The sequence below is a fragment of the Nonomuraea sp. NPDC051191 genome (genome assembly GCF_044455665.1).
Lineage (GTDB): Bacteria > Actinomycetota > Actinomycetes > Streptosporangiales > Streptosporangiaceae > Nonomuraea.
On record NZ_JBITEZ010000019.1, the window covers coordinates 1 to 57,671 of the forward strand.

General features: G+C 73.2%; 31 protein-coding genes. 9 read left to right on the top strand and 22 right to left on the bottom strand.

Features of this window, described 5'->3' with window-relative positions; all coding sequences use genetic code 11:
• Positions 1-309 precede the first annotated feature (309 nt).
• Entirely contained in the window at positions 310-2,052 is a 1,743-nt protein-coding gene (locus ACIA8R_RS42520) for a serine/threonine-protein kinase (RefSeq protein ID WP_397043270.1), read from the top strand.
• A 144-nt stretch (positions 2,053-2,196) separates the two neighbouring features.
• Here ACIA8R_RS42520 and ACIA8R_RS42525 read toward each other — a convergent pair whose 3' ends face one another.
• Both ACIA8R_RS42525 and aceE read right to left on the bottom strand, forming a co-directional pair.
• Positions 2,197-3,561 (bottom strand): HAMP domain-containing sensor histidine kinase, encoded by a 1,365-nt coding sequence (locus ACIA8R_RS42525; RefSeq protein WP_357709819.1) that lies wholly within the window; start codon positions 3,559-3,561, stop codon positions 2,197-2,199.
• A 102-nt stretch (positions 3,562-3,663) separates the two neighbouring features.
• Positions 3,664-6,111, bottom strand: coding sequence for a pyruvate dehydrogenase (acetyl-transferring), homodimeric type (aceE, locus tag ACIA8R_RS42530; protein ID WP_364102959.1), 2,448 nt, complete (start codon positions 6,109-6,111; stop codon positions 3,664-3,666).
• An 18-nt stretch (positions 6,112-6,129) separates the two neighbouring features.
• Here aceE and ACIA8R_RS42535 point away from each other — a divergent pair, with 18 nt between their 5' ends.
• Positions 6,130-6,768 (top strand): GntR family transcriptional regulator, encoded by a 639-nt coding sequence (locus ACIA8R_RS42535; RefSeq protein ID WP_397043272.1) that lies wholly within the window; start codon positions 6,130-6,132, stop codon positions 6,766-6,768.
• A 47-nt stretch (positions 6,769-6,815) separates the two neighbouring features.
• On the top strand, positions 6,816-7,928 hold the full coding sequence (locus ACIA8R_RS42540) for a right-handed parallel beta-helix repeat-containing protein (protein ID WP_364102962.1): 1,113 nt from the start codon (positions 6,816-6,818) through the stop codon (positions 7,926-7,928).
• Between the two features lie 55 nt (positions 7,929-7,983).
• Here the strand turns inward: ACIA8R_RS42540 and ACIA8R_RS42545 are convergent, their stop codons facing one another.
• The 8 genes from ACIA8R_RS42545 to ACIA8R_RS42580 form a co-directional block, all read right to left on the bottom strand.
• Positions 7,984-9,375 (bottom strand): DHA2 family efflux MFS transporter permease subunit, encoded by a 1,392-nt coding sequence (locus ACIA8R_RS42545; protein ID WP_364102966.1) that lies wholly within the window; start codon positions 9,373-9,375, stop codon positions 7,984-7,986.
• Between the two features lies 1 nt (position 9,376).
• Complete coding sequence (locus ACIA8R_RS42550) at positions 9,377-10,945, bottom strand: AMP-binding protein (RefSeq protein ID WP_397043275.1); 1,569 nt, start codon at positions 10,943-10,945, stop codon at positions 9,377-9,379.
• 94 nt (positions 10,946-11,039) lie between these two features.
• The gene (locus tag ACIA8R_RS42555) at positions 11,040-11,879 is read right to left on the bottom strand and encodes a family 3 encapsulin nanocompartment shell protein (RefSeq protein WP_357709804.1); all 840 of its coding nucleotides are present in this window, start codon (positions 11,877-11,879) and stop codon (positions 11,040-11,042) included.
• Between the two features lie 9 nt (positions 11,880-11,888).
• Positions 11,889-12,623: a sulfotransferase family protein gene (locus ACIA8R_RS42560; protein WP_397043277.1), complete on the bottom strand. Its 735-nt coding sequence runs from the start codon at positions 12,621-12,623 to the stop codon at positions 11,889-11,891.
• Entirely contained in the window at positions 12,608-13,591 is a 984-nt protein-coding gene (locus tag ACIA8R_RS42565) for an aldo/keto reductase (RefSeq protein WP_357709800.1), read from the bottom strand. The genes ACIA8R_RS42560 and ACIA8R_RS42565 overlap by 16 nt, the downstream gene beginning before the upstream one ends.
• Positions 13,592-13,617: 26 nt before the next feature.
• Positions 13,618-16,656: an amino acid adenylation domain-containing protein gene (locus ACIA8R_RS42570; protein WP_397043279.1), complete on the bottom strand. Its 3,039-nt coding sequence runs from the start codon at positions 16,654-16,656 to the stop codon at positions 13,618-13,620.
• A gap of 70 nt (positions 16,657-16,726) precedes the next feature.
• Positions 16,727-17,851: an NAD(P)/FAD-dependent oxidoreductase gene (locus ACIA8R_RS42575; protein WP_397043281.1), complete on the bottom strand. Its 1,125-nt coding sequence runs from the start codon at positions 17,849-17,851 to the stop codon at positions 16,727-16,729.
• A 228-nt stretch (positions 17,852-18,079) separates the two neighbouring features.
• Positions 18,080-19,240, bottom strand: a complete 1,161-nt coding sequence (locus ACIA8R_RS42580; RefSeq protein WP_397043282.1) for an FAD-dependent oxidoreductase — start codon at positions 19,238-19,240, stop codon at positions 18,080-18,082.
• A 112-nt stretch (positions 19,241-19,352) separates the two neighbouring features.
• On the opposite strand from ACIA8R_RS42580, the gene ACIA8R_RS42585 reads away from it, so the two are divergent.
• From ACIA8R_RS42585 to ACIA8R_RS42605, 5 genes are all read left to right on the top strand, one after another.
• A complete protein-coding gene (locus tag ACIA8R_RS42585) occupies positions 19,353-19,655 on the top strand; it encodes a 4a-hydroxytetrahydrobiopterin dehydratase (RefSeq protein WP_357709791.1) in 303 nt (100 codons plus the stop codon).
• Positions 19,656-19,779: 124 nt separating this feature from the next.
• Entirely contained in the window at positions 19,780-21,504 is a 1,725-nt protein-coding gene (locus ACIA8R_RS42590; RefSeq protein ID WP_397043285.1) for an MFS transporter, read from the top strand.
• A gap of 69 nt (positions 21,505-21,573) precedes the next feature.
• Positions 21,574-22,197 carry a TetR/AcrR family transcriptional regulator gene (locus ACIA8R_RS42595; protein WP_397043287.1) on the top strand — a complete coding sequence of 208 codons (624 nt, stop codon included), beginning with the start codon at positions 21,574-21,576 and terminating at the stop codon, positions 22,195-22,197.
• Positions 22,197-23,933, top strand: a complete 1,737-nt coding sequence (locus ACIA8R_RS42600; protein ID WP_397043289.1) for an ABC transporter ATP-binding protein — start codon at positions 22,197-22,199, stop codon at positions 23,931-23,933. Before ACIA8R_RS42595 ends, ACIA8R_RS42600 begins: the two co-directional genes overlap by 1 nt.
• Positions 23,930-25,882 carry an ABC transporter ATP-binding protein gene (locus tag ACIA8R_RS42605; RefSeq protein WP_397043291.1) on the top strand — a complete coding sequence of 651 codons (1,953 nt, stop codon included), beginning with the start codon at positions 23,930-23,932 and terminating at the stop codon, positions 25,880-25,882. Before ACIA8R_RS42600 ends, ACIA8R_RS42605 begins: the two co-directional genes overlap by 4 nt.
• Before the next feature lie 48 nt (positions 25,883-25,930).
• Here the strand turns inward: ACIA8R_RS42605 and ACIA8R_RS42610 are convergent, their stop codons facing one another.
• From ACIA8R_RS42610 to ACIA8R_RS42630, 5 genes are all read right to left on the bottom strand, one after another.
• Positions 25,931-35,368 carry an amino acid adenylation domain-containing protein gene (locus tag ACIA8R_RS42610; protein ID WP_397043292.1) on the bottom strand — a complete coding sequence of 3,146 codons (9,438 nt, stop codon included), beginning with the start codon at positions 35,366-35,368 and terminating at the stop codon, positions 25,931-25,933.
• Positions 35,365-40,104 carry an amino acid adenylation domain-containing protein gene (locus ACIA8R_RS42615; RefSeq protein ID WP_397043294.1) on the bottom strand — a complete coding sequence of 1,580 codons (4,740 nt, stop codon included), beginning with the start codon at positions 40,102-40,104 and terminating at the stop codon, positions 35,365-35,367. The genes ACIA8R_RS42610 and ACIA8R_RS42615 overlap by 4 nt, the downstream gene beginning before the upstream one ends.
• 439 nt (positions 40,105-40,543) lie before the next feature.
• Positions 40,544-41,107 carry a dihydrofolate reductase family protein gene (locus ACIA8R_RS42620; protein WP_357709770.1) on the bottom strand — a complete coding sequence of 188 codons (564 nt, stop codon included), beginning with the start codon at positions 41,105-41,107 and terminating at the stop codon, positions 40,544-40,546.
• A 186-nt stretch (positions 41,108-41,293) separates the two neighbouring features.
• Positions 41,294-42,682: an APC family permease gene (locus ACIA8R_RS42625; protein WP_357709768.1), complete on the bottom strand. Its 1,389-nt coding sequence runs from the start codon at positions 42,680-42,682 to the stop codon at positions 41,294-41,296.
• Positions 42,683-42,953: 271 nt separating this feature from the next.
• Complete coding sequence (locus ACIA8R_RS42630; protein WP_397043296.1) at positions 42,954-43,799, bottom strand: M55 family metallopeptidase; 846 nt, start codon at positions 43,797-43,799, stop codon at positions 42,954-42,956.
• A gap of 200 nt (positions 43,800-43,999) precedes the next feature.
• Here ACIA8R_RS42630 and ACIA8R_RS42635 point away from each other — a divergent pair, with 200 nt between their 5' ends.
• The gene (locus ACIA8R_RS42635) at positions 44,000-44,653 is read left to right on the top strand and encodes a hypothetical protein (RefSeq protein WP_397043298.1); all 654 of its coding nucleotides are present in this window, start codon (positions 44,000-44,002) and stop codon (positions 44,651-44,653) included.
• Positions 44,654-44,656: 3 nt separating this feature from the next.
• Here ACIA8R_RS42635 and kstD read toward each other — a convergent pair whose 3' ends face one another.
• The 7 genes from kstD to ACIA8R_RS42670 form a co-directional block, all read right to left on the bottom strand.
• Entirely contained in the window at positions 44,657-46,414 is a 1,758-nt protein-coding gene (gene kstD, locus ACIA8R_RS42640) for a 3-oxosteroid 1-dehydrogenase (RefSeq protein WP_357703720.1), read from the bottom strand.
• Positions 46,415-46,488: 74 nt separating this feature from the next.
• Complete coding sequence (locus ACIA8R_RS42645) at positions 46,489-47,379, bottom strand: YihY/virulence factor BrkB family protein (protein WP_364093309.1); 891 nt, start codon at positions 47,377-47,379, stop codon at positions 46,489-46,491.
• 205 nt (positions 47,380-47,584) lie between these two features.
• Complete coding sequence (locus tag ACIA8R_RS42650; RefSeq protein ID WP_397043301.1) at positions 47,585-51,640, bottom strand: S8 family serine peptidase; 4,056 nt, start codon at positions 51,638-51,640, stop codon at positions 47,585-47,587.
• A 27-nt stretch (positions 51,641-51,667) separates the two neighbouring features.
• Positions 51,668-51,790, bottom strand: coding sequence for a hypothetical protein (locus tag ACIA8R_RS42655; RefSeq protein ID WP_357703714.1), 123 nt, complete (start codon positions 51,788-51,790; stop codon positions 51,668-51,670).
• A gap of 74 nt (positions 51,791-51,864) precedes the next feature.
• The gene (locus ACIA8R_RS42660; RefSeq protein WP_397043303.1) at positions 51,865-54,711 is read right to left on the bottom strand and encodes an ATP-binding protein; all 2,847 of its coding nucleotides are present in this window, start codon (positions 54,709-54,711) and stop codon (positions 51,865-51,867) included.
• A gap of 55 nt (positions 54,712-54,766) precedes the next feature.
• The gene (locus tag ACIA8R_RS42665) at positions 54,767-55,978 is read right to left on the bottom strand and encodes a cytochrome P450 (RefSeq protein ID WP_357703710.1); all 1,212 of its coding nucleotides are present in this window, start codon (positions 55,976-55,978) and stop codon (positions 54,767-54,769) included.
• Between the two features lie 31 nt (positions 55,979-56,009).
• On the bottom strand, positions 56,010-57,605 hold the full coding sequence (locus tag ACIA8R_RS42670; RefSeq protein WP_364093318.1) for an FAD-dependent oxidoreductase: 1,596 nt from the start codon (positions 57,603-57,605) through the stop codon (positions 56,010-56,012).
• Positions 57,606-57,671 lie beyond the last annotated feature (66 nt).

Below are 57,671 nucleotides of genomic sequence, written 5' to 3' on the forward strand. Positions count from 1 at the left end.
GCGGGTGGAAGTCGTCGTTGTTCGGTGACACGCATGTGCACGGTGGCGAGGGGGTGCATTTCTACACGCGGGGCAAGGTGGTGACCTCGCGGTGGTTGGACCCGTCGCATGGTGGGGTGAACCTCGGCTTCCCCACGAACGGGTAGACCCGCCCGCGCGATCCGGCTCCGGGCGGCACCGATCTCCCGAGATGGGCGCCGCCTGTCGGGCCCGCCTCGGTCGCCCGCCCTCCTGGGACGCCTCACAGGATCGACTCGAAGCCGGTGAGGCCGTTGCATGAGGGCGGGAAGATCGGGTAGGCAGGGCGTCATGTCCCCTTCGCGCTGTGCGGGCTGGTTGCTGGCCGGACGCTACCGGCTGCTGTCGGAGCTGGGCCGTGGCGGCATGGGCCGGGTCTGGCGGGCGCACGACGAGCTGCTCGACCGGCAGGTCGCGGTCAAGGAGGTCACCCTCGGGAACGCGATCGAGGCCGAGCGGGAGCGGCTGCTCGGGCGTACCATGCGGGAGGCGCGGCTGGCCGCCCGGCTGAGCCACCCGCACATCGCGGCCGTCTACGACGTGGTGGTGGCCGACGAGCGGCCGTGGATCGTCCTGCAGCTCGTGCCCTCGCGCAGCCTCGCCGACGTGATCGCCGAACGCGGGCCGCTGTCCGTGCCCGACACCGCGCGCCTCGGGCTGCAGGTGCTGGAGGCGCTGAGCGCGGCGCACGCCGACGGCATCGTCCACCGCGACGTCAAGCCCGGGAACATCCTGCTGAACGGCGACCGGCACGCCCTGCTCACCGACTTCGGCCTGGCCACCACCCTGGACGACCAGTCCAACATCACCCAGTCGGGCATGGTGGTGGGCACGCCCGCGTACATCGCCCCGGAACGCCTGCGCGGCGGCCACGCGACCCCGCAGGCCGACCTGTGGTCCCTCGGCGCCACCCTGTACGCGGCCGTCGAAGGCCAGTCGCCCTTCCCGCACAGCGGCCACCTGGCGGCCCTGACGGCGGTGCTCACCTCCGAGCCCGCGCCGTTCCACCTGGCCGGGCCCCTCGCGCCGGTCATCGCCGGTCTGCTGGAGAAGGACCCCGACCGCCGGATCGACGGCGGGGAGGTCCGGCGGCGCCTGACCCGGGTGGCCGCGCTGCGTGACGAGGAACCCCAGGACACCGCCGCCATCCCCATGGCCGCCGCCCCACCCCACACCGGCGACCTCCTCCCCCCGACCCTCTTCCCCGCCGCCCCCCTCCCGCCCCCGGCCACCGCCCCGCAGCCGCCCCTCACCTCACCCCCCACCCCCACCACCTCAACACCCGCCGCTCCCGCGCCCGCCGCCGCCGCGTTCGCCGCCACCGCGCCCGCTGTCGCGTCGGACGCCGCCGTCTCCGAGCCCGCGTCGGACGCCGCCTCCGCCGCGCGCGCCGAGGGTCCGCGTGCGGTCCCCGTCCCGCAAGCCGCCACCCCGCAAACCGTCCTCACCCCGGAAGCCGTGCTGACCTCGGAGGGTGTCCCCTCGCAGGTGGGCGGTCCGGGGAGCACGCGGAGGACCCTGGGGTGGGATCGGGTGGGGCGGAGGACCGGGGAGCGGAACCACGCCGTGCGCCGGACCATGCCCGGCGCGGCACGAGGGCTTCGCGCCCAACGGGAGCTGTTGCCGTTCTCGGTGTCGATCCCGCAGCCGAGCAGGCCGCAGCGCTGGCGGCAGCTCACCGCCCTGGCCGCGCTCGTGACCAGCGTGCTGGTCACGACCTCGTGGAGCGGCGACGAGCCCGCCACCCCCCGTACGCCCTCCTACGCCGACCCCGCACCGGACCAGGCGCCCGAGCACACGGGGATCATGCACGCGGTCGCCGTCTCACGCGAACGCACCCCGGAACGCGCCTCCGACCGTGCCCCGGAGCAGAGCCCGTCCCGCCACCGCCCGTCCGGCCGGCCCCTCACGCAGACGCCCGCGCAGCCGCCCGCCGCAGTCGGCACCGGCCCCGGCAAGGGCAAGAAGCTCGGCCATCAGTCCGCCAAGACCAAACACGGCAACGGCCTCGCCCGCGGCCACACCAAGCACTAGAAACCCCTCACCCCTGCACATGACGCGGGAAGGGGCCCACGGGTGCGGGGAGCGGGTGGGCGTGTTGCCCCCGGTGTGGAAGGTGCGCGCCAGGAGGAGGCCCCCGGCGTCTGGGGGGGCGAGCGGGCCTGCTGCCTCCGGAGGTCAGGGGGTGGGGAGGGGGAGGCGGAGGACGAAGCGGGCGCCCTTCGGGGAGTCTTCGATGGTCAGGGTGCCGTGGTGGGCGGTCGCGATCTCGCGGGCGATCGGCAGCCCGAGGCCGGTGCCGCCGGCGTCGCGGTTGCGGGAGTCGTCCAGGCGGATGAAGCGCTGGAAGACGAGCTCGCGCTGCGCCGGTTCGATGCCGCCGCCGTCGTCCAGGACCTCCAGGACGGCCTGGCCGTCCTCCTCCAGGACCGTCACGGTGACCTGCGTCTCGGCGTGCCGCTCGGCGTTGTCGAGCAGGTTCGTCAGCAGACGGGTGAGCTGCAGCCGGTCGCCCATGACGACCACGCCCTCGCCCGCGCTGGTGACCACGCGCTTGGCCCGCGGCCTGACGGTCTCGGCGGCGACCAACTGGCCCAGGTCCACCGGCTCGTGGTCGCTCGGGGCCCCGGCGTCCAGCTTGGTCAGGGTGAGCAGGTCGGTGACGATGGCCTGCAACCGGTCGAGGCTGGCCAGCACCTGGGTGCTGGTCTCCCGCCAGTCGGTCTCGTCCGGATGCAGCATGGCCTCTTCGACCTGGGCGCGCATGGCGGTGATCGGGCTGCGCAGGTCGTGCGAGGCGTCGCCGGCGAACCGGCGCTGCTGCTCCATCGCGGCCTCCAGGCGCGTCCGCGCCGTCTCCAGCCGCTCCAGCGTCCGGTTGGCGGTCTCGGCCAAGGCCCGGATCTCGTCGTCGGTGTCCGGGACGGGCACCCGCAGGCCGCTGCCGTCCGCGGTGATCTCGGCGAGCCTCCTGGTGATGCTGCTGACGGGGGCGAGCGTCCTGGCCACGACCCGTGACACCCCGAAGAAGGTCAGCCCGACCAGCAGCGCCGACACCACGATCTGGAACAGCACGACCTGCGGGCTGACGAACCAGGGGACCGCGGGGTCGAAGGCGTAGATGATCCAGGTGCCCTCGGGCTGGAACGCGCGCAGGGCGACCACGAGCTCGCACTGACCGGGGAAGGCGGGCAGGTCGCAGCTCCTGCTGACGTAGTTGGCCTGCTCGGGATGGGGGATCAGGTCCGTCTGGCGCGGCGCTTCGGCGAGGTTGGGCGTCCAGGAGACCGCGCGCCCGGCCGGGTCGACGACCTGGATGCCGTCGAGCCCGCCGGGCTCCAGCACGCGGGGCAGCTGGTTGCGCTTGACCATGAGAAGGACGCGCAGGGCCTTCCCGGACACCTCGCTCGCGCGTACGTCGGCCACGTCGTCGTGGATGCCGAACATGACGAAGCCGCTGACGACGACGTTCAGCAGCAACATGGCGATGCCGGCGAGCAGTGCCAGCCGCGTGCGCAGCGACCGGCGCAACCGTGTTCTCACCCGTCTCCCCCCGGGATCAGAAGAACACGGCCGGGGCGCCAGGCCCTAACTTAGGGAGATTCCTCGATAAATACGGTTACGCCGGGACAAACGGCCTCGCCGTTACTCCTCCACAGCCTTCAGCACGGCGTCCGCGATCGAGCGCGGGTCGACCCCGAAGTGCCTGCGTACGGCCTCCCGGGTGTCGGAGAGCCCGAACCCGTCGGTGCCGAGCGAGGTCCACGGCCGGTCGATCCACGGCCTGATCTGGTCGGGCACGGCCCGCATCCAGTCGCTGACCGCGATCACCGGCCCCTCGGTCCCGGCCAGCGCCTGCCGCAGGTACGGCACCCCGGTCGCGGACATGGCCTCGCGCCGCAGCTCGCTCCACGAGGTGACCGACCAGACGTCCACGCCCAGCCCGTACTCCTCGGCCAGCAGCCGCTGGGCCTCCAGCGCCCAGTGGATGGCGGTGCCGCTGGCCAGCAGGTGCGCGGCGCCGCCCCCGGCGGAGTAGCGGTAGATGCCCTTGAGGATGCCCTCCTCGACGCCCTCGGGCATCGCGGGCTGCGGCATCGGCTCGTTGTAGACGGTCAGGTAGTAGAACACGTCCTCGGCCGCCTCGCCGTACATGCGCCTGAGCCCGTCGCGGACGATGACGGCGACCTCGTAGGCGAAGGCCGGGTCGTAGGCCAGGCAGGCGGGGTTGGCGGAGGCCAGGAGCTGGGAGTGGCCGTCGGCGTGCTGGAGGCCCTCGCCCGTCATGGTGGTGCGGCCGGCGGTGGCGCCGACGAGGAAGCCGCGGCCGAGCTGGTCGGCCAGGGCCCACATCTGGTCGCCGGTGCGCTGCCAGCCGAACATCGAGTAGAAGATGTAGAACGGGATCATCGGCTCGCCGTGGGTGGCGTAGCTGGAGGCCGCCGCGGTGAAGGAGGCCATCGACCCGGCCTCGGTGATGCCCTCGATGAGGATCTGCCCGTCCACCGCCTCCTTGTACGCCAGCAGCAGCTCCCGGTCGACGGACTCGTACCGCTGGCCGAGCGGCGAGTAGATCTTCGCCGTGGGGAACAGCGACTCCATGCCGAACGTCCTGGCCTCGTCGGGCACGATCGGCACCCAGCGCCGCCCGGTCTCCGGCTCCTTCATCAAGTCCTTGACCAGCCGGACGAACGCCATGGTGGTGGCCACCGGCTGCGTCGAGCCCTTCGCCAGCGCCGCGAACGGCCGTTCGCCCGCCTGTGGCAGCGGCCGCCGGGCGACCGTGCGGTGGGGGATCGGGCCGCCCAGCTCGCGGCGGCGCTCGGCGACATACCTGGCCTCGGGCGAGTCGGGCCCCGGGTGCAGGTACGGCGGCAGCTCCCCGGCCAGCGCCGAGTCGGGGACGGGCAGGCCGAGCCGGTCGCGCATGACGCGGAACTCGTCGAGGGTGAGCTTCTTCATCTGGTGGTTGGCGTTGCGCGCCTCGACGCCCGCGCCGAGCGTCCAGCCCTTGACCGTCTGGACGAGGACCACGGTGGGCGCGCCCCGGTGCTGGAGGGCCTTGTGGTAGGCGGCGTAGACCTTGCGCGGCTCGTGCCCGGCGCGCGAGCCGCCGACGATGCGCCGCAGGTCGTCGTCGGAGCAGGGCACGTCGAGGCCCTGGAACAGGTGCTGCCTGATGTAGGCGCCGTCGGAGGCGGCGAACGTCTGGAACTGGCCGTCCGGCACCTCGCCGAGCCTGGCCACCAGCTCGTCGGAGCCGAGCAGGCCGTCCCACTCGGCGCCCCACAGCGCCTTGACGACGTTCCAGCCCGCGCCCCTGAAGACGCTCTCCAGCTCCTGCACGATCCGGGTGTTGCCGCGTACCGGGCCGTCGAGCCGCTGGAGGTTACAGTTGATCACGAAGGTGAGGTTGTCCAGCCCCTCCCTGGCGGCCAGCGTCAGCGCCGCGGTGGACTCCGGCTCGTCCATCTCGCCGTCACCCAGGAAGGCCCAGACATGGCTGTGCGAGGTGTCCTTGATGCCGCGGTTGTGCAGGTAGCGGTTGAAGCGCGCCTGGTAGACCGCGTTGAGCGGGCCGATGCCCATCGACACGGTCGGGAACTGCCAGAAGCCCGACATCGCCCTGGGGTGCGGGTACGACGGCAGCCCGCCCTGCGTCTCGCGCCGGAACAGGTCGAGCTGGGCCTCGCTCAGGCGCCCTTCGAGGAACGCCCGCGCGTAGACGCCGGGAGAGGCGTGCCCCTGGAAGAAGACCTGGTCGTCCGCGCCGTGGAAGAAGTGGTTGAAGCCGACCTCGTACAGCCAGGCCGCCGAGGCGTAGGTGGCCAGGTGGCCGCCGAGGCCGAGCTTGCTGCCCCGGCTGACCATGACGGCGGCGTTCCACCGGTCGTAGGCCGCGACGCGTTCTTCCAGGTCCAGGTCGCCGGGGTAGGCCGGCTCCTCCGCGGTGGGCACCGTGTTGAGATAGCGCGTGCTCGTGGCTAGCCTGCGCAGCAGGTACTCGGCCCGATCGGGACCGGCCGCCCGCCGGACCGCCTCAAGCGATTCGAGCCATTCGGCGGTCTCCTGGGGATCCAGATCTTTCTCCATGCTTCCATTAAACACCATATGATCGATCATCCGATGAAAGGATTATCTGTGGAGCCCGTGGTGCGGCAGCCGTTGCGCGACGAGATCAGGAAGGTGCTACTCGACGGCCTGATCAGCGGCCGCTGGGAGCCCGGCGAGCGGATCGTCGAACGCCGCCTGGCCGCCGAGCTCCAGGTCAGCCAGGCCCCCGTACGCGAGGCGCTGCGCGAGCTGGAGGCGCTCCGGCTGGTCGAGTCCGCGCCCAACAGGGGCGCCCGCGTCCGCGGCTTCACCCTCGACGACCTGCGCGAGGTCTACCAGGTCCGGGCCGGCCTGGAGGAGACCGCCACCCGCCTCGGCCGCCCTCCGGTGGCGGCGCTGCGCGCTCACGTGACCCGCCTGCACGCCGCCGCGGCCGCCGGTTCCCTGGACGACCAGGTGCACCACGGCGTCGCCTTCCACCGGGAGATCGTGGCGGCCTCCGGCAACGCGCTGCTGGTGTCGGTGTGGGAGTCGCTCGGCGTCGAGGTCTGGACGCACGTGTCGATCAGGCTGTTCAGGATGCGGCCGCACGAGAACGCCGCCGACCACGAACCGCTGGTCGAGGCGTTCGAACGGGACGACCCCCAGCTCGGACGCCTGATCCACGACCACGTTCTGGCCTACGCCCCCGACTGACCGCCGGGGTTGACAGGTCCTCGCCCGCCGATGGACAGTTCAAGGTCATGATCACAAGAAGGACCTTACTGGGGAGCGCGGCGGCCCTCCTCGCCGGCCACCCGCTCGCAGCACCAGCATCGGCCTCGGCGTCGGCGTCGGTCGCCTACGTCAGCGGCTCGGAGATCCAGAAGCTCCTGAACGCCGCCAGGGACGGCAAGGGAACCAAGGACGCCGCCGGCAGGTACATCGCCAAGGTTCCCAAGGCCACCTACCTGCTGACCGAACCGCTCATCGTCTACCGCGACACCCATCTGGACGCCACCGACGCCCGGATCGTCTCCCGCTTCCCCGCCACGGGCGTGAAGCACACGATGGTGCTCAACTCCGTCGGCGCGACGACCGGCGGCTACTCCGGCGCCGGGAACATCGCCGTCACGGGCGGGAGCTGGGACCCGGTCTGGGACTTCGTGCAGCGCGGCGTGCTCGACCAGGCGCCCGCGATGAACGGCATCACGATGATCCACGCCTCGGACGTGCTCATCGAGAACGTCACCATGTGGAACGTCAAGTGGTGGCACGGCATCGAGCTCAACGCCGTACGGCGCGGCACGGTCCGCGGCTGCTCGCTCATGGGCTGGATCAGCGACCCCGGCCAGGGGCTGTGGCACGGCGAGGCGGTCCAGCTCGACCTGCCGACCGGCGACAACACCTGGGGCGGCGCGAGCGACCTGACGCCCTGCACGGACATCCTGCTCAGCGGCAACACCTGCGACACCTCCGGCTCCCAGCTCGGCTGGGGCCAGTTCACCGGCTCGCACACCTCCGACCCCGCCCACCCGCACACCGGCGTCCGCGTCGAGGGCAACGTCGTACGCAACACCCGCTACGACGGCATCGCCACGGTCAACGCCCAGAACGTGCGCATCACCGACAACCAGGTCGAGAACTGCGTGGGCGGGATCTACGTCAAGTCCGTGGCGGGAGCCCCGCTGCGCACCGTCGAGATCACCGGGAACCGGGTGACCGGCACCGGCACGCGCGACGCCCTCGCCATCCGCGGCGACGCCGCCGCGATCACCGACGTCGTGGTCACCGGCAACACCGCCCCCTGTGAGAAGGTCCACTACTACGGGACGGTCACGCCGAGGGCGGGCGCCGTGCTCGACTGCGCGTCATAGGCGGCGCGGACCGTTCGTGCCCGCCTCGGGGACGGGGAGGCGGGCCCGTACGCGTTCAGGCGCTGCGCGCCGCCGGTTCGGCGCGTGGGGCCCGAGGGGCGCGCAGACCGGCGGCGGCGACGGCGACCAGCGCGCAGAGGCCCAGCATCGTCAGCCACACCCCCTGGTACGCCCCGACCACCCCGAGCCGGTCGCCCGACAGCACCAGCACCAGCGCCGAGACGCCGATGACGGCCCCGCAGGCCCGCGAGGTCACCGACAGGGCGGTGCCGGTGGCCAGCCGCGCGGGCGGGATCTCGGCCACCGCCGCGCCGCTCAGCGACGTGATCAGCACGGCCACGGCGACCCCCGACAGCACCACCGCCGGCAGCACCACCGCCAGGTACGCCTGCCCGCCCCCCGTCGCGAACGCCAGGTACGCCGTGGACAGGGCCAGCAGCGCCACCCCGCACAGGGCGAGCGGGCGATGGCCGGTCCTGGCGGCCAGCCGTCCGGCCAGCGGCGCGGTCAGCACCTGGGCGAGCGCGCCCGGCGTGACGGCGAGCCCGGCCGCGGCCACGGAGTACCCCCAGATCCCGGTCAGGAAGAGGATGTTGGCCAGCGGCAGCGCGAACATCACCAGCCCGACCAGGAACATCGCGAGGTTGGCCCGCTGGGTGCCGCGCGCCCGCAGCGCGCCCAGGTCCACGATCGGAGCGGGATGCGTGCGCGCCCGCCGGACGAACAGCACGGCCACGACGACGCCCGCGACCAGCGCCGCGATCGTGCCGGGGCTGCCCGGCCCCCACGCGTCGCTCTGCACGATCGCCAGCGACGGCAACCCGATGGCCCCCACCAGCAGGAACAGCCCGGCGAGGTCCGGCAGCCTGGACGTGGCCGCCTCGCCCGCCTGCCTGGGCACGACCCGCCAGGCGCCCGCCAGCACGGCGACCCCGACCGGCAGGTGCAGGAAGAACACCGTCCGCCAGTCCCAGACGCCGACGAGCATGCCGCCCAGCGACGGCCCCGACGCCGTGGCCACCGACTGCGCCGCGCTCCACAGCCCGATCGCCGTGCCCCGGCGCTCCGGCGGGTAGTACGGCAGGATGAGCGCGAGCGTCAGCGGCGTGATCACCCCGCCGCCCACGCCCTGCACGACCCGGGCCGCGATCAGCGCCCCCGCCGACGGCGCGACCGCGCACAGGGCCGCGCCGACCACGAACACCGCCAGCCCGGTCAGGAACACCCGCCGCGCGCCGAACCGGTCGGCCAGGCCGCCCGCCGGCAGCAGCGCCGCGGTGAACACGATCGCGTAGCCGTTGAACACCCACGACAGCTCGGGCAGGCTGCTGCCCGGGAAGCTGCGCAGGATGTCGGGGAAGGCGATGTTCGCGAGCTGCACGTCGATCGCGCCGAGGAAGGCGCTCCCGCACAGGACGGCGAGCGGGAGCGCCCGTGAACCGGCCACCTCAGTCCGACGCCACGCCGAACCGCTCCCGCAGCTCGACCTTGCGGATCTTGCCGGTGACGGTCCGCGGCATCTCCTCCACGACCTCCAGGCGCTCGGGCCAGAACCAGTCGTTCACGCCGGCGTCCTTGAGGTAGGCCCGCAGGTCCTCCAGCGTGGGCGGCTCGCCCGACGGCGTGACGACCGCGCACACCTGCTCGACCAGCGCCGGGTCCGGGATGCCGATGAGCGCGATGTCGCGGATGGCCGGATGCCGGCCGAGCAGCGCCTCGATGTCGCTGACCGGCAGCTTGAGGCACATGTTGGCGATGATGACGTCCTTGGTCCTGCCGGAGATGCGCACGCCGCCGTAGCCGTCGTCGCGGGCCAGGTCGCCGGTGTCGAACCAGCCGTCCGGGGTGATGGACTTGGCGTAGATCTCGTCGCGCAGGTAGTAGCCGAGGCACTGGGCCGCGCCGCGTACCTGGAGAGCGCCGATCTCGCCCTTGGCGACCGGTCTGTTCTCCTCGTCCACGATGCGCACCTCCATGCCGGAGATGACCGTGCCGTCGCTCTCGCCGGCCCGCTCGGGCGGGTCCTGCGGGCGGGTCATGGTGACGCCGCCGTTCTCGGTCATGCCCCACAGCGCGTACACGCGCACGCCCAGCGTCTCGGTGACCCGCTCCACCAGGTGCGGCGGGACGGGGGCCGAGCCGGAGACGAAGACGCTCAGGCTTGGGAGCTTGCGCGGGCGGGCGTCCTGCTCCTCGCTGATCTCCCGGGCGAACGGTGGCGAGCCGTAGTACATGGTGACGTCGTGGTCGGACATCAGGTCGAGGTAGACGCCGGCGTCCCAGGCGTCGGCCGTGACCGCGGTGCCGCCCAGCGCCAGCGCCGTCAGGTACGCCATCACCAGACCCACGTAGTGCATCGACGTCTGGGCGGTCATGATGACCAGGCTCTCGTCCAGCCCGAACGCCTCGCCGTAGCCCTTGATGTCGGCGTACAGGGTGTTCTGGCTGTGCAGGGCGCCCTTGGGCTCGCCGGTCGTGCCCGAGGTGAACAGGATGAGGAACGGGTCGTCGGGGCCCAGTTCGCGGCCCTCGATGTCGGCCGGGTCGCCCGGTTCCGGGGTGAGCAGGAGCTCGTCGAAGTCGAGCGAGCCGGGCGGCCCGCCGCCGCCGACGACGATCACGTGCTCCAGGCTCGGGATCTCCCGGGCCAGGGTCATCCCGGTCTCCGCCGTGTCCACGTGGCCGATGTGGCTCGTGGTGACGAACAGCTTCGCCTCGGTCAGCCGGATCATGAAGTCCAGCTCGCGGTGGCGGTAGATGGGCATCTGCGGGGCGATGCGGGCGCCGATCTTCATGCACGCCAGCGCGAGGGGCAGCGTCTCCCTGCGGTTGGGGAGCTGGATCGCGATGAAATCGCCCGGCCGCACGCCCAGCCTGACCAGGCCGTGCGCGATGCGGTCGGTCATCCGGCCCACTTCGGCGTACGTGACGACGTCGGTGACGCCGTCGGCGACCCGCCGGCTGATGAGTGCTGATTTGTCGGGAAATGCAACTATGTTGCGGCGTAAGTCGTCCAAAAAGGTTTCGTCGCGCCACCAACCATTGCGCCGGAATTCCTGGCTCTCGTCCGACACGGTCACCGCCTTTCGTCGTTCTCGTTCTACTCGATTGCTATGAAGTGGGAAACACAGTGTTTTCCCCGGCAGGGGTGACCAGGTAGAACAAACCCGGTAGATGCACCGCGACGCCCTCGTACACCTCGGCGCAGACGGCCACGCCGGGCCGGGCGAACGTGCCGGGCGGCGGCTCGGCCACCCGGATCACCGAGCGGCCCGCGTCCAGCAGCCTGGCCGCCACGGAGATGTCGCCGACCAGGGCGTCCCCGGGCGCGACCCACCGGTTGCGGCTGACCTTCATGCCGTTGCCCTCGGCCAGCTCGGCCAGCAGCCCGCCCCGGCCCACCAGCCGGTGGTAGTAGTCGCGCGGGTTGACGATCATCGCGTGCGGGGTCGCGCCCGACTGCTCGACCTCGTCGCAGGCCGACAACACGCCGTGGACGTAGTCGTCGTACGGCAGGCGGGCGATCTCCGGATGGCCCAGCAGGGCGGTGGTCAGGGCCAGGTTCTCCGCCGTGGCCAGCCGTACCAGGAGGCGGTAGTCGAGGAAGGTGGCCAGCGCGTCCGGGTCGGCGTCCAGGCCGTCGGGGATCTGCACCCACGCCTGGATCGGCTGCACCTTGGCCTCCGACATGCCGAACCTGAACGCCGCCTCGCGCCGCACGTCCGAGTCGCGGACCGCCCGCCGCTCCTCCTCGCCGGGCGGCGACTCCGTCCAGAACCGGGCCCGGTCGCCCTCGACGGGGACGACCCTGAGCAGGTTGCGCACGGTCAGCCGGGGCCGGTCCTTGGTCGGCTCGTGCGCCTCGGTGATGGTGTAGTCGAAGGTCACTTCCGCGTGCTCGGGGTCGTCGGCGTAGGCGCGCGCGAACAGCCGGCCCGGTGACTCTGACATGGATGCTCCCTATTCGTGCTGGACGAGCCGCTGGTAGAAGGGGAGATGGTGGTCGTAGAAGGCCCGCAGGGCCGGATGGTTGTCCACGGTCGCGGTGTAGACGTTGCGACGGTCCTCGAACCCGGCGCTGCCGCTCGCGTCCAGGTGCCAGCGGCGGGTCCGCCCCCACTCCGGACGGTCGCCCGCGGCCCAGGTGAGCGAGCCGGGCAGGAACGGCAGGCCGGTGTAGGCGCAGAACTCCTCGACGACCGCCGCGGGCTCGCGGATCAGCCGTTCGGTGCGGATCACCAGCGGCCGCCGGCCGGTGGCCTCCCGGACCAGCTCGTGCAGCCGGAACAGCCGCTCGTAGCCGATCTCGTCGCAGGTCACCGTTGGTTTGATGGCGTAGTGCGAGGCGATGGTCGGCCGCGGGTCGCGCACGATGAACGTGTGCGCGATCCCGGCCAGGTCCTCCGGATGCTTGAACAGGTGCGGGTACTCGTAGTCGAGCACCTCCTTGACGAACACCGGCCGCGCCCGCGCCAGCTCCGCCAGCCGGGCCAGCAGGTCCTTCTCCGAACGGGCCGTCACCCGGCCGCCGTCCGGCGACGGCAGCGCGAGCGAGCCCTCCTCGGTCAGCGCGAGGAACGGCTCGTGCAGGACGGCCACGTCGCCCCGCTCGATCATCATGCGCAGGAACGCCGTCGAGGCCGAACGCGAGTGGGCCCACATGGCGACCAGCGGCTCGCTCACCCCGACCACCACGCGGGCTCCCGGTCCCAGCGGTGCCGCCGCAGCTCGGCCAGCAGGTCCGGGTCGAGCGGCCGTCCGTCGGAGACGCCGAGGTTGGCCCGCACGTGCTCGGGCCGGCGCATCCCGGGGATCACCGTGCTGACCGCCGGGTGGTGCAGCACGAACCGCAGCGCGACCTCCGGCAGCGAGAGCCCCTCGGGGAGCGCCGCCTTGAGCCGTTCGGCCCGCTCGACGCTCGGCCCCAGGTTCTCCGGCCCGAAGTACGTGCTGCGCCAGTCCTCCGGCGGCCACGTGCTGTCGGCGGTCAGGGCGCCGGTGAGCGTGCCCTCGTCGAACGGGACGCGGGCGATGATGCCCACGCCCTCACGCAGCGCCCGGTCGAACAGCTCGTCCTCGGGCGCCTGGTCGAAGACGTTGTAGATGACCTGGATGACGTCGATCAGGCCGGTGTCGAGGGCGGCGAGGCAGTTGGCCGGCTCCCATCGGTTGACGCTGATGCCGACCGCGTCGATCACGCCCTCGCTCTTGAGGTCCCTGATCGCCTCCTGCCACCGCTCGTCGCGGGCCCAGCGGTCCTCCCAGGTGTGGAACTGCATGAGGTCGATGCGCGAGACGCCCAGGTTCTCCAGGCTGCGGTGGGTGTACTCGCGGATGTGCTCGGCGGGGTAGGCGTCGTCGAGGGTGTCGTCCGGTCGCGGGGGCCATTCGCGGTTCTTCGGGGGGATCTTCGTGGCCACGTACAGCCGGTGGCCGGAGTGGCGGCGCAGCAGCGCGCCGAGAAGCTGCTCGCTGACGCCGCGGCCGTAGACCCAGGCGGTGTCGAAGAAGGTGCAGCCCAGTTCGACCGCCTCGTCGAGGCACCGGGGGGCGACGTCGTAGTCCCAGCCGGTGAAGCCGCCGGGGCCGCCGCCGATGCCCCACATGCCGTATCCGACCTCGCTGACCTCCCAGCCGAGGTTTCCCATCTTGCGGTAGCGCATTCCTGACCTTTCCTGACCTTTCCTGATCAACCGGTGGGCACCCGCTGCCCTGCCGTGCCCGCCAGCCGGGCGTGGTAGGCGGCGATCGGGCCGTCGAGGGTGCCCTCGCCGAGCCGCCATCGCTGTTCGAGCCTGTGGCACTCGTCCTTGCGGAAGAGCGCGGGATTGTCGGTCAGCAGCCCGCCGAACGCCCGGCGCAGCTCCTCCTCGTCCGCCGCGACGGGCAGCAGCGAGGCGAGCGTGATCAGCTCGCGGTCCGCGCTCGCCTGGCCGGTCTCGCGGACGAGCCGCGCGAAGTCGCCGCACGGGATCGGCGTGACCGGCACGCCCGCCCGCGCCGGCACGTCGTCGATGCTGACGCTCTCGCCGCGGAAGACGTGCAGCGTACGGCCCCAGACCTCGGGGTCGACCACGGCCGCCCCGACCCGCGCGGCGACGTAGTCGACCGGCGTGTAGTCGGTGCGCGTGGCGACGTCGGGACGCACGCCCAGCCGCAGGAACGCCGAGAGCAGCAGATGGGTGAAGGCGACCGGGTTCGGATACCCGTTGTCGGCGCTCGGCATGATCTCGCCGAGCCGCAGCACGGTGACCAGCGCGCCCCGGCGCCGGGCCTCGGCCAGGTAGCGCTCGGCGATCCACTTGGACCGGCTGTAGCCGCCGCCCGGCGGCCTGGCCGACGCCGGGTCGCAGTCCTCCGGCACGCGCTCGCCCCTGTGGAGCGCCTCGGTCTGCAACGCGCCCAGCGTCGAGACGTAGTGCAGCGGCACCGGATGGTGGGCCATCGCCAGCCGCACCAGCTCGATCGTGCCGCGCACGTTGGCCTGGCGGTGGGCGCGGTAGTCGAACAGGAAGTTCACCATCGCGCCGTTGTGCAGCACCAGGTCGCAGGCTCGGGCCAGATGCTCCCAGGTGGAGCCGTCCAGCCCGAGGCCGGGTAAGGACAGGTCGCCCGCGTAGCCCTCCAGCCGGTCGGCGAAGCGCGGCTGCCACAACCCCCGCTCGGTGAGCGCGGCCACCACCCGGGCCGTGGCCGCCTCGTCGTCGGCCGCCCGCGCCAGGCAGCACACCCGCAGCCCGCCGCGGTCCAGCAGCTCGTGCACCAGGCGGCTGCCGACGAACCCGGTGGCCCCGGTGACCAGCACCGTGCGCAGCCGGTCCGGCCTGGACGCGCGCCTGATGGGCTCCCCGTCGGGGACCACGGAGTCGCGCGCCATCAGCACCGACTCCTCCTCGATGGCCTCGTGGTCGTGCCGCCGGCGCTCGATCAGCAGGGCCAGCGCGCCGGCCGTCGGGTGGTCGTACAGGTCCTTGACGTCCACGCGCACGCCGGTCTCGGCGGTGATCATGTGGACCACGGACAGGGCCTGGATGGAGTCGCCGCCCGACTCGGCGAAGTGCGTCTCCGCGGTGAGGCCCGGCCAGCCCAGCGCCGAGCGCATCGCCCGCAGCACCTGGTCGCCCAGGCTCGCGGTCGGCGCGCTCTCGGCCAGCAGCGCGGTGTCCTCGGCCAGCCTGCCGTCGAGGATCTCCTGGAGCCGGCCGCGGTCCACCTTGCCGTTGTCGTGCAGCGGCATCTCGGCCAGCGGGAAGAAGTAGCGCGGGACGCTGGTGCGCGGCAGGGTGCGGCGCAGCTCGGCGGCCAGCGCGGCCTCGGTCAGGCCCCTGCCGGAGGCGAACAGCGCCAGCGCCTTCACCCCCGCCTGCTCGGCCACCAGGACCTCGGCCTGCAGCACGCCGGGGCAGCGCTGGGCCGCCGCGGCGATCTCGCCCAGCTCGATCCGCACGCCGTGGATCTTGACCTGGAAGTCCTTGCGGCCGGCGAAGAACAGGCGGCCGTCATCGTCCAGGTGGCCGAGGTCGCCCGTGAGGTAGAGGCGGTCGCCGGGGATCTCGCCGGGGAACGGGTTGCCCACGAACGCCCTGGCCGTCGCGGCCGGGTCGCCCAGGTAGCCCGCGCCCAGGCAGACGCCGCCGATCGCGATCTCGCCGGTCGTGCCCACGGGGACCGGACGCAGGTCCTCGTCCACCACGACCGCGTAGCAGTTGTCGATCGGGCGGCCCAGCGGGACGGCGTCGCCGTCGGCCGCCGAGACCCGGTGGAAGACCATCCCGATGGACGCCTCGGTCGGGCCGTAACCGTTGGTCAGGTCGAGGCCGGGCAGCAGGGCCATCAGGCGGTGCACCGCGCGCGGGCTGACCGCCTCGCTGCCGACGACGAGCCGGCGCAGGGACGACAGCGCGCCCAGGGCGGCGGGGTCACCGTCCACGATGGCGACCAGGGCGTTGAAGACACTGGAGACGAAGTCGGCGGTGGTGATGCCGTACCGGGCGATCAGGTCGATGGTGTGCCGGAGGTTGAGGAAGTCGCCCTGGACGGGCAGCACGGTGCGCCCGCCGGTGGTCAGCGGCCAGAACAGCTGCCACAGCGCGGAGTCGGAGGTGTGCCTGCTGTTCTGGAGCACCACGTCGTCGCCGGTCGCGGCGAAGTAGCGGGTCATGAAGCGCAGCCGGTTGGCCAGGCCGCCGTGCCGGTTCATCGCGCACTTGGGGGTCCCGGTGGTGCCGGAGGTGAAGTAGCCGTACACCAGGTCGTCCGGGCCGAGGCCGACCGCCGGGCGTTCGGAGGTCGGGACGATCGTGTCGATCCCGACGACGACCGCCCGGCGGGCCGCGTCCGGCGGCAGCCGCTCGCCGCCCGCGCACAGGATCGGCCCGTCCGGCAGCACGTCGAGGGTGTCGCGCACCCGCTCGACCGGCCACGACGGGTCGAGCGGCACGAACGCGGCGCCCAGCTTCATCAGCGCCAGGTACGCGACCGGCAGCTCCAGCGAGTTGACCAGCAGGGCGGCGACCACGTCGCCCTTGCCCACGCCGTGCCCGGCCAGCGTCGCCGCCAGGCCGTTGACCAGGTCGTCCAGTTGCCTGTAGGTGAGGGTCCTGCCGTCGTAGGTGACCGCCGGCCGCTCGGGGCACCGGTCGGTCTGCTCCTCGATCAACGCCGGGACGGGACGGAACGGGCCGAAGTCGACCGCCCGGCCGGTGAAGCCGCGGGTGTTGCCGGTCATCTCCACCTCTCTGTCAGGAATGTACGAACGGCGACCGGTCCCCTTGCCTCACGCGCCCCCGTCGCCTTCCTCATAGGCGTTCCAAGTCGTTCCAGAGCCGGCCCGGCGCGTACGCCGGTTCACCGTCCCCGCCGGTCCCGCCGGTCCCGCCGATGGCCGCCGCGGCGGCGATCCGGCCCGCCTCGGGCGACGTCTGGACCCCGTAGCCGCCGAGGGCGGCCAGCCAGACGAACCCCGGAGCGTCGGGCGCCGGCCCGATCACCGGCGTCCCGTCGGCCACCTCGCTGCGCAGCCCCGCCCAGGCGTGCCGGACGCTGCGGATCTCCAGCGTCGTGGCCTCCTGGACGCGCCGCACGCCGACGGCGACGTCCAGGTCGTCGGGACGGGCGTCGCAGGGCGCCACGAGGGTGGCGTCGGCGGGGGAGACCAGCAGCCGGCCGGACTCGGGCTTGAAGTAGAACGTGTCCGCCACGTCGGTGACCATCGGCCAGGACCGGGCGTCCGTCCCGCCGGGCAGGTCCACCAGGAACGCGGTCCTGCGCAGCGGGCGCAGCCCCACCGGACGCACCCCGGCCAGCGCGGCGACCTCGTCGGCCCACGCCCCGGCGGCGTTGACCAGCGTCGGCGCGGCGTGCTCGCCCGTGTCGGTGACCGCCCGCCAGACGCCGGACGTGCGCGACAGCGCCCGTACCCGGGCGGAGGTGAGGACCTGGCCGCCCCGGGCCCGGATGCCGCGCAGGAATCCCTGGTGGAGGGCGTCCACGTCGATGTCCATGGCGCCCGGTTTCAGCATCGCGCGGCTGAACCGGCCCGGACGCAGGATCGGGCAGTGCTCCAGGGCCTCGGCGGAGCCGATCTCCACGGCCGGCGTCGGGGCCCGCCGTCCCTCGGCCAGCACGTCGTCGAACAGCTTCTCCCCGCCGTACGGGCACAGCGCGAGCACGCCGCGCGGGGTCAGCAGCGGGACGTCGGCGAAGCCCGGAGGAGGCGCGGCGAGGAAGTCCCTGCTCGCCGCCGTGAGAGCCCGGACGGCCGGGTTGCCGAAGTACTCCGAGAAGAGGGCCGCCGACCGGCCGGTCGAGTGGTGGCCGGTGACCTGTTCGGCTTCGAGCAGGGTCACGGTGCCGTACCCGGCGAGGAAGAACCCCGCGCAGGCGCCCGCGACGCCGCCCCCGACAATGAGAAAATCTCTCACGTCCGTAAACTGATCACATTTCACCGGGTTTCGGCAAACAGTTTGTGCGTCCTGACAAAAATGACTTGCCCGAAATGCGGAGTAAGTCAGGTCGTAAATGCGATAACTCAAGCATTTATACAAACGATCTTGTGATTACCGGCCTGTCACAGCCTCGGCGGCGGTGGCAGGCCGTCCCGGCGGGGTCAACCCCTATGTCAGAAATGGCGCAGGTGTGCGCCACGAGTGTCAGATCCGGTCGCTGAGGGCGCGCAGCAGACCCGCGAACCCCGGCGCCGCCAGGCGCGGCGGGACGGCGGCCATCAGCCGCATCACCGGCTCGCTCTGCATGAGCGCCCTCGGGCCCGACGCCGCGAGCGTGTTCGCGGCCACCGCCGAGGCCCGCGCCGCCCGCCGCCTGCGCCGCGCCGAGTACGCGTCCACGACTGTGTCCACGACTGTGTCCACGACCGCGTCCGGGGCGGGCGCGGCCCGCAGGCAGGCGGTCAGCGCGGCCACGTCCTCAAGCGCCTGGTTGGTGCCGTGCGCCCCGACGGGCGGCATCGCATGCACCGCGTCGCCGAGCAGCACGCACCGCCCGGCGCCCCAGCGGCGCGGGACCCTGTGCCGGGTGTGCGGGAACAGCTCGACGTCTCCGTCGGAGAGCGAGTCCAGGACCCGCGCGACCGGCGCGCCCCAACCGGCGAAGCGGCGGCGCAGCATCTCCACCGGCTTGCGCGCGGGCGGGTCGGCCGGGGACCAGGGCAGCTCGAAGAACCACTGCATGAGCCCGTCGCCCGCGCTCATGAAGCCGGCGTCGGCCTGCCGTCCGATCATCAGGGTCGTGGTCGGGCCGGGGTCGAAGGGGGCGGGCGTCAGGCCCTGCCAGATCGCCAGGCCCGTGGTCGCCGCGGGGCCGTCGCCCAGCGCGAGCGCGCGCACCCGCGAGCGCACGCCGTCGGCCCCCACCAGGAGGTCCGCCTCGTACTCCGCGCCCGTCGCGGTCCGCACCCGCACGCCGTCGCGGTCGGTCTCCAGGTCCCGTACGCGCGCGCCGAACCGTACGGAGCCGTCCGGGAGGCCGGCGGCCAGAAGCTTGATCAGCGAGCCGCGCGGGATCACCCGTGGCGCCGAGCCGAAGCGGGCCGTCAGGGACTCCAGGTCCACCTCCGTGATCCGGCGGCCCCGGGCCGTGCGCAGGGATAACGTGGACAGCCGCTGGCCGGTGCCCGCCAGGTCCACGCCGAGGTCGCCGAGGATCGCCGTCCCGTTGCACCACAGCGTGATCGCGCCGCCGCCGAGGCGCAGGCCGTCCGCGCCTTCCAGGACGACGACCTCGTGGCCGTCCGCGACCAGGCCGCGCGCGACCGCCAGCCCGCTGATCCCCGCCCCCGCCACCAGCACCCGCATGAGCCGCCCCCTCTACGAATCGTAGTACTACACGCTATAGAGGGACATGGCGGGTGTGAAGCGGCTCATCGGTGGTAGCCGAGCGTCGGGAGACGAGCACTTTGGGGGGAACATGGCCGAACGCCTGACCGACGAGGACATCGACACCGCCATGGCGGCGCTGGAGGGCTGGCGGCGGGACGGCGACGCCCTGGTCAAGGACGTGCCGATCACGCCCGACAGCTTCGGCTGGCTCAGCGAGGCGGTGCACAACGAGGGCGCGGCGCTGGGTCACCAGGCCGAGATCGAGCGTACGGGGGAGGGCATCCGCTTCCGGCTCTCGACGGGCGACGCGGGCGGGGTCACCGAGCGCGACGTCGAACTGGCCGCCCACATCGACCAGGTGCTCGACGGCGGCGCCCTGGACCGCGGCTGACCTCCGGCGGCCCGCGCTGGACGGGCCGCGTCATCCCCCCTGGCGAGAGCCCCGGTGTGCAGGCTGCACAGGTTGTGCAGGGGCCACACCCTGTGTAGGGTGCATTCGGACAATAGGGGGATTAATGGTGCATTCCGCGCCCAGCCCGCGCTCCGGCGGCGGGATCGTCAGCGTGCTCGCGGTCGCCGGCATCGTCGGCTCGCTCATGCAGACGCTGGTGGTGCCGCTCATCGGCCAGCTGCCGCGGCTGCTGCACGCCGCCCCCGCCGACACGTCATGGGTGATCACCGTGACGCTGCTGGTCGGCGCGGTCGCCACCCCCGTGATCGGCAAGCTCGGCGACCTCTACGGCAAGCGCACCATGATGCTCGTCTGCTCGGTGCCGCTCGTCGCCGGGTCGGTCGTGTGCGCGCTGTCCGGCTCCCTGATCCCGATGATCACCGGACGCGGCCTCCAGGGGCTCGGCGTCGGCATGATCCCGCTCGGCGTCAGCGCGCTGCGCGACCTGCTGCCGCCCCAGCGCGTCGGCCCGGCCATCGCGCTGATGAGCTCGTCCATGGGCATCGGCGGCGCGCTCGGGCTGCCGATCTCGGCCGCCGTCGCCGAGTACGCCGACTGGCGGGTGCTGTTCTGGGGCGCGGCCGCGCTGAGCGTGCTGGTCGGGGTGCTGATCTGGCTGCTGGTCCCGGCCACGCCCGCCGCCGCCCGGGGCCGGCTCGACCTCGTCGGCGCGTTCGGCCTGGGCGCGGCGCTGGTGTGCCTGCTGCTCGGCGTCTCGAAGGGCGGCGACTGGGGCTGGTCGAGCGGCACCACCCTCGGGCTGCTCGGCGGCGCCGTGCTGCTCGCCCTGCTGTGGGCCCTGTGGGAGCTGCGCGTCCGCGACCCGCTCGTGGACCTGCGCACCACCGCCCGCCCGCAGGTGCTGCTCACCAACCTGGCCTCGATCCTCGTCGGCTTCGCCATGTACGCCCAGTCCCTGGTCCTCATGCAGATCCTGCAACTGCCCGCGGCGCTCGGCTACGGCCTGGGCCAGTCGATGCTGGCCGCCGGGCTCTGGATGGCACCGTCCGGGCTGATGATGATGGCGGTCTCCTCGCTGGGCGCCCGGCTGTCGGCCGCCCGCGGGCCCAAGACCAGCCTGTTCGTTGGCGCGCTGATCATCGCGGCCGGTTACGGCGCCGCCCTCGGCCTGATGGGCTGGAGCTGGGGTCTCATGATCGCCGGTTGCATCGGCAGCGCCGGGGTCGGCCTGGCGTACGGCGCGATGCCCGCCCTCATCATGGGCGCGGTGCCGAGGAGCGAGACCGCCTCGGCCAACAGCTTCAACACCCTGATGCGCTCCATCGGCACCTCGGTCTGCGCCGCCGTGATCGGCGTCGTCCTGGCCCAGCTCACCGTCACGGTCGGCGGCCACACGCTGCCGTCGGAGACCGGCTTCCGCACCGCCCTGATGATCGGCTGCGGCGTCGCGGTGGTCGCCGCGCTGGTCACCCTGACGCTGCCGAAGCCCGTGGCCGCCGCCGCGCCGGCCCTCGCCGCGACGTCCGTCCCCACCGCCGTCCCCACCGCCGTCCCCACTCCCGCCCCGGCGGCCGGTCCCGCTCCGGCGTCCGCCGAGGCCCTCGGTCCCTGGGAGGACGCGTTCCGCTCGCACGACCTCGCCCCCGAGGGCCGCCACCACCCGCGGCCGGTCCAGCCGGAGGAGACCGGCGTGCTCTCCCTGGAGGAGCGGGACGAGCTGCTCTGGCTCCGCCGCGAGAACGCCGAGCTCCGCCGCGAACTGGACGTGCTCATGCAGAACGTCGGCGTCTGGCTCAGGAACCTGGCCGATGACAAGCCGGCAGGCTGACCAGCCACAACGCATGCCCGACAAATAATGATTTGAACGAGCGAGTACTCACTCATTACGCTCGTCCGCATGACCAGAAGGCGACGGGTGCCCGCGATGGCGCCCGAAGACCGCCGTGCCGCCCTCATCGAGGCCACCGTCCCCCTGCTGCGCGCGCACGGCACCGCCGTCAGCACCCGCCAGATCGCCGAGGCCGCGGGCGTGGCCGAGGGCACGATCTTCGGCGTCTTCCCCGACAAGGCCACGCTGCTGCGCGCGGCCCTGATGAGCGCGTTCGACCCCGGTCCGGCCGAGCGCGCGTTCGCCGCCATCGCCGCCACGCAAGGGCTGCGCGCCCGGCTGTGCGAAGTGGCGGCGCTGCTGCGGGCGGGCATGACGGCCAACGTCAACATCTTCGCCGTGCCCCGCGAGCTCATGGCCGAGGACGCCGAGTTCCACGAGTACATGCTGGCCAGCCGCACCCGCATCACCACCGCGCTCGCCGCCCTCGTCGAGCCTGACCGCGACCACCTGCGCCGCTCGCCCATGGCCACGGCGCAACTGCTGCTCATGCTCGTCTCGGTGAGCGTCCACCGCGGTTTCGGCCTGTCCGGCGACTTCGGCGACATGGACGACGAGGAGATCGTCTCCGTCCTGCTCGACGGGCTGCTGGTGCGGCCCTCCCTCACCCCCTCGACAGAAAGCGTCCGTTGATGCTGCTACGCCTGCTGCGGGTCCAGCTCAGGCCGTACGGGAAGGAGATCACGCTCGTGGTCCTCTTCCAGTTCGTGCAGACACTGGCCACGCTCTACCTCCCCACACTCAACGCCGACATCATCGACCACGGCGTCGTCACCGGCGACACCGGTTACATCATGCGCGTCGGGCTGGTGATGCTCGGGGTGACGTTCATCCAGATCGTCTGCTCGATCGTGGCCGTCTACTACGGAGCCAGAACCTCGATGGCCCTCGGCCGCGACCTGCGGGCCGCGATCTTCCACCGGGTGCAGGGCTTCTCGGTGCAGGAGGTCAACAGGTTCGGGGCGCCGTCCCTGATCACCCGGACCACCAACGACGTGCAGCAGGTGCAGCTGCTCGTGCTGATGACGTTCACGATGATGGTGGCCGCGCCGATCATGTGCGTCGGCGGCATCGTGCTGGCGCTGCGCCAGGACACGGCGCTGTCGTCGCTGCTGCTCGTCGTGCTGCCGGTGATGATCGTCATCGTCGGCCTGGTCGTCTGGCGCATGCGCCCGCTGTTCCGCACCATGCAGGAGCGCATCGACCGGATCAACCAGGTGCTGCGCGAGCAGATCATCGGCATCCGGGTCATCAGGGCGTTCGTCCGCGACCGGCACGAGCGCGAGCGCTTCGGCGTGGCCAACGAACGGCTCACCGACGTGTCGCTGCGGGTCGGGCGGCTGATGGCGCTGATGTTCCCCTCGGTCATGCTGGTCGTGAACGTCTCCAGCGTCGCCGTCATCTGGTTCGGCGGCCAGCGCATCGCCGACGGGGCCATGCAGGTCGGCGCGCTGACCGCGGTCATCTCCTACCTGATGCAGATCCTGATGTCGGTGATGATGGCCATGTTCATGTTCATGATGATCCCGCGCGCCGAGGTCTCCGCCGAGCGCATCGAGGACGTGCTCGGCACCGACCCGACCGTCCACCCGCCCGCCGAGCCCGTCATCCCCGACGGCCACGCGGGCGAGCTGGAGCTGCGGTCCGTGGACTTCCGCTACCCGGGCGCCGAGGACCCGGTGCTGTCCGGGGTGAGCTTCACCGCGCGGCGCGGCCGTACCACCGCGATCATCGGCAGCACCGGCAGCGGCAAGACGACGCTGCTCAACCTCGTCCCGCGGCTGTTCGACGCGACCGCCGGCGACGTGCTGGTGGACGGCGTCAACGTGCGCGACCTCGACCCGGCGGCCCTGGCCCGCGCGGTCGGCCTGGTCCCGCAAGGGCCCTACCTGTTCTCCGGCACCGTGGCCTCCAACCTGCGCTACGGCCGGCCCGACGCCACCGACGAGGAGCTGTGGCGGGCCCTGGAGATCGCCCAGGCCCGCGAGTTCGTCGAGGCGATGCCCGGCGGCCTGGACGAGCCGATCTCCCAGGGCGGCACGAACGTCTCCGGCGGCCAGCGCCAGCGCCTGGCCATCGCCAGGACCCTCGTGCACCGGCCGGAGATCTACCTGTTCGACGACTCCTTCTCCGCCCTCGACTACGCCACCGACGCCCGCCTGCGCGCCGCCCTGGCCGCGGAGATCACCGACGCCACGATCGTCATCGTCGCCCAGCGGGTGAACACGATCCGCGACGCCGACCTCATCCTGGTCCTCGACGAGGGACGCGTGGTCGGCAGCGGCGACCACGCCGAGCTCATGGAGACCTGCCCGACGTACCGGGAGATCGTGCTGTCCCAGCTCACCGAACAGGAGGCCGCGGCATGACCGCCCAGGCTCCCGCGCGCCGCCCGCAGCCCGCCTTCGGACCGGGCAGGATGATGTCCGGGCCCGCCGAGAAGGCGCTCGACTTCGGCGGCACGCTGCGCAAGCTGATGCGCCTGCTGCGGCCCGAGCGCGCGCTGCTCGGGGTCGTCCTGGCCCTCGGCGTCGCCAGCGTGGCGCTCACCGTCACCGGCCCCAAGATCCTCGGCCACGCCACCGACCTGATCTTCTCCGGCATCATCGGCGCCCGGCTGCCCGCCGGGATCACCAAGGAGCAGGCCGTGGCGGGCCTGCGCGCCAAGGGCGAGGGCAACTTCGCCGACATGGTGTCCTCGATGCACGTCGTGCCCGGCCAGGGCATCGACTTCACCGGGCTGGCCTACGTGCTGGGCTGGGTGCTGGCCATCTACGTGGTGGCGGCGCTGCTCGGCATCGTGCAGTTCCGGCTCACCACGACCGTCGTGCAGCGGGCGGCGTCCCGGCTGCGCGAGCGGATCGAGGCCAAGCTGGGACGGCTGCCGCTCAGCTACTTCGACGGCCAGCCGCGCGGCGAGATCCTCAGCCGGGCCACCAACGACACCGACAACATCGCCCAGACCCTCCAGCAGACCATGAGCCAGCTCATCTCGTCGGTGCTGACCGTCGTGGGCGTGCTGGTGGTGATGTTCTGGATCTCGCCGATCCTGGCGCTCATCGCCCTGGTCACGGTGCCCGTGTCGGTCTACGTCACCACCATCATCGGCAAGCGGTCGCAGCCGGAGTTCATCAAGCAGTGGTCGTCCACCGGCAAGCTCAACGGCCACATCGAGGAGATGTACGGCGGCCACACCCTGGTCAAGGTCTTCGGCCGGCAGCAGGAGGCCGCCGCCACCTTCGAGGAGCACAACCAGGCCCTGTACGCCTCCAGCTTCCGCGCCCAGTTCATCTCCGGCGTCATCCAGCCGGCGATGATGTTCATCGGCAACGTCAACTACGTGCTGGTGGCCGTCGTGGGCGGGTTCAAGGTGGCCTCGGGCTCGATCTCGCTGGGCGACGTGCAGGCGTTCATCCAGTACTCCCGGCAGTTCAGCCAGCCGCTCACCCAGGTGGCCGGCATGGCGAACCTCGTCCAGTCGGGCATCGCCTCGGCCGAGCGGGTCTTCGAGCTGCTGGACGCCCCCGAGCAGTCGGCCGAGCCGGCCGAGCCCGCGCGTCCGGCCGAGCTGCGGGGCCGGGTGGCGTTCGAGGACGTCTCCTTCCGCTACAGCCCCGACCGGCCGCTGATCGAGAACCTGTCGCTGACCGTGGAGCCCGGCCAGACCGTGGCCATCGTCGGCCCCACGGGAGCGGGCAAGACGACCCTGGTCAACCTCATCATGCGCTTCTACGAGGTGACCGGCGGCCGCATCACCCTCGACGGCGTCGACACGGCCGACATGTCCAGGGAAGAGCTGCGCGCCGACATCGGCATGGTGCTCCAGGACACCTGGCTGTTCGGCGGCACCATCGCCGAGAACATCGGCTACGGGGCCGAGGGCGCCACCCGCGAGCGCATCGAGGCCGCCGCGCGGGCCGCCCACGTCGACCGCATCGCGCACACGCTGCCCGACGGCTACGACACGGTGATCGACGACGAGGGCGCCACGGTCAGCGCGGGCGAGAAGCAGCTCATCACGATCGCCCGCGCGTTCCTGTCCGAGCCGGCGATCCTCATCCTGGACGAGGCCACCAGCTCGGTCGACACCCGTACCGAGGTGCTCATCCAGCGGGCGATGAGCTCGCTGCGCGAGGGCCGGACGAGCTTCGTGATCGCCCACCGCCTGTCCACGATCCGCGACGCCAGCCTGATCCTGGTGATGGAGGACGGCCGCATCGTCGAACAGGGCACCCACGAGGCCCTCCTGGCGGCGGACGGCGCCTACGCCCGCCTCTACTCCGCCCAGTTCGCCCAGGCGGTCGCCGAGGTGGACTGACGCCGGCGTCCCCCGGTACGGCGCCCGCGCGCACCGGGGGACGCCGGTTCAGGGAACCAGTTGGCGGTCGGCGGCCTGCTGGATCAGATCCTTGTCGGTGATGGCCACCGCGTCCGGGATCGCGTCCGGCAGGTCGTCCTCCAGGTAGCGGACCGGCCGGTACCGCCAGGCCGCCAGGCCGATCAGCACGGTCACCGCGCCCGCCACGATCGTGAGCAGGCCGATGCCCCGGCCCCGGGCGGCCCCGGCGATCGGGTCGAAGACGTGCTCGACCAGCGGCCCGGCCAGCAGGAAGCCGATCGGGACCATGGCCCAGCTGAGCATCAGGTTGGTCGCGATGACCCGGCCCTGCAGGTCGAGGCCGACCTTCTGCTGCACGATCGAGAACCAGTGCGCGTTCAGCAGCGCGGTCAGCAGGCCGACGAGGAACAGGCCGGTCGCGGGCAGCGCCGGGTGGGGCGCCAGGCCGATGACCGCGAAGGCGACGCCCAGGGCGACGAAGCAGCCCAGGATGCCGTTCGTGCGGCGGGTCAGGCCGCCGGTCACCGTCATGATCACGCTGCCGATCACCAGGCCCACGCCGGTCATCGACAGCGCGATGCCGAGCCCGCGGGTGTCGGTGAGGCTGAGCAGCAGCGGCGTGGACAACACCTCGACCATCGCGAACGGGAAGTTCAGGAACGAGGTGAACAGGATGATCGCCAGCAGGCCGTGCCTGCGGGTGATGTAGCGCCAGCCGCCCGTCACCTCCCGCCAGAACGGCTCCTCCTGCTTCTTGAACAGCGCGTTCGGGAAGCGGACGGCCAGCGTCACGGTGACCGCGAAGAGGAAGGAGGACAGGTCGATCACGATGACGCCGCGCAGCCCGACGGCCGCCATGAGCGCCCCGCCCAGCAGCGGCGCCAGGACGGTCCCGGCCGCCTGCCCGAGCTGGGCCATGCCGTTGGCCCTGCCGTAATACCGTTTGGGCACGAGCTGGGCCACCGCCGCCATGTACGCCGGTTGGTGGAAGGCCGTGGAGATCGACCCGACCGCGACGATGACGTAGACGTGCCACAGGTGCAGCCCGCCCGTCCAGAGCAGCGCGGCCAGCGAGGCCGAGGCCAAGCCGGCCGCCGAGTCGGCGGTGATCATGACGGTCCGGCGGTTCCAGCGGTCGGCGACCGTGCCGGCGATCGGCGCCAGCACCACGGCGGGCAGCAGCGCCATGACCGAGACGATGGCGAACATCGAGATCGACCGCGTCTGCTGGTAGACCCACAGGCCGAGGCCGAACGTGGTCAGCCCGGTGCCGATCAGCGACACGAGCTGGCCGAAGGCCACCAGGAAGAACGTCTTCAGGCTGGCCTGCTGGAAGCGCGGCGGCAGCGGCGCGGGCGGCCGTTCGCCGCCGCCGAGGATCTCGGCCAGCTCGGGCGCCTGGTGCTTGGCGAAGTAGTGCCCGGCCTTCGGGATGACCTCCAGCGACACCGAGTCGGAGAACGCCTCCCACTCGCGGAAGCGCTCCTCGTACAGCTCGGTGGCGCGGTCGTTCTCGCCGACCACGCACACCAGCGGCGCGGACAGCTTCCTGATCGGCTCCTGGTACAGCCGGGTGTAGTAGTCCTCGCCCTCCTGGGTGTCGCGCAGGAAGACGCCCATGATGAAGTCGCGCTCGCGCGGGTCCAGGTCCTCGGTGAAGAAGCCCATGGCCCGCAGGAACTCCAGCGCCTGCCGCTTGGACGTCCACCGCTCCATCGGGAAGACCCGGCGGAACCAGGCGAACGCCCTGCCGGGCAGGCGCGGCGCCGGGAAGTGGCCGCCGACGACCACCTTCACCAGGTCGACGCCCTCCTCCTCCAGCCGGCGCGCCAGCTCGACGGTGAGCGCGCCGCCCATGCAGTGCCCGTACAGCAGCACCGGCCCGCGCACCCGTTCCTTGATCTCCTTCACGCAGCCCTCGACCAGCTCGGTGAAGGGCAGCGCGGGCTCGCCGGGATTGCCGGTGTCGTGGCCCGGCGGCTCCAGCGCGAGCATCGTGATGTGCTCGGGTACCGCCGCCGCCAGCGGCTGGTACGTGATCGCCCCGGCCCCCGCGAACGGCAGGCAGACCAGCGTCACCGTGGCCGCGGGACGCGGCGGCGTCAGCTCGTGCAGCAGCCCGGCGGGCTGGGCCGACCCGTCGAGCGTGGCGAACGCGCGGATCGTCGGGTTCTTGAACAGGTCCAGCACGGTCGCCGGGATCCCGGAGTCGCGCACGGCGCGCACGGCCTTGAAGGAGTCGCCGCCGAGCGCGAAGAAGTCGTCGTCGATGCCGACTCCGCTCACGCCCAGGATCTTCGACCACAGCTCGGCCAGCCGCACCTCGGCCGGGGTGCGCGGCGCCGTCCCCTCGGACCGCGTCGGACCCACCGGCTCGGGCAGGGCCTTGCGGTCCACCTTGCCGTTGGGGGTCAGCGGCAGCGCGTCCAGCAGGGTGAACGACGACGGGATCATGTAGTCGGGCAGCTTGCGCCGCAGGTGCTCGCGCCAGTCGTGCTCGCCGTCGGCGACCAGGTAGGCGGCGATGCTCTTGTCCTCCTCCGCGCCGCGCACCACCACCGCCGCCGAGCCGACCGCCGGATGCGCCAGCAGGAGCGTCTCGATCTCGCCCAGCTCGATCCGGTAGCCGCGCACCTTCACCTGGCCGTCGGCCCGGCCGAGGAACTCGATCGTCCCGTCGCCGCGGCGGCGGGCCAGGTCGCCGGTCCGGTAGAGCCGGCTGCCGTCCTGCCAGGTGACGAACCGCTCGGCCGTCAGGTCCGGCCGGCCGAGGTAGTCGCGGGCCAGGCCCGCGCCGCCGATGTACAGCTCGCCGATCACGCCGGTCGGCACCAGCTCCAGCGCGGCGTCGAGCAGCAGGATCCGGGTGTTGGCGATCGGATGGCCGATCGTGATCGGCCCGTCGCCGACCCTGGTGATCGTGGACCAGATCGTGGTCTCGGTCGGCCCGTACATGTTCCACAGCTCGGCCACCCGGCCGCGCAGGTCGGCGGCCAGGTCGGCGGGGAGCGCCTCGCCGCCGCACAGCGCCTTCAGACCGGCCCTGCCGGCCCAGCCCGCCGACAGCAGCAGCCGCCAGGTCGCCGGGGTGGCCTGCATGACGGTGGCCTCCTCCAGCAGGGCGGCCAGCCGCAGCGGGTCGTAGGCGGCCTCGCGGCTCGCGATCACCACCCTGGCCCCGACGGTGAGCGGCAGGAACAGCTCCAGCACGGAGATGTCGAAGGCGAACGTCGTGACGGCCACCAGCGTGTCCCGCCCGGTCAGGCCGGGCTCGCGGCTCATCGAGTCGAGGAAGTTGACCACCGAGGAGTGCTGGACGCGCACGCCCTTCGGCTGCCCGGTCGAGCCGGAGGTGTACAGGACGTAGCAGGGGTTCCCGGCCGTGGCCAGGGCGGGCGGCCGGGCCGCGCTCTCGCCGGGGAAGCCGTCGTCGGCCAGGAGCAGCTGCCCCTGGAAGGCGGTGTAGCGCCCGGCCAGCTCGCGCTCGGTGACCAGCACGCCGATGCCGGAGTGGCCGAGGATGTAGTCCTGGCGGTCCTGGGGGTACATCGGGTCGAGCGGCACGTACGCGCCGCCCGCCTTGAGCACGCCGAGCAGCGTGACCAGCATCGTGGCCGACCGTTCCATGGCCACGCCGACCAGCGTCTCGGGGCCGACGCCGGCCGACCGCAGCCGGTGGGCGGTCCGGTTGGCCCGCTCGTCCAGCTCCCGGTACGTCAGCGACTCGCCCTCGAAGGCGACGGCCACCGCGTCGGGCGTCCGGTCGGCCTGGGCCTCGACCAGCTCGTGCACGCAGCCGCCGGGCGCCTGGCCGTCCTGGCCGCCGAGCTGTTCTGCCAGCTCCTCGCCGGTGAGGAAGGTCAGAGCGGACAGCCGGGTCGCGGGCGCCTCGACGATCGCGCCGAGCAGCAGCTCGTAGTGGCGCAGCAGCCGCCGGGCGGTGCCCTCGTCGTACAGCGCGGTGTTGTACTCCAGCCGGCACAGCAGCTCGTCGTCCTGCTCGTAGACCTGGAGAGCCAGGTCCACCTGGGCGGTGCGGGTCTCCACGGGCCGGTCGGTCACGGTCAGCCCGGTCATGCCCAGGTCGCTCTGGGGCAGGTTGAGCAGGTTGAACAGCACCTGGAAGAGCGGGTTGCGGGACAGGTCCCTGGGCGGGTTCAGCTCCTCCACCAGCCGCTCGAACGGCACGCCCTGGTGGGCGTAGGCGCCGAGCGCGTACTCGCGCACCTGCGCCAGCAGCTCGGTGTACGGCAGGTCGCCGTCGAGCCGGGCGCGCATGACCAGCGTGTTGATGAAGCAGCCGGCCACGCTCTCGAACTCCGGACGGGTGCGCCCCGCCACCGGCGAGCCGACGCAGACGTCCTCTTGGCCGCTGTAGCGGTACAGCAGCGTGTGCAGCGCGGCCAGCAGCGTCATGTAGAGCGTCGCGCCGCGTTCCTGGCTCAGCCCGCGCAGCCTCTTGGCCAGCTCCGCGGGCAGCGTGTGCGTGGCGACCGCGCCCTCGAACGTCTGCATCGGCGGGCGCGGCCGGTCGGTGGGCAGGTCCAGGCTGTGCGGGGCGCCGCGCAGCCGTTCGGTCCAGAAGCCCAGGTCGGTGGCCTGCTCCTGCTGCCAGCGGGCGTAGTCGCGGTAGCCGTACCCGGGCTCGGGCAGCTTGTCGCCGTTGTAGAGCGCGGCCAGCTCGCCCTCCAGCATCGTGATCGTCCAGCCGTCCACGATGATGTGGTGGAAGGCCAGCGACAGCACGTGGTGGTCGGCGGCCGTGCGCAGCAGCCGGGCCCGGAACAGCGGGCCGTGCTCCAGGTCGAAGGGCTCGGCCGCGTCCCTGCTCAGGGCGCCTTCGACGTCGTCGCAGTCCTCGACCGGCAGCGGCGTCTCCCCGGGAGGCAGCACGACCTGCACCGGCTCGCCGTCCGGGGCGTGGAAGACGGTCCGCAGGGCCTCGTGCCGCCGGACCAGCTCGCGCAGCGCGTCGTGCAGGAGCCGTACGTCCAGGTCGCCGCGCAGGTCGAGCGCGGTGGCCACGGCGTAGGCGGCCGAGCCGTGCACCTGGTCGATGAACCACATGCGCCGCTGGATGAACGAGACCGGCGCCGGACCCGGCTCCGCGACGGCCCGGATCACCTCGGGTTCGGCCGCGGAGGCGACCAGCGCCCGCTGCCCGTCCAGCGTCGGGTGCTCGAAGACCGCCTCGATGGGCAGGCCCAGCCGGGAGGCGAGCTGGGTGGCCACCAGCGAGTCGCCGCCCAGCTCGAAGAAGTCGTCCGAGGGGCCGGCGGGCGTGATGCCGAGCACGTCCCGCCAGGCGGCGGCCACCGGGTCGAGCCCCTCTGCCGCCACCGCCGCCGGGACGGCGGCCAGTTCGTGGCGGCGGGCCCGCGGCCCGATCCAGTAGCTGCGCCGCTCGAACGGGTACGTCGGCAGCGACGCCCGCCGCCCGGGAGGCGCGAACGCCGCCCAGTCGACGTCCGCGCCGGCCACCCAGAGCCGTCCGACGCCTTCGAGCAGGGCGGCCGGGCCGCCCTCGGGCTCGGTGAGCAGGGCGACCGACCGGCCGCCCTGCCGGCGCACCAGCGTGCTCAGCGTGCGGCCGGGGCCGACCTCCGCCACCGTCGCCCCGGCCGTCACCAGAGCCTGCGCGCAGTCGGCGAAGCGCACCGCCTCGCGCAGGTGGCGCACCCAGTAGCCGGGGTCGGCGGCCTCGGCGTCGCTCACCCAGCCGCCGGTGACGTTCGACAGGTACGGCACCTCGGGCGCGCGCAGCCGTACCGAGGCGACCTCGGCGGCGAACGCGTCGAGCACCGGGTCGAGCATCGAGGAGTGGAAGGCGTGCGAGGTGCGCAGCGCCCGGCAGGTGACGCCCCGCCCGGCCAGCCGCTGTTCCAGGGCGGCGACGGCGTCCCCCGGACCGGCCACGACGCACGACCCGGGGGCGTTGACCGCGGCCAGCGACAGCTCCTCGCCGAGCAGGCCGCGCACCTCGTCCTCGGGCAGCGGCACGGCCAGCATCGAGCCGGGCGGCAGGCCCTGGACCAGGCGGCCGCGGGCGGCGACCAGGCGCAGGGCGTCCTCCAGGGTGAGGACCCCGGACAGGCAGGCGGCCACGTACTCGCCGATGCTGTGCCCGGCCATCATCGACGGGCGCACGCCGCGTTCGATGAGGGTGCGGGCGAGCGCGTACTCGGTGACGAACAGCGCGGGCTGGGTGAGCCAGGTCTGGTCGAGGTCGCCGGCCTCGCCGTACAGGGCCTCGCGCAGGTCGAGGCCGAGAAACGGCTCCAGGATCGCGGCGGCGGAGTCCACGACGGCGCGGAAGACGCCGCCGGACCGGTACAGGCCCGCGCCCATGCCACGGCGCTGCGCGCCCTGGCCGGGGAAGACGAAGGCCAGCTCACCCGGACGCGCCTCGCCGGTGACCAGCTCGGCCGTGAGCGCCGCCGGGGTGTCCTCGGCGACCAGCGCGCCGCGATGCCGCAGCGCGCGTCGGCCGTGCCGCAGCGTGCGGGCGACGTCGCCCAGGTCCAGCTCGGGACGGGTGCGCAGGTGGTCACGGAGCCGTTCGGCCGACTCGGCCAGCGCCGGTTCGGTGGCGGCGGACAGGACGAGCAGGTGCGGTCCTGGCGTCGCCGCCTGCCCGGCGGCCGGTTCGGGCGCCTCCTCCAGCACGACGTGGGCGTTCGTGCCGCCCATGCCGAACGCGCTGACGCCCGCCCGCCGCGGCCCCTCGCCCTGTGGCCACTCGGCGCTGGCGGTCGGCACGTAGAACGGACTGAAGTCGATGCGCGGGTTGGGCGTGCCGAAGTTGACCGTGGGCGGCAGCGTGCGGTGCTTGAGCGCCATCACGGTCTTGATCAGCCCGGCCATGCCGGCGGCCGCGTCGGCGTGCCCGATGTTGGACTTGACCGACCCCAGCGCGATCGGCCGGTCGCCGGTGAAGACCTGCGACAGCGCCGCGACCTCGATCGGGTCGCCGAGCGCGGTGCCCGTGCCGTGCGCCTCGACGTAGCCGATCGTGTCCGGCTCGACGCCGGCCGCCGCGAGGGCCGCGGTGACGACCTCGGCCTGCCCGTCGACGGCGGGGGCGGTGTAGCCGACCTTCCTGGTGCCGTCGTTGTTGACCGCCGAGCCGCGGACGACGGCGTGGATCGTGTCGCCCGCCGCGATCGCGTCCTCCAGCCGCTTGAGCACGACGATGCCCACGCCGCTGGCCCCGATCGTGCCCTGGGCGCCGGCGTCGAAGGGGCGGCAGTGGCCGTCCGGCGAGCCGATGCCGCCGCTCTGGAACACGTAGCCGCGCCGGGTCCAGGCGTTGACCCGGACGCCGCCGGCCAGCGCCATGTCGCAGTCGCCCGCCAGCAGGCTCTGCCGGGCCAGGTGCAGCGCGACCAGCGAGGTGGAGCAGGCGCTGTTGACGCTGACGCTCGGCCCGCGCAGGTCCAGCTTGTACGACGTCCGCGTGGGCAGCGAGTCCTTGTCGTTGGCCAGCATGACCTGGTACTCGCCCACCGCCTTGAGCACGTCGGGCGCGGCGAGCAGGTTCTCGATGAAGTAGCTGCTCATCGCCGAGCCGGCGAAGACGCCGATGTGGCCCGGGTGGCGGGCCGGATCGCAGCCCGCGTCCTCCAGAGCCTCCCAGGCGGTCTCCAGGAACAGGCGTTGCTGCGGGTCGAGGATCTCGGCCTCGCGCGGGGTGAACTCGAACAGCGTGGCGTCGAACAGGTCGATGCCGTCCAGCACCGTGCCCGACCTGACGTAGGCCGGGTCGGCCAGGCGCTCGGGGTCCTCGCCGTCGGCGAGCAGCTCCTCGTCGGTGAAGTCCTGGACGGCCTCGACGCCGTCGCGGATCGCCGTCCAGAACTCGCCGGGGCCGTTCGCGCCGGGGAAGCGGCAGGCCATGCCGACGATGGCCAGGGCGCCGCCCGCGGTCGCCGTGGCGGTGGGGGCCGTCTCCGGGGTGGTGGGGGCGCCGGGGCTCAGGTAGGCCGCCAGCGTGGAGATCGTCGGATACCTGAACAGGTCGGTGACCGTCAGGGCGAAGCGTTTGCGCAGCCGCTCGTGCACCTGGAGGGCCAGCATCGAGTGGCCGCCGACCTCGAAGAAGTTGTCGTCGAGCCCGAAGTCGCCGGTGCCCAGCGTCTCCCGCCAGGCCCGGGTGACGAGCTGGACGACCTGGTGGCGCGGCATGTGCCCGGCCGCCTCGTCGCCGCGCATCGCCGTGGCCAGCACCTGCCGCAGGTCGGCCACGAGGGCGCGGACCGTTCCCGGCCGGTACAGGTCGGTGTTGTACTCGACGAGTCCGTCCAGGGTCTCGCGGACGCCCACGGTGAGGTCGAACTTGGCGGTGCGCTCGGGGATCTCCACCGGCGTGACCGTCAGCCCGGCCAGCTCCAGCTCCGAGGCGGCCTCGGGCAGCATGTTGAACATCGTCTGGAACACCGGGCTGCGGTCCAGGCGGCGCTCGGGGTTGAGCTCCTCCACCAGCCGCTCGAACGGCATCGCCTGGTGGTCGTGGGCGTCGAGCACCGCCTCCTTGACCCGCTCGACGACCTCGGCGAACGACGGCCCGCCCGACAGGTCGGCGCGGACGGCCAGGGTGTTGGTGAAGAACCCGATCAGGCCCTCGTACTCGACCTGGTCGCGGTTGGCGATGGGCGTGCCCACGACCAGGTCGTCCTGGCCGGAACGGCGGGCCAGCACCACCAGGTAGGCCGCGAACAGCACCATGTACGGCGTGGCCCCGAGGCCGCGGCAGTAGGCCGCGAACTCCTCGCGCGGCAGGTCCAGCGAGAACGGCAGCTCGGCCCCCGCGTACGTCTGGACCTCCGGACGCGGCAGGTCCGGGGGCAGCTCGGTGACCGCCGGCGCGCCCGTCAGCGCGCCGAGCCAGTGGGCCAGGTCCTCGCTGTGATCGCGGTCGCGCTGCTCGATCGCGTAGTCCGGGTACTGCCGGGGGAGCGGTGGCAGCTCGCGGCCCTCGTACAGGGCGCTCAGCTCGCGGCGCAGCACGTCGAGGGACCAGGCGTCGGCCACGATGTGGTGCAGGGTCAGACGCAGCACGTGCCGCTCGTCGTCCTCGCGCTCCAGGCAGGCGCGGACGAGCGGGCCGGCGGTCAGGTCCATCGGCGCGTCGTCGGGCGCGTCGGCCAGGGGGATCGTCAGCGTGTCCGCCACGACCTGGTACGGCCCGTCCTCGTCCATGGCGAACGTGGTGCGCAGGCTCTCGTGCCGGGCCACCAGGGCGTTGAGAGCCCGGTGCAGCGCCTCGCGGTCGAGCGGGCCCTCGATGCGGAAGGCCAGCGGGATCAGGTAGTGGGCGGCCCCGGGCGCGGTCCGGTCGAGGTACCAGGCGCGGAGCTGGGTGAAGGACATCGGCAGCCGCTCGGGCCTGGGCCGCCCGGCCGCCTGCTGCTGCTTCTTCTTGCGTAACGCGTCGAGGAGCTGCCGCTGCTGTGCTGACAGGCTCATTGGTCACCTTCCATGGAACGCAGCAGGGCCTCGGCCTCTTCGTCGGAGTACGCGGCCACCATCAGATAGAGCTCGGCGGCCGTCTCCACCTCGGGGGAGGCCAGCTCGGCGGCCAGCTCGGCGACGGTCGGGCGGGCGAAGAGCGTGCGCAGCGGCACCCGGACGTCCAGCGCGTCGCGCAGCCGGGAGGCGATCCGGGTGGCGTTGAGCGAGTTGCCGCCCAGCTCGAACAGGTTGTCCTCCCGTCCGACCTGCCCGCCCAGCACCTCCTGCCAGACGGCGGCGACGGCCTGCTCCAGCGGCGTGGCCGGGGCCGCCGTGACGGCCCGCGCGGCCGGGCCGGGCTCGGGCAGGGCCTGCCGGTCCACCTTGCCCGACGGGTTCACCGGCAGCGCCGCCAGCGGCACGTACGTGCTCGGCACCATGTACTCCGGCAGCCGCTCGGCCAGGTACGGCCGCAGCTCGGGCGTGCCGTCGGCGACCACGTACGCCACCAGGGCGCCGTCCCTGACCATGACGAACGCCTCGCGCACGGCCGGGTGCCCGGCGAGCACGGCGGCGATCTCGCCCGGCTCGACCCGGTAGCCGCGGATCTTGACCTGGTCGTCGGCGCGGCCCAGGAACTCGATGTCCCCGGCGGCGTCGCGGCGGGCCAGGTCGCCGGTCCGGTAGAGCCGGCGGCCGTCCCGCCAGGTGATGAACCGTTCCCGCGTCAGGTCGGGCCGGCCGTGGTAGCCCCTGGCCAGGCAGGCGCCGCCGAGGTGCAGCTCGCCCGGCACGCCGTCGGGCACCTCGTGGCCCAGCCGGTTCAGGATCGGGGTCTGGACGCCCGGGACGGGCCGGCCGATCGGCGGCAGCCGGGGCCAGTCCTGCGGCGGGCCGGTGAGCGTGTGGGCGATGTCGATGATCGCGCCCTCGGTCGGACCGTACTGGTTGTGCAGCCGCATCCACGGCTTGACGAACCGTTCGAGCTGCGGGGTGACCTGGAGCTGCTCGCCCGCGGTGATCACTTCGCGCAGCGTCTCGGGCGGCTCGATCCCGGCTCCGGCCAGCGACTGCAACGCCACGAACGGCAGGAAGATGCGTTCCACCCGGTTCGTGGCGATGTGGTCGAGCAGGGCGGCCGGGTCGCGCCGCAGCTCGTCGCTGACCATGACCAGCGTCCCGCCGTACGCCCAGGTGCTGAAGATCTCCTGCACCGAGACGTCGAAGCCGAGCGCGGTGAACTGCAGGCTCCGGTACGCGCCGCCGTGCCAGGCCATCAGGTTGGCGACCGGGCGGTGGGTCATCTCGACGCCCTTGGGCTGTCCGGTCGAGCCCGAGGTGAACAGGATGTAGGCCAGGTCGTCCGGGGTGACGCCGCTGTCCGGGCGGTGGCCGGGGCGGCCGTCGAGCTCGGTGTCGACGTACACCGGACGCTCGTGCGGCAGGCTGCCGGCCAGCGCCCGGTGGGTCACCAGGACCGGCGTCTCGACCCGCTCCAGCACCTGGGTGAGCCGGCCCTCGGGGTAGGACGGGTCGAGCGGCACGTACGCGCCGCCCGACTTCAGGATGCCGAGCAGGGCCACGGGCAGGTCGAGCGAGCGACGTACGTGCAGGGCGACCGGCACCTCCGGGCCCACGCCCAGCTCGCGCAGCAGGTGGGCGAGCTGGTTGGCCCGGCGGTCGAGCTCGGCGTAGGTGAGCCGGTCGCCCTCGAACTCGACGGCGACCGCGTCGGGCGTGCGGTCCGCCTGCTGCTCGAACAGCCCGTGCAGGCACTGGTCGGGGCCGCGGCCCGGCGGCTCGTGCCCGCGGGCGAGCAGCGCGGAGACCGGCGCGGCCGGGTCGGCCGCCACCTGTTCGAGCACGCGCACGTAGTGGCCCAGCAGCCGCTCGGCGCTCGCGCGCTGGAACAGGTCGGTGGCGAACTCCAGGCTCATCTCCCGGCCCTCGGCGTAGAGCACCAGGTCGGCCTTGGCGCCGCCGTTCTCCACCTCCTCCAGCACGCGGAAGGTGACCCCGCCGCCGCGCCGGGCGCCCGGCGGGTCCTGCATCGCGAACATCACGTCGAACGGCGGCCGGCCGCCGGGGCACAGCTCCCTGACGATCTCCTCCAGCGGCACGTCCACGGGGGTGGCCAGGACCGTCGCCCGCACCTGCGCCAGCAGGCCCTCGAACGTCGGATCGCCCGCCAGTCCGGTCCTGATCGGCAGCGTCTCGACGAAGAAGCCGATCAGGGCGTCGGCGCCGGGCGCCTCCCGGCCGGCGAACGGCACGCCGGTCACCAGGTCGTCCTGGCCGGTGTAGCGGTGCAGCAGCGCCTGGAAGGCCGCGAACAGCACCATGAACGGGCTCGCCTGGGAGCGTCTGGCCAGCGACTCCAGCTCGGTGAGCAGCCCGTCCGGCAGCGTCGCCCGCACCCGGGCGCCGCGCCGCAGCGGCTCGGCCGATCCCGGGCCGTCGCCGGGCAGCGCCAGCCGCTCCGGCGGCGACTCCAGGACCTTCCGCCAGTACGGCAGCCCGTCGCCCCCCGCTCCGCGCCGGTACGGCCGGGCCGGCTCGGGCAGGCTCTCGCCCGCGTAGAGCCGCGCCAGCTCGTCCAGGAGGACGCCCGCCGACCAGCCGTCGAAGGCGATGTGGTGCACGGTCACCAGCAGCCGGTGCCGGTCGTCGGCCAGCCGCAGCAGCAGCGCCCGCAGCATGGGACCGTTCCGGAGGTCGAACGGGTCGCGGGCGGCGTGCTTGGCCAGCGCGTCCGCGCCGCGCGGGGTGGCGTCCACGACCTTGAGGGGGATCGTCGCGGCCGGCTCGACCACGGCGACGGGCTCGCCGTCGTGCTCCTCGTAGCGGGTGCGCAGCGGCGGGTGGCGGCGCACGATCTCGTTGATCGCCCGTTCCAGCCGTGCGGTGTCGAGGGGGCCGTCCAGGGCGATCAGGATCGGCACGTTGTACTGCGAGCCGCCGGGCGCGACCTGGTCGATGAACCACAGGCGGCGCTGCGCCGGGGTGACGCCCTCGGCGGGGGCGAGGGCGGCGGACGCGGGCGGCAGGCCGTCGATCGCGCGGGCGAGGGCGGCGACCGTGGGGTGCTCGAAGAGCATCCGGGGCTCGACCGGCCTGCCGAACAGCTCGCAGGCGCGGGCGGCGATGCGCATGGCCAGCAGCGACTGGCCGCCGAGGGCCAGGAAGTCGTCGTCGGCGCCGATCGGCCCGGCGTCGAGGAGGTCCTGCCAGATCCCGGCGAGCGCGGCCTCGGTGGGCGTGCCGGGCGGCGTGACCGCGCGGGCGCTCCGGACCGGGTCGGGCAGGGCGGCACGGTCCACCTTGCCGTTGACGGTCAGCGGCAGCTCGTCCAGGAAGACCCAGGCGGTGGGGATCATGTAGTCCGGCAGGAACCTGCGCAGGTGGGCGCGGGCCTCCTGCTCGCCGGCCGGGCCCACGACGTAGGCGACCAGGTCGCCGCCGCGCACGGCCGTGGTCGCCGCCCGCACCCGTGGGTGGCGGCCGAGCACGGTCTCGATCTCGCCCAGCTCCACGCGGTTGCCGCGGATCTTGACCTGGTCGTCCAGCCGTCCCAGGAACTCGTACTCGCCCGAGGCGTCGCGGCGGGCCAGGTCGCCGGTCCGGTAGAGCAGGCGCCCCTCGCCGTCGCGGACGAAGCGTTCGGCCGTCAGCTCCGGCAGGTCGAGGTAGCCCAGGCCGACGCACACGCCGCCGAGGTGGATCTCGCCCTCCTCGACCGGCCGCAGCTCCTCGTCCAGCAGGTGGACGGTGACGCCGGGCAGCGGCCTGCCGAGCGCGGGCGGGCGGGTGCGGCCGTCGTGCGGGGGCACCTCGCCGGCGATCGCGTTGACCGCGCACTCGGCCGGGCCGTACAGGTTGAACAGCCGGAACGGCAGGTCGGGGCGCGGGTGGACGGTCAGCCGGTCGCCGCCGGTGCTCAGCGTGGCGAGGCTGGTCCCGTCCGGCCAGGACAGGCCGAGCAGGCCCTCGGCGATGGGGGTGGGCGCGTAGCAGGTGGTCAGCTCCTGCTCCACGATCCAGTCACGCAGCGCGGGCAGCGAGAGCCTGGTGCGCTCGTCGGGGATGACCATCGTGGTCCCCCCGGTCAGGTACATCCAGATCTCCCAGACCGACGGGTCGAAGTTCGGGCTGGTGAGCAGCGGGGCCCGGCCGTCCAGCCCGAAGGTCTCGTGCGACCAGGCGATCAGGTTGGACAGCGCGCGGTGGGGGACCAGCACGCCCTTGGGGGTGCCGGTCGAGCCGGACGTGTGGATGACGTACGCCAGGTCGTCCGGGCCGGGCATGGGCACGGGCACCGGCTCGGACGGCTCGTCGGCGGGGACGAGCGTGTCGATCACGGGGACGCCGTCGGGCGCCAGCGAGGCCCATTCCGGCTCGGTCACCACGGCGGCGGCTCCCGCCAGCATGGCGCGGATCCGTTCGGCAGGCGTGGCCGGGTCGATCGGGGCGAAGGCGAGCCCCGCCTTCATGACGCCGAGCTGGCCCGCGACCTGCCGGATCGACCGGCCCGCGAGCACGGCCACCCAGGGCCGTCCGCCGGGTCGTCCGCCGGGCCGTCCGTTCAGGGCGGACTCGCGCAGCCGAGCGGCCACGCCGTTCGCCAGGCGGTCGAGCTCGCCGTACGTGAGGTGTTCTCGACCGGCCGAAACGGCGACCCTGTCCGGGGTCGCGCGCAGCCGGTCCTGGTAACGGTGCAGAACAGATGCTGAGGGTGCTGCATCTGACGTCATTGTCACGCCTGCCGATTGTTGAGTTTTTGGGACTTTTTGGGCACGCCGCGGAACAGAATGACCCTCTTGCCAGAGGGGTGTCAACCCTGGAGTGAATCGCTTGACAGCGCCGCGTCCTGGGCGCTTGTCCTCTGCCGGCCGGGCACCCCCCGGGCCCCGCGATCGCCTGTGCCGCCGGACGACCGGATCTGCCGGACGTCCGGCCGTCGCGCCCCTTCCCCCGCCCGGCGTCCCCCCGCCGGGAGACCGTTCCGGCGAGCCGGCCGCCATTCTTCGAGCCCCCGCATTACCGACGCTGACAGCCGGACTATCTACAGGTCAGCGATGCTCTGACCAGAAAGGCGAAGTGCACGGGCGGGCCATTCTCAGGCGCTTCCCGTGCACGTGCTCGCGTTCTTTGAGCGCGGTTCACCACCCGCCGCCACGAAGGGCGGACGCCTCAGGAACGCTCCGGCTCGTAGTGCAGGCCCACCACGCCGCAGTCGAACGGGCGCGCGGCGACCAGGCGCAGCCTCTGGTAGCCCTCGCCCGCCGGGAACAACGGCAGCCCCGCCCCGATCGCGACCGGGTTGACGAACAGATGCAGCTCGTCGATCAGCCCCAGGGAGATCAGCTGCCGGCCGATCGAGGCGCCGCCGGCCACCATCACGTCGCCGCCGGGCTTCGCCTTCAGCTCGCCGACGGTCTCGGCCAGGTCGCCGCCCGCCACGACGGCGTTCCTCCAGGGCGACTCGGTGAGGCTGCGGGAGATGACGACCTTCGGAGTGTTGATCATCTTGTCGATGCCCTCCTCGGTCTCGCCCGCCGGCCGCGACTCCCAGGCCGGGATGAAGCCCTCGGCCAGCCTGCGGCCCAGCACGATGGTGTCGACCGGCTCCCACACCGCCGCGACGTGGGCGTTGATGTCGTCGGTCCAGGGGAACCGGAGCCAGTCCATCTCGCCGCCGGGGCCGCCCACGAAGCCGTCCGTGGTGATCTGGAGCTGGAGCTTGACCTTGCGCATCGGTGTTTCCCTTCCGGTTCCGCTCTGTGTGGTCTCCACGATGCCGGAGCTTACTTACGGTCTTCTTCCGCCGGGCTTAAGGCCGCCGGGGGGCGGAATCGGAAGGGAAAAGGCCTGCGAATGGCGCGGGATTCGCGTCAGGCGCCGCCCGCCCGGAATGCCGGCGGAAATCCCGGCGAAAGCCGGTCAGGCCCGGCGCCGGCCCGACAACCAGGACGCCCCCCACAGGATCGCGCCGACCACCAGCAGGATGCCGGCGATCTCGTACTGGCCCGCCGGGCGCCCGGAGGACCACGGCAGCACCAGGTAGAGGCAGGTGATCGTGCCCACCACGGGGAGCACGCGGCCCGCGTTGAAGTGCTCGGTGCCGGTCACGTCCCGGCGCAGGACGAGCACGGCGACGTTGACCGCGGCGAAGACGGCGAGCAGCAGCAGCGAGGTCGTGCCGCCCAGCAGCGCCACGACCGGGCTGTCGGGGACCAGCGAGACGAACGTGATGAGACCGATCGCGATCACCGTGGTGAACAGGATCGCGGCGTGCGGCGTGCGCCGGGTGGCGTGGACCGCCGACAGGAACGGCGGCAGCACGCCCTGCTTGCTCATCCCGTACAGCAGCCGGCTGGCCATCAGCATGTTGATCAGCGCCGAGTTGGCGACCGCGAACATCGAGATGAACGGCAGCAGCGAGGCGATCGGCACGCCGGGAGCCGCCGTCTGCACCACCGTCACCAGCGGCGTCTCGCTGGCGGCGAGCTGCCCGACCGGCACGACGGCGACCGCGCAGACGGAGACGAGCACGTAGATCACCCCGGTGATGCCGATGCCGGCGAACATCATGCGCGGGAAGATCCGGGTCGGGTCCTTGGTCTCCTCGGCCATGTTGACCGAGTCCTCGAAGCCGACCATGGCGAAGAAGGCCAGCGACGTCGCGGCGCTGACGGCCAGGAACACGCCCTTGTCGGCGGGCGTCTCGAAGGCGACGACCCGGGAGAAGTCGGCGTGGCCGCCGGAGATGAAGTACAGGCTGAGCACGATGACCAGCAGCAGCCCCGACAGCTCGACCGCGGTGAGCACGACGTTGAGCTTGACGCTCTCGCCGACGCCGCGCAGGTTGACGGCCAGGATCAGCAGCATGAAACCCACGGCGATGAGCAGGATGACGCCGTTGCCCGCGTCGAGGCCGAACCCGGTGGACAGGTTGGCGGCGAAGGCCCGCGACGCCGCCGACGCCGACGTGATGCCCGAGCACATCACCGCGAAGCACACCAGGAACGTCAGCGCCTGCTTGCCGAACGCCTTGTGCACGTAGAGGGCGGCGCCCGCGGCCTCCGGGTACTTCGTGACCAGCTCCAGGTAGGAGCAGGCGGTGATCAGCGCGACGACGAAGGCGATCGTGAAGGGCAGCCAGGCCGCGCCGCCCACCTCGCCGGCGACCTGGCCGGTCAGGGCGTAGATGCCGGTGCCGAGGATGTCGCCGACGATGAACAGCAGCAACAGGCCGGGGCCCATCACCCGCTTGAGACTGGGCTGGCCGCTACCGGCCTCCGGCGGGCTGGGGGGACTGATCTGAGCCATGGGGGTGGTCCTTCTCGTCCGTGCGGATGGCGGGCTACGTGCCTTGCGCGGGCGACGGCGAACCCCGGCCGGTCGGCGCGCGCCGCCGGGACCACGTGATCTCGACCGTCATCCTGACACTGTACGATCCCCGCTTGTCATCCGTGAACAGGTCGTCACGCTGAGCTTCCGTCCCGGCATGCGAAAGGCGCGGCGGCCGGACAGCCGCCGCGCCGTGAGGGGTGCGGGGGCCGGCCCGCGGCGCGGGAGCCGTCGCCGCGGGCCGGGGAGGTCAGTGGAGGCCGAGGAGGGGGAGGCGGGATCGGGCGGCCTGGGCCGAGGTGGCGTACCAGACGCCGATCAGGCCGACCAGGCTGGAGGGGTCGGCGACCTCGCAGGTCACGCTCGTCTCGTCCACCCGGTACGCCCCCGGCACGCCCGCCGCCAGCTCGGCCGCCGCCGCCGTCTGGAAGCCGCCGGTCAGCACCAGCCGCTCCGGGATCGGCACCGGACGCAGGGTGGAGGCGTTCCGCACGGCCTCGGCCGCGGCCGCGGCGACCAGTGCCCGGGCCCGCCGCGGATGCAGGCTGTCGGCCGCCGTCACGCCCTCGGCCCGCTTGACCGTCACCGTCAGCGCCCCGGGCAGCCGCCGTCCGGCCAGCTCGCAGATCTGGTCGTCGCCGGTCACCAGGCCCACGGGCACGCCGTGCTCGGCCGCGAGCAGCGCGTTGACCTCGGCCTCGGAGACGTACTCGCCGTTGAGCTTGAGCCAGGCGAACAGCGACGAGAAGCTGTGCGCGAGCACCCCCGGGCAGCCGCCGGGCGCGTGGTAGCCGACGAACAGCGCGACCCCGTGCCGCTCGCCGATCCCGTGCGCCATGCACTGCGCCTTCGGGCTGCCGGTGATCAGCCGGGCCCGCTCGTCGAGGGCGTCCTGAAGGAAGTTGTCCATCGTGCCGTGGCTGTCGTTGACCGTGACGCTGTCCGCGCCGGCCTCGAACGCCCCGGCGATCGCGGCGTTCGCCTCGGCGGTCATCAGCTCCTGGGCGCGCGGATATCCGTGTCCGCCACGCGAGACCTGGTCGATCGTCGCAATGCCGGAGATGCCTTCCATGTCCACGGATATGTAGACGTCCATTGGATTCCTCTCACACGGGGGGTTGGCCAGCTTCCCCCAGAAGCGTCGCTGTGTCTTCGGACCACCGCACAACGCGGCGGCCCGCGTTTTCGTGTGCGCGCACGATGCTGCACCTGCGGCTGATCCCGCCCGGGGGCGTGCCGGAAGGGCTGCAAGCCGGGAGCAATCACCGCGCAAGGGGCGGATCCTAGCGTCGGAGCGTGTCCAGACGACTGCTTCTCGGCGGCGCCGCCCTCGCGACGACCGCCACGCTGACGCTCGGCCTTCCCGCCGTCGCCCCGGCTCTCGCCGCCACCCCGGCCTCCTCCGCCGCCGCCCCCGCGCCCGGCAAGGTGGCGGGCAAGCTGTTCCGCGCCTGGCTGGCCCGCGACCGCGCCGCCGCGGCCGCGGTCGCCACCCCCGCCGCGGTGAGCACGATCTTCACCTACGCCTACCGCGCCCCCGACCGCTTCGACGGCTGCTCGAACGGCGTGTGCCGGTACGTGCACACCAGCGTGCGCGTGCCCGGCGGCCTGAACGGCATCGCGATGGCCGTGACCGGCTCCAAGGTCACCAAGGTCTACCTGTCACGGCACGTCGAGCGGCCGTCCGCCGCGGCCGGGCACCTGTTCGCCGCCTGGAAGCGCGGCGACAGGTACGCGGCCCTGGAGGTCGGTGCCGAGGGCGCGGTGCGGACGCTGTTCCGGGTCAGGTACGACCCGCGCGGCGTCGTCCACCAGTTCCAGGGGTGCACCAAGGAGCCGAAGGGCTACGCGTGCGCCTGGTCCTACGAGGGCGGCGCGATGTTCATGCACGTGCGCGGTTCAAGGACGACCGGCTACGACGTGCGCTCGATCAGCTACACGGCCGACTGACGGTCAGCCGCCGGCCAGGTCGTTCGCGGCCACGTAGCCGAAGGTCATGGCCGGTCCGATGGTCGAGCCCGAGCCCGCGTAGCTGTGGCCCATGACGGCGCCGCTGGCGTTCCCGGCGGCGTACAGGCCGGGGACGACCGAGCCGTCGGCGCGCAGCACGCGGGCGCGGGCGTCGGTGCGCAGGCCGCCCTTCGTGCCCAGGTCACCGGGGACGATCTTGAAGGCGTAGAACGGCGGCAGCCAGAGCGGCGCCAGACACGGGTTGGGCCGGACGTACGGGTCGGCGTAGTAGTGGTCGTAGGCGCTGTCGCCGCGGTGGAAGTCGGCGTCCCGCCCGGCCAGGGCGAACCCGTTGAACCGGGTGACCGTGGCCCGCAGGGCGGCCTCCGGCACCCCGATCTTCCGGGCGAGCTGCTCGATCGTCGGGGCTCTGAACACGGCGCCGCTGTCGTACCAGGAGTCGGGGAAGGGCAGCAGCGGGGCGATGTCCTTGAACAGGTACTTGTCGCGGTACTGCTGGTCGATGATCAGCCAGGCGGGGATGTGCGGGTCGGACGGGGTGTTGCGGTCGTACATGACGTGCACGACGTCGCTGTAGGGCGCGGCCTCGTTGACGAAACGCCGGCCTGCGCCGTTGACGATGACGCAGCCCGGCAGGGTCCGCTCGGCCAGGCAGAAGTACGGCTCGCCGGGCAGCGGGATCACCGGCCCCCACCAGGCGTCGTCCATCAGGTCCAGCGCGGCGCCGGCCCGCTCGCCGGCCTCGATGCCGTCGCCGGTGTTCTCCTTGGCGCCGACGGTCCAGCTCGTCCCGATGGGCTGGCGCTGGAACTCGGCCCGCATCGCCGCGCTGTGCTCGAACCCGCCCGACCCGACGATCACTCCGCGCCTGGCCCTGACCACCCCGGCCGGGGTGACCACGCCCGCGACCCGGCCGTCCTCGACGTGCAGGCCGAGCAGCGGCGTGTTCAGCCACACCGGCACCCCGGCGGCCAGCAGCCCGGCGCGCAGCCCCGCGGCCAGCGCCTGCCCCATCGTCAGCGGCTTCTCGCCGCGCAGCGCGGCCTCGGTGCCCCGCAGCAGGCACGCCGCCGACACCGCCGCCCCCTTCGGGTTGACCAGGGCGAGCGTCAACCACTTGTAGTCGGCGCTGAAGACCACCATGCCCGCCGGGGTCGCCATGTACGGCGGGTTCAGCCGGGCCAGCTCCGGGCCGAGGAGGTTGCCGTCGAACTGGTCCGGCTCGATGGAGCGCCCGCCCGGCATCCCGCCGGGGAACTCCGGGTAGTAGTCGGAGTACCCCTCCATGAACCGGAAGCGCAGCGGGCTGTTGCGCGTCACGAACGAGATCATCTGCGGCCCCGCGTTCAGGAACGCCTGCTGCCGCGCGGCCGGGACGGTGTCGCCCACCACGCGGGCCAGGTACGCGGCGGCCTTGGCGGGCGTGTCCGGCACCCCGGCGGCCAGGATCACCTCGTTGCACGGGATCCAGATGCCCGCCCCCGACCGCGCGGCGGACCCGCCGAACGTCGGCGCCTTCTCCAGCACGACGGTGCTCAGGCCGCGCTTGGCGGCGGTGAGGGCGGCGGTCATCCCGGCGGCCCCGGAGCCGACCACCACCACGTCGTAGTCGGCCTCGGCGTAGGCCGGGTCCTGGCCGAGCGCCGCGCCGGTGACCAGGATCCCGCCCGCGATGAGCAGGGAACGGCGGCTGCGCCCCTGGGGGGTGAGGTCGTCGGAGGCCGCTGAGGCAGGTCGCATCGGTGATCCCTTCGACAGGGGAGAGCCGGTCGGCCCCCTCGCCGAAACGAGCATGCGCTTGGTTGGTTACCCTGTCAACGGCCCCGCCGGACGCCCAGATCCTTGACGTGGCCCGCCGTGCCGGTCGCCGTCAGGGCGGTGGCGAACAGGATGAGCTGGTTGAGCACCTTCAGGAACAGCAGCATGCCCGCCGCGCCCGCGACGACCCGGTAGGCGGGGTTGGCCGCGGTGAGGTTGACGTAGACCTGGCCGATCGTCTTGAGGATCTCCAGCCCGGCGGTGATGACCAGCGCCGGGCCCATCACGCGGCGCAGCGGCACCCGCAACCGGGGCGGCGCGGTCAGCAGCGCCATGGCCAGCAGCGTGTTCACGCCGAGGCCGAGCACGATCCCGGCCGCGGTGAGCACCCACTGCGCCGGCAGGGCCTCCACGCCCACGGTGAGCACCGCCAGCCAGGTCAGCAGCCGCTCGGCGGCGAAGGCGACGGCGAGGCACAGGGCGAGCAGCAGCCCGAGCCCGGCCATCACGCCCAGGTCGATGAGCTGGCGCAGGAGGAAGCGCCCCGGGTACTCGTCGAGCTGCCAGATCGCCCGGGTGGCCGAGCGCAGGGTGTCCATCCAGAACAGCCCGGTCACCGGCAGCGCGACGAAGGCCACCGCGCCGGCCGTGCCCCCGGCCTCCCGGATCGCCTGGACGTCGAGGCGCGGGAAGTTCTCGCTCAGGTAGTGCTGGACCGTGGCGAGGACCGTCGGGTCGTCCATGACGTGGCCGAGGATGCCGAAGGCCAGCAGGGCCAGGGCGAAGGTGGCGAAGAAGGAGTAGTAGGTGAGGGCCGCCGACAGCCGGCCGGCGTCGGCCTTGTCGTAGCGCACCACGGCGCGGGACAGGTGGTCGAGCCAGCCGTGCCGGTCGCGGGCCCGCTGCCAGGCCGCCGCCAGGCGCTTGTGCGGTCCGGTGGCGTTCATGGCGCGGGGTCCCCTTCGCTCGCGTCCCGGTGGCCGTACGCCGCCGGGTGCTCACCGTACCGCCATGAGCCGATCAGCAGGGGAACGGGCGGGGTACCGTCGGGCCCGCCCGGCGGGGTGACCGCGGCCACTGGGCGTGCGGGCCGGCCCGGTGCGGCCCGGTGGGTGACCGCGGTCGCCGGGTGGGCGGCCGCGGTCGTTGCGGTCAGCGGAGGTCGAAGGCGCGGAGGGTGGTCTGCCTGACGCGGTTGCCCGCCGCGTCCCACGCCTCCACCTTCAGGCTCACCGCGCCCTTGGTGGCGCGATGGGCCGGGTACTTCGCGCCGGCGGTGTAGACGCCGTCCCGGCCCTTCTTGAGGTCGGCGGGCTGCCAGGTGGCGCCGTCGTCGGTGCTGGTCCACAGCCGCACGCCGGTGATCGCCGGCATCTTCGCCGCCGACGGCCCGTGGTAGGCCTCCAGCTCGAACGTGTGCCTGCGCCCGGCCGCGACCGTGTTCCCGGCGGACAGGCTGTCACCGAGGTCGTAGCTGACGTAGACCGCCGGCGTGGTGCGGCACTGCTCGACCAGCCCGTCCAGGAACCAGGCGTAGCAGTTGACGCCCGGCCTGAGCTGCTCCTTGGCCGGCGGCGCGGTGAACGTCCACTCGATGTCCTGCTGGGCGTTCTTGGCCGTCAGCCGGTAGACGCCCGGCTCCTTGGGCAGCGGGTAGCGCGGCAGCGTGTCGAACCCCGGCACGGGGGCGTTCGGCAGCTCCTTGCCGTCGCGGTACAGGTGCAGCTCGTACCGCGGCGCGAGGTCGCCGAACGAGCTGCCGTCGTCGCGCCGTTCCCCGACCCCGTTGACCAGGGACGGCGTCACCCACAGGTTGCCGTCGTGCACGCAGATCGCGCACGGCACGCCGATGACGTTCTGCTTGAGCGGGGGCGCGTCCGGGTCGCCGCCGAGCGCGTACAGCTTGTCGGAGGCCGTCGAGGCGCCCGGCGTGCTCGGGGTGGCGAACCACTTCTGGACGGTGGTGCCCGGCCGGTCGAACACCTCGTCCCGGTAGCGGGTCTCCTGGATCTCCGCACCCGGCTCGGACCCGACGAGCGCCGACAGGCCCGCCTCGCTCACGGTTCTGGCATCGAGCGGCCAGATGTACTGCGACCTGCGCTCGGGCATCGGCATCGACCAGTGCATGAGGTCGGTGTTGGTCGTCGTGTAGGAGATGTCGTCGGTCCGCCAGGACGCGCGCCAGCTCATGTACTTCGTGTACGGCGCGCCGTGCACGTCGAGGTCGACCTGGTGCAGCCGGCGCTCGCTCACCTCGTACCGCATCGAGTCCGGGACGCGCCCGTCGGCGGACGGCCTGAACACGTACGAGTACGGCGTGACCGGCGTGCCCTCGACCCGGACGGTCACCTTGCCCCGCCCGGCCTCCTCGCGGATCTTCACGCCCTCGGCGTTGGAGACGTAGGCGACGGGGATGTCGACCGGCTTGAACGGCCCGCTGAACGGCTTCTGCGAGATGGGCAGCGGAATCGGGCAGGAGGCGGCCTGCTCGTTGAAGGCCAGGACACCGGCGGCGCCCGCGTCCCTGATCGGCCCCACGCGCTCGATCTGCAGGCCGCACACCGGTCCGAGGACGCCCTCGGTGGGCTCGGCGTCGACCAGCACGAGCGCGCCGCGCAGGTCCTTGCCCGCCAGCTCCTCGGGACGGCCCTTGCCCGCGTCGACCACCCGCAGGTCCTTGCTTCCCGCGAACGGGACGTACCCGGGATGGATCTCACCCGAGTCGATCACGTGGACGCGGGTGACCGGGTGCAGGGTCGTGCGCTTGGAGGCGCGCATGGTCATGGTGACCTCGGGCACGCCCAGCTCCCACTGGCCGGTGAAGCGGAAGCCGCCCTTGGTGACCTTCCTGGTCGGCAGCGCCCACGTCTTCTCCCACGCGCCGACCGGACGGCTCGCCAGCAGCGTGCCGCCGTAGACCTTGCCGTTGGGCAGGGTGCGCTGGAAGAAGACGTCGTGGGCGTTGTTCAGCGGCTGCGCGGTCTTCGGGGCGCTGAAGCTGATCTCGGTGGCCTTGCGGGCGTCGAGGGTGACCTCGGTGTCGCCCGTGATGGTCAGCTCGGGCTCGAACAGCCAGGCGCGGTTGGCGCGGTCGTCGCCGTCCACCCAGTCGAGCACCTGGAGCAGGCTGACGGTGCCCGCCGGGACGCGGGTCACGACCAGGCCCGTGTCGTCGATGCGGTGGGGGCCGAGCACGCCCTTGTTGCCGTCGACGTCCAGGACGCTCATGGCCGACGGGGTGCGCGGCTTGCCGTCCCGGTCGAGGGTGCGGATGGTCAGGTCGTACTTGGGGACGTCGCGGACCGCGCCGAGCGGCGTGGTGAGCCGGACGCCGTCGGCCTCGGCCGTCACGGCCCCGCTGTAGGTGCCGACGGCCAGCTCGGCCGGGTCGAGGGTGACGGTGGTGGCGGCCGTGCCGCCGGCGGGGACGGTCAGCGTCGCGTCGGCGAGCACCGGCTTCGCGGCGCCCATCGCCGCCTTCAGCGTGAGCGTGACGGGCCGGTCGCCCAGGTTGCGGTAGGAGACCTCGCCGGTCTTCGCCGCGCTGCCGGCCTCCAGCAGGCCGAAGTCCACGCCGCCGCCGGCGAACACCTGCTGGCTGGTCGCGCGGTCCAGGTCCACCCGGCCGGCGCCCTGCTCATAGACGGTGAAGCCGTCGTCCTTGGAGGTGGACATCAGGGCCGTCTTGAGCTGCTGGCCCGTCCAGTCGGGGTGCTGCTGCGCCAGGATCGCCACGGCGCCGGCCACGTGCGGCGTGGCCATGGAGGTGCCGGAGGCGCCGGTGTAGCTCGCGTCCACCGGGGAGCCCATGGCGGTGCCGGCCGCCCGCGCGGCCACGATGTCCACGCCGGGCGCGGCGATGTCGGGCTTGAGCCCGCCGCCGGGGCGCGGCCCGCGGCTGGAGAACGCGGCGAGCTGGTCCTTCTTGTCCACCGCGGCCACGGTCAGCGCGGCGTCGGCGGCGCCGGGCATGCTGATCGTCTCGGCCTCGTACAGGTTGCCCGCGGCGACCACGAACAGGGTGCCGGTCTCGGCGGTCAGGTCGTTCACGGCCTGGCTGAGCGGGTCGGTGCCGTCGCTGGGCGGGCCGCCGAGGCTCATGCTGACGGCCTTGGCGCCGCTGCGCGCGGCCCACTCCATGCCCTCGATGATCCACGACTCCTGGCCGGAGCCGGTGTTGTCGAGCACCTTGCCCACGACGAGCTGGGCGCCGGGGGCGACGCCCTTGTACTTGCCGCCCGAGGCCGCGCCGGTGCCGGCGATGGTGGAGGCGACGTGGGTGCCGTGCCCGTGCCCGTCCTTGACGGGCTCCTCCGGGACGAACGACTTGCTGTCGGCGATCTTCCCGGCCAGGTCGGGGTGGCCGGTGTCGGCGCCGGTGTCCAGGACGGCGATCTTCACGCCGGTCCCGTCCTGGCCGCGTTCCCATGCCTGGTGTGCGCCGATCATGGGGACGCTCACGTCCAGGTCGGCCTTGACCTTGGCGTCCAGCCACAGCTTGGCGATGCCGCCGTTCAGCTTGCCGGGCGCCTTGGCCAGGCCCTCCCCGGCGCTCTGCCCGCCGCGTACGGCCTGCCAGAACGCGCCCGCCTCGGCCTTGGTGACGTCGAGGGCGGAGGCGTGGATGCTCTCCAGCGTCCGGGTGGGGTCGCTGGCGGGGACGGCGGCGGCCGACCGCTTGACCGCGGCCTCGGGCTGGTCGCCCGGGTACTGCACGATGACCGGCAGCCGCTTGGCCACGTCGTCGGCGTAGCCGTTCTCGGCCAGGTACTTGACGTCGAACAGCCGCCGGTCCACCAGCCCCGCCTGGACGGCGGCGATCGCGTCGTCCGGCAGCACGAAGACGCCGTCCGGGGTGAACTGGGTGAACAGGTTGATCCGGCGGCCGTCCTGGCGGGTGCCGGGGGCCGGCTCGACGTGGTACCGGCCGGCGGCCGACCGGGTGAGCTGCACCTTGTCGCCCGTGATCAGCGTGACGGTGACCTTCTGGGCGCGCACCCCGGACAGGGCGACGTCCTTGGCGGCCTGCGCGGGGACAGCGGGGACGGCGGGGGAGGCGGGGGAGGCGGGGGAGGCGGGGGAGGCGGGGGCGGGGGTGTCCGGCGTCGCGGCGGTCGCCGGACCGGCGGTCAGCACGCCGGCGAGCGCGGTGACCGCGGTCAGCAGGACGCCTGTCCGGCGCGCCAGCGGGGGGCGGGGCAGTGCCATGGTGGCCTTTCTGGCGGGGGGAGGGGGTCAGACGGGCTCGAAGCCGTCCGGGGGGCGAGGAGGTTCCGGGGTCTCCTCGTGGAGGGAGGAGGCGTCGGGGACGGGGTCGTCCGGGTCCGGCCGGCCGGGGTCGTGGGTGCTTTCGGACATGCCGAAAGTGTCGCGGCAGCCGTATGGGGTGGGGTATGGGGTGCCCTATGGGGAAAAATCCCCAACTTGCCGATTCAGTCGCCGGGGAGGAGGTGGCGGGCCAGCTCCGTCCGCGACCGCGCCCCCACCTTCCGCATGGCCGCGCTCACGTGTTTGTCCACCGTCTTCGGCGACAGGAACAGCTCCCTGGCGATCTCCTGGTTGGTCAGCCCCTCGGCCGCCAGCCGGGCCACCTGCTCCTGCCGGGCCGACAGCGCGTGGTCGTTCCCCGCCTGCGCGGGAGCGCTCTGCGCGGCCGGGCGCACGCCCCATCTGCGGCCCAGCCCGGTCGCGCGGTCGAGGTCCCAGCGTGCCCCGAGGTCGGCGTACACGGCGACGGCCCGGCCCAGCCGGACGGCGGCCTCGGGGGCGTCGAGGGCGAACAGGCACGCGGCGGCCTGCTCGCTCGCCTGCGCGGCCTCGTACCGGGCCGGGACCGTCTCGAAGGCGTCGGCGGCGGCGGCGAACTCGGCCGCGGCCCGCGCCCACCGCCCTTCGGCGGCGGCCAGCAGGCCGCGGGACTGCGCGAGCGCGGGCGCGGCCAGCGGCGCGTCGAGCCCGTCCACCCGGGCGGCGTGCCGCGCCACGACCTCGGCGGCCTCCTCCGGACGGCCCGCCGCCAGCAGCGCCTCGGTCAACCCCGGCAGCGCGCGGACCGCCACCGGCCACAGCTCGCTCGCCTCCCAGTGGCGGCCCGCCTCGACGGCCGCCTCGATCGCCGCCTCCGGCTCGCCCCGCGCGGCGGTCAGCCTGAGCAGCATCGCCAGCGGCAGCACGAGGTCGTCGTACTGCCCCCGGGTACGCGCCTCGGCGGCGGCGTCGAGCAGCGGCGGCAGCGCGGCCTCCTGGCGGCCCTGCACCGCGGCCAGGCAGGCGGTCACGATGTCGACGAGGATGCGCTCGTGCGGCTCGTCGCCGAACTGGTCGCGCAGCTCCTGGAGCCTGGCCGGCAGCCCGTGCCAGGAGCCCTCGAAGTAGTCGGCCGCGGCCAGGTTCACCAGGCAGCGCAGTTCGAGCCGTTCGCGCAGGTCCGGCTCGGCGCCCTCCTCGACCGCCGCGGTCAGCAGGCGGCGGCCCCGGCGGTGGTGCCCGCTGAACAGGGCCGCGCCCCCGATCGAGCGGTAGGCGTTGACCTCGCGGCGCAGCAGCCGCCGCCCGCCGGTCTCCCGCAGCAGGTCGTCGGCGAGCACGGCCCAGCGCGGGTCGCCCATCACCACGAAGATCATCGCGATCTTGCCGAGCACCAGCATGCGCATGGCCGGGTCGGCGACGGCGGGCAGCGTCGCCAGCGCCCGTTCCAGCCACGACATGGTCTCCTCCGGCGGCAGGCCGCTGGGCGGGCGGCCGACGCCGGCCATGGCCCACGCGGCCAGCCCCGGTTCGCCGGCCAGGTCGTCGGCGGCCCGCGCGAACGCCTCGCCGATGCGGGCGCCGTCGATGCGGGTGCGTTCCAGATGCAGCGCCAGCAGCAGCCGCAGGTGGCCGTGGAACGGGGGCGGCACGTCCTGCTCCAGCGCGCCGGTGACCAGGTCGGCGACCGGCGGCGGGCGCAGCAGCTCCAGGGCGGCCCAGCCCAGCTTCACCGTCAGCTCGGCGCGCCGGGCGGCGGGCAGCTCGGCGCCGCGCAGGACGTCCTCCAGCAGGCGCGCGGCCTCGGCGTCGTCACCCAGCCTCGACGCCTGCTCGGCCGCCTCGATCGCGGCCTCCACCCACTGATCGGCCCGGCCGGCCTGGCGCAGGTGGTGGGCCAGGCGGCCCAGCGGGACCGGGCGCAGCTCGCGTACGGTGTCGGCGGCGGCCGCGTGCAGGGCCTGCCGGCGGCCCAGCGGGATCGCCTCGTAGACCGCCTGCGCCGCCAGCACGTGCCGGAACCCGACCAGCCCGCCGGTGTCGGCGAACAGCCCGGAGCCGAGCACCTCGTCGATCGCGCCGACGTCCGGCCCTGACAGCAGGGCGACCGGCACCGGCAGTTGCAGCACGGCGGCCCGTTCCGCCACCTCCTTGGCGCCGGGGGAGAGCCGGGCCACCCGTTCCCGTACCGAGGCGCGCACGCCGCTCGGCACGTCCAGCTCCTCCAGGGCCCGCCGCGCCCAGCCGCCCTCCCACCGGATCAGCGTGCCGCGGTCGCGCAGCAGCGCCAGCAGCTCCTGGACGGCGAGCGGCAGCCCGGAGGCCCGCCCGCACAGGTGCTCGGCGAACTCCGCCGTCACCTCCTCGGCCCCGAGGATCACCGAGGCCATCACCCGCGTCTGGGCGGCGTCGAGCGGCGGCAGCACCAGATGCTCGGCCGCGATCGTGTGGGGGGCGCGCGCGGTGATCGCGCGTACCGCCCCGGACGCCTCCTCGCTCCGGTACGTCAGCACCACCCGTAACGTGCCGGGCAGCACCGACATCAGGTACGTCAGGAACTCGACCGTCTGCCCGTCGGCCCAGTGGAGGTCCTCCACCGCCAGGACGGCGGGGCCCAGCGCGGTCAGCACCTCGGCGAGCCCCCGGAAGACCCGGTGCCGCTCGGCCGCCCGGTCGTCGAGCGGCGGCGGCGTCTCCGGCAGCACGCCGGCCAGCTCCGGCAGCAGCTCGCGCAGCGCCCCGGCGACCGGCGACAGCGCCGCCCCGTCCAGCTCGGACGCGCGCCCGCGCAGCGCCTCGACGACGGGCCCCAGCGGGAACGGCTCCCTGATCTGGACGCAGGCCCCGCTCAGCACCCGCAGGCCCGCCACCGCGGGATCGCCGAGCAGCTCGGCCGTCAGCCTGGACTTGCCGATGCCGGCCTCGCCCTCGACGACGGCCACGGCGGGCGCCCCGGCGACCAGCGCGACGAGCCGGGCGAGCTCGCTCTCCCGACCCACCAGAACCGGGGAGACCACCCGCCCAGCACGCACCCGCTCATTCAACTGCACACGAACCCATAGATCAACGTCAGGGCACTCCGCCGCGTCAGGCGGGGGCGATGCCGTCGTAGTCGATCAGCAGGTGGCGCGGGCCGCGCAGCACCGCGCTGGGCCGGTACGGCGGCGGGTCGGCGACCAGCCGCGGATTGCGCACCCTGCGCACCAGCTCGCCCAGCACGACCTGCGCCTCCAGCCGGGCCAGCGGCGCGCCGAAGCAGTAGTGGACGCCGCCGCCGAACCCCAGGTGCTCGTTGGGCCTGCGGCACGGGTCGAACCGGTCGGGCTCGCGCACGTGGGCCGGGTCGCGGCTGCCCGCCGCCAGCGCGAGCACGACGGGCGAGCCCGCCGGGATCGTCACGCCGCCGACGACCACGTCGTCCAGGGTGACCCGCGAGGAGACGAGCTGCACGGGCGGCTCGAAGCGCAGCAGCTCCTCGACCGCGGTGATGACGAGGTCGGGGTCGGCGCGCACGCGTTCCAGCAAAATCGGGTCGCGCAGCAGGGTGAGCATGCCGTTGGCGATGAGGTTGATCGTGGTCTCGTGCCCGGCGATGAGCAGCAGCAGGGAGGTGGCGACGACCTCCTCCGGCGTCATGCGGCCGTCGGGCCCCTCGTAGGTGACGAACCCGGACAACATGTCGTCGCCCGGCTCCCGCCGCCGCTCCTCGGCCAGCCCGGCGAGGTAACGTTCCAGGTTCTCCGACACCGCCTGACGCTCCCGCGCCCGCTCGGCGCGGTCCTCCTCGCCCGGCCCGAGCGTCTCGACGATCTGGTCCGCCCAGGCGTGGAACTGCTGCTCGTCCTCCGCCGGGACGCCGAGCAGCCGGCAGATCACCGCGATCGGCAGCGGGTAGGCGACCTCGTCGACGACGTCGGCCCGGTTCTTGCCCGCCAGCGCGTCGATCAGCTCGGTGGTGGTGGCCAGCATCATCGGGCGCAGGCCGTCCACGACGCCCGGCGAGTGCGGCGGGCCGAAGTGGCGCATGGTCAGGCGGCGCAGCCGGTCGTGCTCCGGCGGGTCGAGCCGGATGAAGGCGGGCGCGTGCTCCGGCGTCTCCGGCGCGTCGGCCAGGTTGCGCCGGTCGGAGCTCACCCGCGGGTCGTGCAGCAGCTCGACGATCTCCCGGTACGTGCTGACCACGTACGAGCCGTCCTTCAGCCGGGTCACCGGGTTCCTGCGCAGCTCCCCGAGGGACGGATAGGGGTCGGCGCGGCCGGCCGGGTCGAGGATGCGCTGGAAGGCGGCGTCCGAGGTCATGTCCTGCACTCCTGTCTGGGTTCCTGCCGGGTCAGCTCTGCGGCGCGTGCAGCAGCGAGGCGCGCCGCTCGGCCGGGTCGTGGCCGGTCACCACGACCGTCGCCCCCTCCGCCGCGATCAGCCGCTCGGGCACCCGGGCCGGTACGGGCCGCGCCTCCCCCCGCTGGTCGACGTGCCGGAAGGCGGGCGGGAAGGGCGTGGCCCGCTCGATCAGCCGCTGGTAGAACTCCAGCCACATGCCCTGGTCGAAGGTGACCGCGGCGGTGACCCGGCCCTTGTAGCCGTAGACGGCGACGAAGCGGCGCTCGTCCGTCGAGCCCTGGGTGACGACCAGCTCGTCGGCGAAGGTCGGCACGCCCACCGACTTGATGTTGACCCCGAACTGGCTGGACCAGAACACCGGCACCGATAGATGCGGCCAGCGGTGCGTCTGGTCGCTGACCATGTTGTGGGCCGCGATCTCGGCCTGCGTGACCGCGTTCCCCCAGTGCTCCAGCGTCATGAACTGGTACTGGTACAGCGGGTGCGGGAAACGGGCGATGTCGCCGGCGACGAACACGTCGTCGGTCACCAGGCCGTTGGTGTCCACGGCCCGGCAGCCGGCGTCGCAGGCCACCCCCCACACGCCCGCGGCCAGCCCCGAGTCGCGCAGCCACTCGACGTTGCGCACCGAGCCGAGCGCGACCACGGCGACCTCGGCCTCGACCGTGCTGCCGTCCGACAGGCGGGCGCCGCGCAGCCGCCCGTGCCCGTCGCCCTCCAGCGAGGTGACCGTGGTGCCGCACCGCAGGTCCACGCCGTGCTCGCGGTGGAGCTGGGCGGCCACGTCGCCGATCACGCCGCCGAGTGCGTTGACCAGCGGGGCCTGGCCGCGTTCGACGACCGTCACGGGCAGGTCCAGCTCGCGGCAGACCGAGGCGATCTCGCTGCCGGTGAACCCGGCGCCCAGGATGAGCACCCGGTTGGGACGGGCGGCCAGCGCCTCCCGCAGCCCGGCGGCGTCCCGCATCGAGCGCAGCGTGTGCACGCCCTCCAGCCGGGCCTCCTCCTCGTTCGGCCAGGGCCGGGCGCGGGTGCCGGTGGCCAGCAGAACCCGGTCGAAGCCGACCTCGCGGCCGTCGTCCAGCAGGACGCGCTTGCCGGCCACGTCCAGGCCGGACGCCCGGGTGCCCCACATCCAGTCGGCCTCGACCTCCCGCAGGCGGGGCAGCATGACGTGGTCGGGCGGCACCTGTCCCATGAGGACCTGCTTGGACAGCGGCGGCCGGTCGTACGGTTCGGAGGACTCGTCCCCGATCACCGTCAGCGACCCGGTGAAGCCCTCCCGCCTGAGCACACCGGCGGCCCGCGCCCCGGCCAGGGACGCGCCGACGATGACGATGCGCCCGTCGGTCATCCCGCGCGCCGGCGGGCTGGGCGGCTCGGACGTGAGCCGGGTCGCCGTCCAGTCGAGGTGGATGGCCTGGACGGGGCAGGCCGCCGCCGCGCGCAGCACGTGCTCGCGCCGCTCGTCGCCGGGGTCCAGGTCGTACAGGAGGGACTCCTCGCGCATGGTGAAGACGTCGGGCGCGAGGAAGGCACACTGCCCGTACCCCTGGCAACGCGTCAGATCGACGACGACTTTCACCGGCCATCCCCCCGTCGAGCGAGCCGCGCGCCCGTTCCCCGGTCGGCGCGCCCGGCCCGGAATGGC

Excerpts from the sequence above, each read along its gene's own strand:
- ACIA8R_RS42520 (WP_397043270.1), top strand. The coding sequence starts at position 310 with ATGTCCCCTTCGCGCTGTGCGGGCTGGTTGCTGGCCGGACGCTACCGG.
- aceE (WP_364102959.1), bottom strand. The coding sequence starts at position 6,111 with ATGGAGAAAGATCTGGATCCCCAGGAGACCGCCGAATGGCTCGAATCG.
- ACIA8R_RS42535 (WP_397043272.1), top strand. The coding sequence starts at position 6,130 with ATGATCGATCATCCGATGAAAGGATTATCTGTGGAGCCCGTGGTGCGG.
- ACIA8R_RS42540 (WP_364102962.1), top strand. The coding sequence starts at position 6,816 with ATGATCACAAGAAGGACCTTACTGGGGAGCGCGGCGGCCCTCCTCGCC.
- ACIA8R_RS42555 (WP_357709804.1), bottom strand. The coding sequence starts at position 11,879 with ATGTCAGAGTCACCGGGCCGGCTGTTCGCGCGCGCCTACGCCGACGAC.
- ACIA8R_RS42565 (WP_357709800.1), bottom strand. The coding sequence starts at position 13,591 with ATGCGCTACCGCAAGATGGGAAACCTCGGCTGGGAGGTCAGCGAGGTC.
- ACIA8R_RS42570 (WP_397043279.1), bottom strand. The coding sequence starts at position 16,656 with ATGACCGGCAACACCCGCGGCTTCACCGGCCGGGCGGTCGACTTCGGC.
- ACIA8R_RS42580 (WP_397043282.1), bottom strand. The coding sequence starts at position 19,240 with ATGCGGGTGCTGGTGGCGGGGGCGGGGATCAGCGGGCTGGCGGTCGCG.
- ACIA8R_RS42585 (WP_357709791.1), top strand. The coding sequence starts at position 19,353 with ATGGCCGAACGCCTGACCGACGAGGACATCGACACCGCCATGGCGGCG.
- ACIA8R_RS42590 (WP_397043285.1), top strand. The coding sequence starts at position 19,780 with ATGGTGCATTCCGCGCCCAGCCCGCGCTCCGGCGGCGGGATCGTCAGC.
- ACIA8R_RS42595 (WP_397043287.1), top strand. The coding sequence starts at position 21,574 with ATGACCAGAAGGCGACGGGTGCCCGCGATGGCGCCCGAAGACCGCCGT.
- ACIA8R_RS42600 (WP_397043289.1), top strand. The coding sequence starts at position 22,197 with ATGCTGCTACGCCTGCTGCGGGTCCAGCTCAGGCCGTACGGGAAGGAG.
- ACIA8R_RS42605 (WP_397043291.1), top strand. The coding sequence starts at position 23,930 with ATGACCGCCCAGGCTCCCGCGCGCCGCCCGCAGCCCGCCTTCGGACCG.
- ACIA8R_RS42610 (WP_397043292.1), bottom strand. The coding sequence starts at position 35,368 with ATGAGCCTGTCAGCACAGCAGCGGCAGCTCCTCGACGCGTTACGCAAG.
- ACIA8R_RS42615 (WP_397043294.1), bottom strand. The coding sequence starts at position 40,104 with ATGACGTCAGATGCAGCACCCTCAGCATCTGTTCTGCACCGTTACCAG.
- ACIA8R_RS42620 (WP_357709770.1), bottom strand. The coding sequence starts at position 41,107 with ATGCGCAAGGTCAAGCTCCAGCTCCAGATCACCACGGACGGCTTCGTG.
- ACIA8R_RS42625 (WP_357709768.1), bottom strand. The coding sequence starts at position 42,682 with ATGGCTCAGATCAGTCCCCCCAGCCCGCCGGAGGCCGGTAGCGGCCAG.
- ACIA8R_RS42630 (WP_397043296.1), bottom strand. The coding sequence starts at position 43,799 with ATGGACGTCTACATATCCGTGGACATGGAAGGCATCTCCGGCATTGCG.
- kstD (WP_357703720.1), bottom strand. The coding sequence starts at position 46,414 with ATGCGACCTGCCTCAGCGGCCTCCGACGACCTCACCCCCCAGGGGCGC.
- ACIA8R_RS42645 (WP_364093309.1), bottom strand. The coding sequence starts at position 47,379 with ATGAACGCCACCGGACCGCACAAGCGCCTGGCGGCGGCCTGGCAGCGG.
- ACIA8R_RS42650 (WP_397043301.1), bottom strand. The coding sequence starts at position 51,640 with ATGGCACTGCCCCGCCCCCCGCTGGCGCGCCGGACAGGCGTCCTGCTG.
- ACIA8R_RS42655 (WP_357703714.1), bottom strand. The coding sequence starts at position 51,790 with ATGTCCGAAAGCACCCACGACCCCGGCCGGCCGGACCCGGACGACCCC.
- ACIA8R_RS42665 (WP_357703710.1), bottom strand. The coding sequence starts at position 55,978 with ATGACCTCGGACGCCGCCTTCCAGCGCATCCTCGACCCGGCCGGCCGC.